Source organism: Dietzia alimentaria 72 (assembly GCF_000226215.1).
GTDB classification, from domain to species: Bacteria; Actinomycetota; Actinomycetes; order Mycobacteriales; family Mycobacteriaceae; genus Dietzia; species Dietzia alimentaria.
The window spans coordinates 57,318-113,485 of sequence record NZ_AGFF01000025.1 but is presented as its reverse complement, the minus strand read 5'-3'; the positions used below and the strand labels follow the sequence as shown (position 1 = coordinate 113,485).

At 68.9% G+C, this 56,168-nt stretch carries 53 protein-coding genes and 2 riboswitches (1 of these 55 only partly in view); of the genes, 25 read left to right on the top strand and 28 right to left on the bottom strand.

Translation table 11 applies throughout. From position 1 onward, the window contains the following. Together ON04_RS13935 and ON04_RS13930 are read left to right on the top strand one after the other, a co-directional pair. Window positions 1-13 carry the 3' portion of an ABC transporter permease gene (locus tag ON04_RS13935; protein WP_010542248.1) on the top strand. Its footprint begins 962 nt before the window's first position, so the window shows 13 of its 975 coding nt (coding positions 963-975); its start codon lies beyond the left edge, outside the window; it ends in the stop codon at window positions 11-13. A 2-nt stretch (window positions 14-15) separates the two neighbouring features. Continuing rightward, on the top strand, window positions 16-807 hold the full coding sequence (locus ON04_RS13930) for an ABC transporter ATP-binding protein (protein ID WP_010542247.1): 792 nt from the start codon (window positions 16-18) through the stop codon (window positions 805-807). 129 nt (window positions 808-936) lie between these two features. Here the strand turns inward: ON04_RS13930 and ON04_RS13925 are convergent, their stop codons facing one another. From ON04_RS13925 to ON04_RS16785, 6 genes are all read right to left on the bottom strand, one after another. Continuing rightward, window positions 937-1,788, bottom strand: a complete 852-nt coding sequence (locus ON04_RS13925; protein ID WP_010542246.1) for a glycosyltransferase family 2 protein — start codon at window positions 1,786-1,788, stop codon at window positions 937-939. Next, window positions 1,785-2,834: a glycosyltransferase gene (locus ON04_RS13920; protein ID WP_010542245.1), complete on the bottom strand. Its 1,050-nt coding sequence runs from the start codon at window positions 2,832-2,834 to the stop codon at window positions 1,785-1,787. Before ON04_RS13920 ends, ON04_RS13925 begins: the two co-directional genes overlap by 4 nt. Continuing rightward, a complete protein-coding gene (locus tag ON04_RS13915; RefSeq protein ID WP_010542244.1) occupies window positions 2,831-3,931 on the bottom strand; it encodes a glycosyltransferase in 1,101 nt (366 codons plus the stop codon). Before ON04_RS13915 ends, ON04_RS13920 begins: the two co-directional genes overlap by 4 nt. 106 nt (window positions 3,932-4,037) lie before the next feature. Next, window positions 4,038-5,417, bottom strand: a complete 1,380-nt coding sequence (locus tag ON04_RS13910) for a glycosyltransferase family 2 protein (RefSeq protein WP_010542243.1) — start codon at window positions 5,415-5,417, stop codon at window positions 4,038-4,040. Next, window positions 5,414-6,439: a glycosyltransferase family protein gene (locus ON04_RS13905; RefSeq protein ID WP_010542242.1), complete on the bottom strand. Its 1,026-nt coding sequence runs from the start codon at window positions 6,437-6,439 to the stop codon at window positions 5,414-5,416. Before ON04_RS13905 ends, ON04_RS13910 begins: the two co-directional genes overlap by 4 nt. Further along, the gene (locus ON04_RS16785; protein WP_010542241.1) at window positions 6,436-7,302 is read right to left on the bottom strand and encodes a WcbI family polysaccharide biosynthesis putative acetyltransferase; all 867 of its coding nucleotides are present in this window, start codon (window positions 7,300-7,302) and stop codon (window positions 6,436-6,438) included. Before ON04_RS16785 ends, ON04_RS13905 begins: the two co-directional genes overlap by 4 nt. 195 nt (window positions 7,303-7,497) lie before the next feature. Here ON04_RS16785 and ON04_RS13895 point away from each other — a divergent pair, with 195 nt between their 5' ends. After that, on the top strand, window positions 7,498-8,574 hold the full coding sequence (locus ON04_RS13895) for a glycosyltransferase family protein (protein ID WP_010542240.1): 1,077 nt from the start codon (window positions 7,498-7,500) through the stop codon (window positions 8,572-8,574). Window positions 8,575-8,577: 3 nt separating this feature from the next. Here ON04_RS13895 and ON04_RS13890 read toward each other — a convergent pair whose 3' ends face one another. Continuing rightward, window positions 8,578-9,255, bottom strand: coding sequence for a DNA alkylation repair protein (locus tag ON04_RS13890; protein ID WP_010542239.1), 678 nt, complete (start codon window positions 9,253-9,255; stop codon window positions 8,578-8,580). 34 nt (window positions 9,256-9,289) lie between these two features. On the opposite strand from ON04_RS13890, the gene ON04_RS16320 reads away from it, so the two are divergent. Then, a complete protein-coding gene (locus ON04_RS16320) occupies window positions 9,290-9,415 on the top strand; it encodes a pyrimidine dimer DNA glycosylase/endonuclease V (protein WP_010542238.1) in 126 nt (41 codons plus the stop codon). A 21-nt stretch (window positions 9,416-9,436) separates the two neighbouring features. Here the strand turns inward: ON04_RS16320 and ON04_RS13885 are convergent, their stop codons facing one another. Next, window positions 9,437-10,693 (bottom strand): glutaminase, encoded by a 1,257-nt coding sequence (locus tag ON04_RS13885; RefSeq protein ID WP_010542237.1) that lies wholly within the window; start codon window positions 10,691-10,693, stop codon window positions 9,437-9,439. A 136-nt stretch (window positions 10,694-10,829) separates the two neighbouring features. Here ON04_RS13885 and ON04_RS13880 point away from each other — a divergent pair, with 136 nt between their 5' ends. Both ON04_RS13880 and ON04_RS13875 read left to right on the top strand, forming a co-directional pair. Next, window positions 10,830-11,069, top strand: coding sequence for a heavy-metal-associated domain-containing protein (locus tag ON04_RS13880; RefSeq protein WP_029458477.1), 240 nt, complete (start codon window positions 10,830-10,832; stop codon window positions 11,067-11,069). A gap of 55 nt (window positions 11,070-11,124) precedes the next feature. Then, complete coding sequence (locus ON04_RS13875) at window positions 11,125-13,074, top strand: heavy metal translocating P-type ATPase (RefSeq protein ID WP_010542235.1); 1,950 nt, start codon at window positions 11,125-11,127, stop codon at window positions 13,072-13,074. Between the two features lie 62 nt (window positions 13,075-13,136). Here ON04_RS13875 and ON04_RS13870 read toward each other — a convergent pair whose 3' ends face one another. The 5 genes from ON04_RS13870 to ON04_RS13850 all read right to left on the bottom strand — a co-directional run bounded on the left by ON04_RS13870 (window position 13,137) and on the right by ON04_RS13850 (window position 18,559). Further along, complete coding sequence (locus ON04_RS13870) at window positions 13,137-13,544, bottom strand: cupin domain-containing protein (protein WP_010542234.1); 408 nt, start codon at window positions 13,542-13,544, stop codon at window positions 13,137-13,139. Between the two features lie 121 nt (window positions 13,545-13,665). Then, complete coding sequence (locus tag ON04_RS13865) at window positions 13,666-14,469, bottom strand: Crp/Fnr family transcriptional regulator (RefSeq protein WP_010542233.1); 804 nt, start codon at window positions 14,467-14,469, stop codon at window positions 13,666-13,668. Between the two features lie 27 nt (window positions 14,470-14,496). Beyond that, a complete protein-coding gene (locus ON04_RS13860; RefSeq protein WP_010542232.1) occupies window positions 14,497-15,996 on the bottom strand; it encodes an FAD-dependent oxidoreductase in 1,500 nt (499 codons plus the stop codon). Between the two features lie 103 nt (window positions 15,997-16,099). Further along, the gene (locus ON04_RS13855) at window positions 16,100-16,927 is read right to left on the bottom strand and encodes a mycofactocin-coupled SDR family oxidoreductase (protein ID WP_010542231.1); all 828 of its coding nucleotides are present in this window, start codon (window positions 16,925-16,927) and stop codon (window positions 16,100-16,102) included. Between the two features lie 111 nt (window positions 16,928-17,038). Next, a complete protein-coding gene (locus tag ON04_RS13850; RefSeq protein WP_010542230.1) occupies window positions 17,039-18,559 on the bottom strand; it encodes an aminotransferase-like domain-containing protein in 1,521 nt (506 codons plus the stop codon). Window positions 18,560-18,765: 206 nt separating this feature from the next. On the opposite strand from ON04_RS13850, the gene ON04_RS13845 reads away from it, so the two are divergent. Together ON04_RS13845 and ON04_RS13840 are read left to right on the top strand one after the other, a co-directional pair. Next, a complete protein-coding gene (locus tag ON04_RS13845; RefSeq protein WP_010542229.1) occupies window positions 18,766-20,031 on the top strand; it encodes a TerC family protein in 1,266 nt (421 codons plus the stop codon). Between the two features lie 399 nt (window positions 20,032-20,430). After that, window positions 20,431-21,705, top strand: a complete 1,275-nt coding sequence (locus ON04_RS13840; RefSeq protein WP_010542228.1) for a pyridoxal phosphate-dependent aminotransferase — start codon at window positions 20,431-20,433, stop codon at window positions 21,703-21,705. A gap of 85 nt (window positions 21,706-21,790) precedes the next feature. Here the strand turns inward: ON04_RS13840 and ON04_RS13835 are convergent, their stop codons facing one another. From ON04_RS13835 to ON04_RS13820, 4 genes are all read right to left on the bottom strand, one after another. Continuing rightward, window positions 21,791-22,942 carry an alpha/beta hydrolase gene (locus tag ON04_RS13835; RefSeq protein WP_010542227.1) on the bottom strand — a complete coding sequence of 384 codons (1,152 nt, stop codon included), beginning with the start codon at window positions 22,940-22,942 and terminating at the stop codon, window positions 21,791-21,793. Between the two features lie 84 nt (window positions 22,943-23,026). Next, on the bottom strand, window positions 23,027-23,521 hold the full coding sequence (locus ON04_RS13830) for a glutathione peroxidase (RefSeq protein ID WP_010542226.1): 495 nt from the start codon (window positions 23,519-23,521) through the stop codon (window positions 23,027-23,029). A gap of 307 nt (window positions 23,522-23,828) precedes the next feature. Next, entirely contained in the window at window positions 23,829-25,184 is a 1,356-nt protein-coding gene (locus ON04_RS13825) for an MFS transporter (protein ID WP_029458476.1), read from the bottom strand. Window positions 25,185-25,372: 188 nt separating this feature from the next. Then, window positions 25,373-25,663, bottom strand: a complete 291-nt coding sequence (locus ON04_RS13820) for a transglycosylase family protein (protein WP_420795352.1) — start codon at window positions 25,661-25,663, stop codon at window positions 25,373-25,375. Between the two features lie 313 nt (window positions 25,664-25,976). On the opposite strand from ON04_RS13820, the gene ON04_RS13815 reads away from it, so the two are divergent. After that, the gene (locus tag ON04_RS13815) at window positions 25,977-26,186 is read left to right on the top strand and encodes a hypervirulence associated TUDOR domain-containing protein (protein WP_010542223.1); all 210 of its coding nucleotides are present in this window, start codon (window positions 25,977-25,979) and stop codon (window positions 26,184-26,186) included. Between the two features lie 43 nt (window positions 26,187-26,229). Here ON04_RS13815 and ON04_RS13810 read toward each other — a convergent pair whose 3' ends face one another. Beyond that, on the bottom strand, window positions 26,230-26,694 hold the full coding sequence (locus ON04_RS13810) for an SRPBCC family protein (protein WP_010542222.1): 465 nt from the start codon (window positions 26,692-26,694) through the stop codon (window positions 26,230-26,232). A 135-nt stretch (window positions 26,695-26,829) separates the two neighbouring features. On the opposite strand from ON04_RS13810, the gene ON04_RS13805 reads away from it, so the two are divergent. Next, window positions 26,830-27,573, top strand: coding sequence for a dienelactone hydrolase family protein (locus tag ON04_RS13805; protein WP_010542221.1), 744 nt, complete (start codon window positions 26,830-26,832; stop codon window positions 27,571-27,573). Here the strand turns inward: ON04_RS13805 and ON04_RS13800 are convergent. Both ON04_RS13800 and ON04_RS13795 read right to left on the bottom strand, forming a co-directional pair. Next, a complete protein-coding gene (locus ON04_RS13800; RefSeq protein WP_010542220.1) occupies window positions 27,564-28,403 on the bottom strand; it encodes an SDR family NAD(P)-dependent oxidoreductase in 840 nt (279 codons plus the stop codon). The genes ON04_RS13805 and ON04_RS13800 overlap by 10 nt on opposite strands. Before the next feature lie 3 nt (window positions 28,404-28,406). Further along, a complete protein-coding gene (locus ON04_RS13795) occupies window positions 28,407-29,969 on the bottom strand; it encodes a flavin-containing monooxygenase (RefSeq protein WP_010542219.1) in 1,563 nt (520 codons plus the stop codon). A gap of 91 nt (window positions 29,970-30,060) precedes the next feature. Between ON04_RS13795 and ON04_RS13790 the strand changes: the two genes are divergently transcribed. Together ON04_RS13790 and ON04_RS13785 are read left to right on the top strand one after the other, a co-directional pair. Next, a complete protein-coding gene (locus ON04_RS13790; protein ID WP_010542218.1) occupies window positions 30,061-31,086 on the top strand; it encodes an AraC family transcriptional regulator in 1,026 nt (341 codons plus the stop codon). Between the two features lie 155 nt (window positions 31,087-31,241). After that, the gene (locus ON04_RS13785; protein ID WP_010542217.1) at window positions 31,242-31,985 is read left to right on the top strand and encodes a tryptophan-rich sensory protein; all 744 of its coding nucleotides are present in this window, start codon (window positions 31,242-31,244) and stop codon (window positions 31,983-31,985) included. 39 nt (window positions 31,986-32,024) lie between these two features. Here ON04_RS13785 and ON04_RS13780 read toward each other — a convergent pair whose 3' ends face one another. Further along, window positions 32,025-33,479 carry a protein adenylyltransferase SelO gene (locus tag ON04_RS13780; RefSeq protein WP_029458474.1) on the bottom strand — a complete coding sequence of 485 codons (1,455 nt, stop codon included), beginning with the start codon at window positions 33,477-33,479 and terminating at the stop codon, window positions 32,025-32,027. A 111-nt stretch (window positions 33,480-33,590) separates the two neighbouring features. On the opposite strand from ON04_RS13780, the gene ON04_RS13775 reads away from it, so the two are divergent. After that, the gene (locus ON04_RS13775) at window positions 33,591-35,765 is read left to right on the top strand and encodes a bifunctional lysylphosphatidylglycerol flippase/synthetase MprF (RefSeq protein ID WP_010542215.1); all 2,175 of its coding nucleotides are present in this window, start codon (window positions 33,591-33,593) and stop codon (window positions 35,763-35,765) included. Between the two features lie 247 nt (window positions 35,766-36,012). Here ON04_RS13775 and ON04_RS13770 read toward each other — a convergent pair whose 3' ends face one another. Beyond that, window positions 36,013-36,684 (bottom strand): potassium channel family protein, encoded by a 672-nt coding sequence (locus ON04_RS13770; protein WP_010542213.1) that lies wholly within the window; start codon window positions 36,682-36,684, stop codon window positions 36,013-36,015. Between the two features lie 153 nt (window positions 36,685-36,837). On the opposite strand from ON04_RS13770, the gene ON04_RS13765 reads away from it, so the two are divergent. Further along, complete coding sequence (locus ON04_RS13765; protein WP_010542212.1) at window positions 36,838-38,304, top strand: sodium/glutamate symporter; 1,467 nt, start codon at window positions 36,838-36,840, stop codon at window positions 38,302-38,304. Beyond that, window positions 38,288-38,734, top strand: a complete 447-nt coding sequence (locus ON04_RS13760) for a nuclear transport factor 2 family protein (protein WP_010542211.1) — start codon at window positions 38,288-38,290, stop codon at window positions 38,732-38,734. The genes ON04_RS13765 and ON04_RS13760 overlap by 17 nt, the downstream gene beginning before the upstream one ends. A gap of 43 nt (window positions 38,735-38,777) precedes the next feature. Here ON04_RS13760 and ON04_RS13755 read toward each other — a convergent pair whose 3' ends face one another. Beyond that, window positions 38,778-39,272, bottom strand: a complete 495-nt coding sequence (locus ON04_RS13755) for a nucleoside deaminase (RefSeq protein ID WP_029458472.1) — start codon at window positions 39,270-39,272, stop codon at window positions 38,778-38,780. Window positions 39,273-39,344: 72 nt separating this feature from the next. Further along, entirely contained in the window at window positions 39,345-39,518 is a 174-nt protein-coding gene (locus ON04_RS16780; RefSeq protein WP_158217845.1) for a hypothetical protein, read from the bottom strand. A 14-nt stretch (window positions 39,519-39,532) separates the two neighbouring features. Here ON04_RS16780 and ON04_RS13750 point away from each other — a divergent pair, with 14 nt between their 5' ends. Beyond that, complete coding sequence (locus ON04_RS13750; protein ID WP_010542209.1) at window positions 39,533-40,438, top strand: NAD(P)H-binding protein; 906 nt, start codon at window positions 39,533-39,535, stop codon at window positions 40,436-40,438. 109 nt (window positions 40,439-40,547) lie between these two features. Then, entirely contained in the window at window positions 40,548-41,753 is a 1,206-nt protein-coding gene (locus ON04_RS13745) for an oxidoreductase (RefSeq protein WP_010542208.1), read from the top strand. A gap of 19 nt (window positions 41,754-41,772) precedes the next feature. Here ON04_RS13745 and ON04_RS13740 read toward each other — a convergent pair whose 3' ends face one another. After that, a complete protein-coding gene (locus ON04_RS13740) occupies window positions 41,773-42,357 on the bottom strand; it encodes a TetR/AcrR family transcriptional regulator (protein ID WP_010542207.1) in 585 nt (194 codons plus the stop codon). Window positions 42,358-42,502: 145 nt separating this feature from the next. Between ON04_RS13740 and ON04_RS16775 the strand changes: the two genes are divergently transcribed. The 4 genes from ON04_RS16775 (at window position 42,503) to cobC (ending at window position 45,706) form a co-directional block, all read left to right on the top strand. Then, window positions 42,503-42,679 (top strand): hypothetical protein, encoded by a 177-nt coding sequence (locus ON04_RS16775; RefSeq protein ID WP_158217844.1) that lies wholly within the window; start codon window positions 42,503-42,505, stop codon window positions 42,677-42,679. Window positions 42,680-42,852: 173 nt separating this feature from the next. After that, window positions 42,853-43,407, top strand: coding sequence for an HdeD family acid-resistance protein (locus ON04_RS13735; RefSeq protein ID WP_010542206.1), 555 nt, complete (start codon window positions 42,853-42,855; stop codon window positions 43,405-43,407). 198 nt (window positions 43,408-43,605) lie between these two features. After that, complete coding sequence (cbiB, locus tag ON04_RS13730; protein ID WP_010542205.1) at window positions 43,606-44,640, top strand: adenosylcobinamide-phosphate synthase CbiB; 1,035 nt, start codon at window positions 43,606-43,608, stop codon at window positions 44,638-44,640. Further along, a complete protein-coding gene (gene cobC, locus ON04_RS13725; protein WP_010542204.1) occupies window positions 44,630-45,706 on the top strand; it encodes an Rv2231c family histidinol phosphate aminotransferase CobC in 1,077 nt (358 codons plus the stop codon). Before cbiB ends, cobC begins: the two co-directional genes overlap by 11 nt. A gap of 13 nt (window positions 45,707-45,719) precedes the next feature. Here the strand turns inward: cobC and cobF are convergent, their stop codons facing one another. Both cobF and cobN read right to left on the bottom strand, forming a co-directional pair. After that, window positions 45,720-46,493: a precorrin-6A synthase (deacetylating) gene (gene cobF, locus ON04_RS13720; protein ID WP_010542203.1), complete on the bottom strand. Its 774-nt coding sequence runs from the start codon at window positions 46,491-46,493 to the stop codon at window positions 45,720-45,722. Then, the gene (cobN, locus tag ON04_RS13715) at window positions 46,486-50,193 is read right to left on the bottom strand and encodes a cobaltochelatase subunit CobN (RefSeq protein ID WP_050815372.1); all 3,708 of its coding nucleotides are present in this window, start codon (window positions 50,191-50,193) and stop codon (window positions 46,486-46,488) included. Before cobN ends, cobF begins: the two co-directional genes overlap by 8 nt. 18 nt (window positions 50,194-50,211) lie before the next feature. Next, window positions 50,212-50,404: riboswitch (cobalamin riboswitch) on the bottom strand. Between the two features lie 51 nt (window positions 50,405-50,455). On the opposite strand from cobN, the gene ON04_RS13710 reads away from it, so the two are divergent. From ON04_RS13710 to bluB, 4 genes are all read left to right on the top strand, one after another. Next, a complete protein-coding gene (locus tag ON04_RS13710; RefSeq protein ID WP_029458468.1) occupies window positions 50,456-51,328 on the top strand; it encodes a nitrite reductase in 873 nt (290 codons plus the stop codon). Continuing rightward, window positions 51,320-51,440: riboswitch (cobalamin riboswitch) on the top strand. It overlaps the preceding gene by 9 nt. A gap of 55 nt (window positions 51,441-51,495) precedes the next feature. Then, the gene (locus ON04_RS13705) at window positions 51,496-52,161 is read left to right on the top strand and encodes a precorrin-8X methylmutase (protein WP_010542200.1); all 666 of its coding nucleotides are present in this window, start codon (window positions 51,496-51,498) and stop codon (window positions 52,159-52,161) included. Then, complete coding sequence (locus tag ON04_RS13700) at window positions 52,158-53,729, top strand: precorrin-2 C(20)-methyltransferase (protein WP_010542199.1); 1,572 nt, start codon at window positions 52,158-52,160, stop codon at window positions 53,727-53,729. The genes ON04_RS13705 and ON04_RS13700 overlap by 4 nt, the downstream gene beginning before the upstream one ends. Beyond that, a complete protein-coding gene (bluB, locus tag ON04_RS13695; protein ID WP_033444329.1) occupies window positions 53,726-54,346 on the top strand; it encodes a 5,6-dimethylbenzimidazole synthase in 621 nt (206 codons plus the stop codon). Before ON04_RS13700 ends, bluB begins: the two co-directional genes overlap by 4 nt. Window positions 54,347-54,392: 46 nt before the next feature. Here the strand turns inward: bluB and ON04_RS13690 are convergent, their stop codons facing one another. Beyond that, complete coding sequence (locus ON04_RS13690) at window positions 54,393-55,952, bottom strand: acyl-CoA synthetase (protein ID WP_029458462.1); 1,560 nt, start codon at window positions 55,950-55,952, stop codon at window positions 54,393-54,395. Window positions 55,953-56,168: the final 216 nt, after the last annotated feature.

Below are 56,168 nucleotides of genomic sequence, written 5' to 3'. Positions count from 1 at the left end.
CAAGGAGGCATGACCATGCTGAACGTGAGCAAGGTGTCCAAGACCTTCTTCCCGGGCACCGTCAACGAGCGCAGGGCACTGCACGATCTGACCCTGCGTCTCGACGAGGGCGACTTCGTCACCGTGATCGGCTCCAACGGCGCCGGCAAATCGACCCTGCTCAACGCCATCTCCGGCCGTCTCCCGGTGGACACCGGTGGCATCGAGATCGACGGGACCTCGGTCAACCGACTTCCCGACTACAAGCGCGCCAAGTACATCGGCCGTGTATTCCAGGACCCGCTCGCCGGGACCGCGCCCAATCTCACGATCGAGGAGAACCTGTCGCTGGCGCTGCTGCGCGGCAAGTCCCGGTCTCTCAGGCCAAGCCTCAGCAAGAAGCGGCGGGGGAGTTTCGCCGAGCAACTCGCCATGCTGGAGCTGGGTCTCGAGGACCGGCTCACCGCCAAGGTGGGATTGCTCTCTGGCGGCCAGCGGCAGGCACTGTCGCTCCTGATGGCCGGTTTCACGGAGCCACGCATCATGCTCCTCGACGAGCACACGGCGGCACTCGACCCGCAGCGCGCGGAACTGGTCACCACGCTCACCCAGCGGATCGTCTACACCGGTGGACTGACCACGCTCATGGTGACTCACAACATGGAGCAGGCCATCCGGCTGGGTAACCGCCTGATCATGATGCACGAGGGGCAGATCGTCTACGAGGCGGACGCCGAGACCAAGTCGGCACTGACCGTCCAAGATCTGCTGCGCGAGTTCACCAAGATCAAGGGCGCCACCCTCTCCGACCAGGCATTCCTGGGCTGACCGCCCCGGCTCCACGCCCCGGTCGCGCCCATCCAGGGCCACCCACCTCGCCGAGAAGAGTGTTTCGCGCACCCGTCACTCGGGCGATACGCGCAGAACACTCTGCTCGGCGGGGCGGGGCGGGGCGGGCTAGGCGGGCGGCGGGTCCGCCGCCACCCACCCGTTGCCCTCGCGTCGGACCAGGCCCCGCCGCTCAAACTCCGCGAACCAGCCCGGTGCGGGCCACTCCCCCCAGCGTTCAGCGAAGTGGGCGCCGTTGCGCAGCAGGTCCCCGAGGTGCTCGACCGGCGGATCCGATACCGGATGCCACCGGTGATACACGTGAGCGCCCGCCACCAGCACCACAGGGACGCGGCGGTACAGCAGCCGGCGGCCGAAGTCAGTGTCCTCCGCACCGTAGCCGGTGTAGACCTCGTCAAATGCCCCGAACTCAAACCGGAGCCGCTTCCAGAGTTCGGAGTGAAGAGCGAACGACAGCGACCAGAACATCCCGAACTCGTCGGTCTCCAGCTGCCGGAGCCCCTCCTCGGGGAACGGCCGCGCCGGATGCGGATCGGTGAAGCCGGGCAGATCGTCCGGGTAGGGCGCCCCCGCGGACTCGGGCAGATAGGTCACCGGCCCGAGCCCCACCGCATTCGGCGGGAGCTCGCTGTACCGGGTTCTCAGATCGGGGCCCGGCATGCAGTCCACGTCCAGGAAGATGATCAGCTCAGCAAGCTCCGCCGCGCGGTCCCCTCCCAGATTGCGGCACCGGGCCACTGGCAGATCGGGTCCTGCGGGAACCTCCAGGGGGAGGGCCCCGTCTGTGGCGAGTTCCGCGGCCAACTCTTCGCTGCCCGGCCGAGTCGGCAGCACCACGATGTGCTGGGCGCCGGGTAGGTGAACGGCCAGGGCGCGGCGCTGGGAGCGCAGGTGCTCCTTCCGATCTGGAGTGCACACCGTGACCACCGCCGTCGACGGCTTCGGGTAGCCGGGAATCACCGCGCACCTCCGGAGACCGAGGTCAGGACGGTTGCCAGTCTCTCGGCGGCACCATCGATTTCCCACGAGCGCCGCAGACCCGATCCCGCGCCCGGGTTCGAGCGAGATCGCTCGAGCATCTGGCGGACCGCGCGGACAAGATCGGCGACGGGGGCGTCTCGGCGGACCACCGCTCCGTGTCCCAGACTCTCGAGCTGGTCGGCGGTGGCGTCCTGCTCTGCGAACGGGCGCTCCTCTGGAACGGCCACCATGAACGCGTCGGCGGCGGCGAGGTCGGCCACCGAGCTCTGCCCGGCCGCGCTGATCACCACGTCGGCGCTACACAGTTCCGCCCAGGGGTCGCTCACCCAGCGACCACCGGGCCCGCCGAGCTGCACCCACTCCACGTCGTCGAACTGATCGCGCACGGCCTCCCACCGGGGGTCGTCGCCATGTCCGCCGCTGCCCCGCAAGAGCAGGACGCGAGGCCGGCCGCGACCCCGCGCGGCCGGTTCCGGGTCGCGGCCCGCGAAGCGCGAGACGCCTCCGACCGGGATCAGAGGCGCCTCGGCCCCGGCGGGCACGGGCGCACCGGCCGAGCGCGGCCACGCGGCCACCAGCTCCGAGCACACGCCGTGCGCCATCTCGTGCGGCGCGTCGTCACGCCGACCGGGCAGCACGGTGGAGACCACCGGCGTGCCGGTCAGCCGAGCGGCGAGGGTGATCTCGACGGAGACATCGGTCAACATGACCGTCGGCTGGTTCTGGTCGATCCACTCGGTGAGCATCGCCGTCCGTCGACGCAGGCCCGGCTGTCCGAGCGGGGCCCAGTGCAGTCGCCCACCGGCGGTCGGCTCGCTCGCGGGGTCAACAGGCCCGGACACGGCGCCCGGCCCGTCGTGGTCCAGAGGCAACCGCAGGACCCGGACACGGTCGGGGGACGGGGTCGCGCCGTCCGGGACCGGCGCAGAGGTGAGAATGGTGACGTCATAGCCCAGGGCGGCCGAAACGGAAAACGCCCGCTGGAGGTGTCCGCTGCCGTGGTGGTGGGCGTAGATACCGATCATGTGGCGGCTCCGACCGGCAGCCCCCTCAACTGGGCCTCCACGCGGTCCATCCGGGTGACGTGGGAGAACCTCGCGGCGGCGGCCCGAGCGGTGGCCGCGCGGTCGAAGGTCAGCGCGGCGGGAATGGCTGCGGCCAGGCGCGCGGCGAGATCGCCTTCCGGTTCGACCAGCACCACCCCGGGCTGGCCGCTGAGGATCTCGCGGATTCCACCGCGAGCCAGCGCGACGACCGGCGTCCCGCAGGCCAGTGCCTCGACCGCGGTCAGTCCGAAGGGCTCCTCCCAGCACGGCGTCACCAGCGCCACCGACGCGTGTGCCACGAGTGGAACCAGGGCCTCGCGGCTGAGAGCGCCGTGGAAGCGGACCGCACTGCCCGCCTCCCGCAGGCGCGGAGCCAGGATCTCGTCCAGGTACCGGTCATCCCCGACGCGGCCGGCCAAGTCCAGGGTCATGCCCGCCCGCATCACCGCGTCGACCGCCAGATGTGGCGCCTTCTCCGGAACGACGCGGCCGCACCACACGGCGCGCGATGGGTTGGCGGCGGTGGGCTGCGGACGCCAGATCCGCGTCTCCACCCCGTTGGGCACCACCGTGGCGCCCTGGGGCACCCGCCAGGAACTGAGCACGGAGCGACTGACCGCCAGCACACTGCCCGCCGCCTCGCCGAGCTGATCGAAGGCGTCCTGCATGGGGTCGAGCCGCGGGCAGTGCAGCGTGGTGATCATGCGGGCGCCCAGGTCGGCCGCCCGGACCAGTGGCACGTGGCTGAGGCTGTGATTGAGGACCACGTCGACATCGGACTCGGCGAGATGGTCCATGAGCCGGTGGAACTCGGCCGCGTCGGCCTCGTACCCGCCCGTGGGATAGAAGCTGTCACCGAAACCGGTCACGTCGGTCATGGTGGTGAACTCGAACCGCCGGTCGTGCCCCTTGCTGCCGGCGGCGGCGAACAGCGTGACGTCGTGGCCTCGTCTGCGCAGGGCCGGAACCTCCTTGGCCACCACCACCTCGAGGCCGCCTGCGTACGGTTCCCGGATGGGGAACCGCGATGGGCCGATCACGGCGATCTTCAGTCGGTCGTCGTCTTGGGCGTTCACGGGCCCCCTTTCGCTTCGGCTCGAGCCGGCGGATGCTAACCGCTGCTGGACCTACGATCGTGACCCCCCGGGGGGCCTGACGCCACCGGAGGGGTGAACGACCTGGTCACCAGCCGCCGAGGACCTGTTCAAGCCGTACCCCCGCTCCCCGTGTTCCGAAGGGGCTCACCCCGACTTCTCTCGCGGCGATCGCCCTAGGCGCGTCCGGGCAATCCCCCCAGATCTGCTCGCGGGCCAGGGCGCGCGACGTGCGGATCCGGGCGAGGACGCGCCCCTCGTCGTCGTCCACGGTCAGGCTCCCCACGGGTGGGCACAGTGCACGCACCCGGTCGGGGTCGAGCGCACCGAGCCCGCAGGGGCGGAGGATGTCCACCAGAACCTCGGGACGACGACGAAGACCCGCGCCAGCTGCCTCGCGGGCCTCCCCCGGGTCGTGCGGTTCGAGTCGGACCCGGGGATCCGCGGCGAAGAGCTCGGCGATCAGAGGGGCGTCCGGGGTGTCCGGGTCCACCGAGACGGTCACATCGCCCCACCGCAGTAGCGAGGCACACGTTGCTGCCACGGACCCGCTGCCCGCGACGCTTGCGGTGGCGGCGCCGTGCTGCGCCCCGCCCGGGCCCCGATGGATGCGGACGGCGATCAGCGGCAGCTCGAAGATCCCTCCCGCTGGCCGGGTGAGGGGAGAGGCGATGAGCGGGGCCAGTCGTGCGGTTTCGGCATTCTTCTGGGCCAGGTGCGCAGCGCCGTCGGGATCATCGGCTCCGGCGCGGCCCGACCAGTCGGGGCCGTCGTGCCAGGCCACCGCGTCGGGGACGTAGCGGAGCCGGCCGCCGACCTGTTCGCAGCGCCAGGCGAGGTCCCAGTCCTCACCGCCGTAACCGACGATGTGGGGATCAAAGCCCCCGGCCAGGTCGTACATCCGGCGGTGCATCCCGCACACCGCCGAGAGCACGCCCCGCCAGAGTCCGGCTCGCCATCCACCGTCGGTGCGGGTGAGGCCGTCGGTCTCGGTGTAGAACGAGGCCGGCCACTCGGGATCCGGGAGGACTTCGGCGAGTTCGAGGCCCCGGTGGGCTGGCTGCGCCGGTGCCGCCGCGGGGTCGCTGAACACCCCGTACCGGCGCCGGCCCACCACGAGTAGGTCCGGGTTCCCCTCCAGGGCGGCCAGCAGGGCGGCCACGTAGCCGGCCTCGGGGACCGTGTCGCCGTCCAGGAAAAGCAGCAGCTCACCCTCTCCCGCCCGGGCGCCCAGGTGCCGGGCGGCGGAGGCGCGGAATCCGCGGTCCTCCTGCCGGACCACTGTGACCTCAGGGGGGACGACGGGCGGGGTGGGCGAGCCGTCGTCCGCCACGATCACCCGGGGGGACTCGGCGAGCCCGGTCTGGTGGCGCAGTGCGTGGAGGATCCGGTCGAGCATCTGCTGGTCCCGGTAGTACGGGATCACCACATCCACGCTTGCCTGGATTGCCGAGGTACCCGCGCTCACCCGATCCACCTCTCCCAGGCCTGCCGGTAGGCGCGGCCCAACTCTGTGGCGCCCGGTCCGGGCGGGTCGATGCGAGTCGGGGCGGGGTTGTCGAGGAGTGCGCGCAGGTCGCCGGCGAGGTCGGAGATACCGGCGGGACCGGGGGCGCCCGTGAGCAGCAGGGAACCGGGCCGCCGCTGTTCCATCTCGCGGGTGTAGTCCGAATCGGTGGTCAGGGGGCGGCGCCCGGCGGCGGCCCAGGTGTTGAGTGAGCCCGACGCGGACACGTTGCGGAACAGGGCCACCGGCACGGTCACCTCCGCCAGGACGCGGGCGAGCTCGTCGTCGTCGACCCTCCCGGTGACCTCGGCGCGTCCCCCGGCTGCCCGGACCGTCTCGACCGCGGCGCGCACGTAATCCTGGTGGCCGTCGGCGGGCGCGCCCAGCAGCCGCAGCGTCACCTCGTGATCGCCGGCGGCGGCGAGGTCGGCCACGGCCGCGGCCACCACGTCCACCGCTTTGCCCGGGTGCAGGAAGCCGAACACCCCCACCGACCGCGCGTCAGGTTCAGGTGGGGCGCCGTGGCGCGAGGCGACGCCCAGGTCGGGGACGGGCAGGGGGATCACCGCGTCGACGACGATGCCCGCAGCCTCGCAGAGGGCACGCTCGTGCCGGGAGCTCACCACGACCAGGTCAGCGGCCGCCGCGATCCGCTGATACGCCCGGGTCCGGAAACGACACCGCTCCTCGCCCTCGGCCGGTTGGGGAACATCGTGCAGGGTCACGGCCAGCGGACGGTCCCGCGCCACCGCCTCGACCGTGTCTGCCGCCTCGTCCGGAGTCGCCCCGAACAGCGGGTCGGTGACGTGCAGGTGAATGGCCCTCGCCGAGCCCTGAGCCGGGAGTGCGGCCAGCGCCGCGGGCAATCCGGCCACGTCGGGCACGTCGAGAACCGCGGCTCCGGCGGCCTGAGCACACTCGACGGCGAAGCGGGTCACCCCGTGCGCCGGCGGGCCGAGCGCGATCGTCAGCGGTGCATTCACCTGAGCCCCAGGAGCTCGATGCGCGCGGCGTGGCGGCGCAAGCCCTCCTCGACCACGCCCGGGGTGGACTCGTACCAGGCCAGATGCGCCTCGACGACCTCACTCGCGGAGACGGCGTCGCCGTTGACCAGCCAGTCGCGCGGTCCGATCTCGGGAAGGCCCAGCGCGCGCTCGACGGCGGGATCGACGGGAGCCTGGGTGTCACCCAGGGGTTCGCGGTCGCCGATCCGGGGCGGCGGGTCGATCAGTCCGGGAGGGAGTTCAGCGAGGATGCGCCCGAAGACTCCCGCCAGGGTGCCGCGGTCCGGGTGGTTGATCGTGTGCCAGCGGGGCATGGAGTCCAGCAGGTCCGATGCGGTCAGCGTGCCGTGGGCCTGCTCGCGGGTCCGCAGCGCCTCAACTGATTCGCGGACCGAGGCATGCGCCTGGTCCGGATTCGGCACGGCGTCGAGCACCTCGCGATCCCCGGTCGCCGCGGCCATGATCGCCCGCAGGTCGTGGTACGGGGCGATGGGCGGGACGAGCGATCGGTCCCGTGGGGGCCGGATCAGCACCTGGTACGGGTGCAGCCCCGCGAAACGCAGGACCGGCACCAGCACGACCGTGGCCGAGGCCGGCAGCTGCGCGGTCATCTGGCGGTGACCGAGCGGCAGGTCGCGGTAGTCGTCGCGGATCGGCTGGACGATCAACACGTCGGTGCGCGCGAGATCAGCATGCAGCGTCGGGATATCCCGGGCCGTCATCTCGTACACCGGTCGCACGTCGGTCACCGCGGTGCCCTCGGCGGAACGCAGCAGGTCGCGATAGACGTCCGCCTGGCAATTGCCGATCACCATGACTGAGGGCACGTCGGTGTGGCTCACTGGACCGAACCCTTCTCTGCGCTGGGGGTATTCACTGCGCCGAGCGTAGGCAGGCCCCCCGGCGGCGGCAACCGGCCCGCAACTGCCGCCACCGATGCAGTGGGGTTAGGCACGCGCGGATGGCAAGGTGACGGGGTGCACTCCAGCGTTCCCCCGACCCCGACCCCGACCAGACAATCGATCCGAGTCCGGTCTGTGCCGGCTGGCCACGACTACGTCCGCCACGCCGTCGGCACCGCGGTGGGCACGTCCGCGGTTCACCTGCTCGACGACCCGATCCTGGACCCCTCGGACCCGGCTCGCTGGTGGCCGCACCCCGCGCTGGAGGCCGCTGAGCGTCCCGGGGTGCTGGGGGGCGCTGACGTGGTGCACGTGCACTTCGGCTACGAGCACAGGACGCCTGAGCAGGTGGCGGGCTTTGTCTCCGCTGTGCGGGACCGCGGGCTCGCGCTGGTAGTGACTGTGCACGACCTCACCAATCCGCACGAGACCGATCCCACGGCTCACCTGGAGCGAACCGGCCATCTGGTCCGCGGCGCGGACGCCGTGATCACGCTGACCTGCGGTGCGGCCACCGAGATAGGGCGGCTCTGGGGCGTGGACGCGCGGGTGATTCCTCATCCGCGACTGCTCCCCGCCGGGGTCACCGAGCCGCACCGGCTCCGCCACCTGGAAGGCCTGGACGGTCCCAGCCCGGCCGGCCGTCGCTCCGTGGGCGTGATGCTGGGGTCCCTGAGGTCCGGGATCGCCGCGGAAGAACTCCTCCCCCGGCTGGCCGACGCGCTCCCCGATGGCGTCGACCTGGTGGCGATGGTCCGCTCCGACGCCCTGTCCGCCGCCCGGGATCCCGGTCACGCCCGACATGCTGCCGCCCTCACCCTGGACCTGCTGCACGCCCGCGAGCACGTCCGCCTTCTCCCGCACGAGCACCTGGACGACGACGAACTGTGCCGGACCCTGGCCGGGTTCGACGCTCTGGTTCTTCCGCATCGTCACGGCACGCACTCGGGGTGGCTGGAGCTGTGCCGCGACCTCGGGGTGCCGCCGGTCATCCCCGAAATCGGGCACCTGCTCGAGCAGTGGGGTTCGCCGGCGGGCTCCTACGATCCCGGACAACGCGGGCTCACAGGGTTGCGCGACGCCCTGCAGACCGCCCTCACCAGCTCGACTGTCCCCCCACGGGCCGCCGAGGCCGAGGACGGCGCGGTCGCAGCGGCTCACGCCGAGGTCTACCGCGATGCGCTCGGCGCACCACGCGGGTCAGGGCGGTGACGATCAGCCCTCCTTGCGGCGGACGATTTCGTTGATCCACGCCGGGGCGAACGGCGAGGTGCAGTAGGGCGGTGTCGGATAGTCGCGAAGGACTCCCAGACGCTCGCCGATCTCCAGCGCGCGCGCCCGCAACTCAGGGTGTTGGATCCCGATCTGCGCCAGGCAGGTGTTCATCTCCCACTGCAACCGCTCGTGAGCTCCTGCCATCTCTGCCTCGATCCTGTCGAGAAGTGCGGTCAGGTCCAGCCCCTCCGGCCTCGTGACCACCCTGTCCGCGGTCACCGCCCAGCCGGCCGAGGCCACCACCGGATCGACATCAGCCATCCAGGCGATGCGCAGGTCCTCGGCGTGCGGACCCTTCATCACCACGTACCGCACCAGCCAGTCGTGCACCTTGCGGGTGCGGGCCTCGCGGATCATCGCATCGAGCTCGGCAGCGGAGAACTCTCTCGGCCTGCAGATGAGCAACGCCAGCAGCCGTGCAGCCGAGTCACCGGTGCCCCACAAGTCCACAGCCAGGGGATGGTTCTTCTTCACCCGCTTGGCCACAGCTCGGAGCTTGGTCAGGTTCACCGCGTGGTCGTCGCCGTGCCGCTCGTTGACCTCCCGGATCCGGGCGTCCGCGAGGTCCGAGAGCTCGGCCATCACCTGGTCGAGAGTCGGCGGTGTCGTCGTCGTCATATCTCTCCTCCGGCGCGCGCCCTCCACTCGGTGGATGCGTCTGTGGAGCATCCATCCCGACCTGCTCGACCGCGCCGCGTTGGTCTCCGGGTGGCGCGAGGGACTCCTGGCTCAGAAGGTACTCCGCGAGTGGGAACGCGCTCCCCGTTCGGAGGCCTGAACCGCTGCTCGCAGCTCCCGGTCAGCGGGCAGCGCGCCGGGTGACCGGCCGGGACCCGTCGCTCAGCTCAGGCTGGGGAAGACGACGACTGGGGTCGGCCAGACCCACGGTGTGTCCGTCGGCGGACAGTCGGCTCATCCCCTCGATCAGCATCCGCCGTGCGCTCCTGTTGACCGAGGACACCCGGCTCAGATCCAGGGTCACCTCGCTGTCACCCGGCGGGATCTCAACGAGACGGCGCAGCACCTGCTCGGCGCTGGCGAACGTCATGGGACCCTGGAGCCGGAAGGTGCGCCGGCCACTGGCCTCGTCGTAGCGCACCGAGCGGACCGCCTCGACGTCTGTCACGGTGGTGTTCATCAGATGCAGGTCGAGGTCGCGGGAAAGCCGCTCGAAGGTGCGCACGCCCTCCACACTGTGGCCGTGATCGTCGAGTCGTGGTGAGAACACTCCCAGTCCCACCTGCCCGGGCAGCGCACCAAAGATCCCGCCGGAGACCCCACTCTTGGCGGGGATGCCAACGGTGGACATCCAGTCACCGGCCGCGTCGTACATTCCGCACGTGGCCATCACCGCGAGCACCTGCCGGGCCACGCGCGCGGAGACCACCTGCTCACGGGTGACGGGGTTGACGCCGCCGGTCGCGAGGGTCACCGCCATCACCGCCAGATCACGGACGGTCACCTTGTAGGCGCACTGCCTGGTGTAACCGCGGACCGCCTCATCGGGGTCGCCGTCGATGATCCCGCCGGCGCGCACCAGGTTGGCCATGGCCCGGTTACGGAAAGCCGTGCGCAATTCGGAGTCCAGGACGGTGATGTCCACCTCCAGAGGCCGGCCGGCGAACGCCGAGAGCCCTTCGGCCACGGCGGTGTCGCGCTCGATCTCGGTGGCGTCCGGCTGGCCGACGAGCGTGTGCGTGGTGATGGCACCGATATTGATCATCGGATTGCGCGGCCGGCCCGAGACCCTCTCCAGGGAGATCTGATTGAACGCGTCGCCAGACGGCTCCACGGCCACCTTCTCGAGCACCCCTCCGATCCCGCGATCGCGCAGGGCCAGGGCATAGATGAACGGCTTGCTCATGGACTGGATGGTGAACTCCGCGTCCGCATCACCCGCCGTGTAGACGACCCCGTCCATGGTGCAGGCCGCCACCGCGAAACGGTCCGGATCAACGGACGCGAGCTCGGGGATGTAGTCGGCGAGTTCGCCGTCGTCGCCCACTGAACAGGCATCGCGGATCTCGAGTAGATAGTCAGGTACCGGCGTCTTCACGTTCCCCAGCGTGTCATGCCCGCACGACTATGCGGACAAGTGATGCCCGTCAGTGTTCTTCTCCCTGATCCTCCGTAACTTCCAAGGTGCCGGGCCCGGAGTGGGCCCGGGAAGAACGAAACCAGGAGTGATCAACATGGCCGTCAACAGCCAGAACCTCAAGAACAGCATGCTCCGGGCGGAGGGCTTCTCCTGCCCGTCCTGTGTCTCCAAGATCGAGAAGCGGGTCGGCCGCATGGCCGGCGTGGAGAACGTGAAGGTGCACTTCGCCTCCTCCCGGATCGAGGTCGACCACGACCCGGCCGTCGCGAGCGTAGACGACATCGTGGCCGCTGTCGGCAAGGCCGGCTACAAGGCCCGCGCCAGCGCCTTCTGACCGGGCCGACGCCCACCAGCCATCCCCTCGCACTGCATGAGAAAGAGGAACAGACATGAACACGATCCGTAGGTGGGTGTACGGGCGCTGGTTCGTGCCCATCGTGTCCGGACTGCTCATCATCGGCTCGTTCATCGTCGCCGGTGTGGCAGGTTCGGATTTCCGTGGGCTCGAGGACAACACCGTCCTGGCCGACGCACTGATGTTCGCCGCCGCTGTGGTGGCGGGCGCCCCGATCGTCAAGAAGGCCGTCGACGCCCTGTTTATTCGCCACATCGGCATCGACCTGCTGGTCTCGGTGGCCGCGATCGGCGCGATCATCATCGGCAACTACTGGGAGGCGGCCGCGGTCACCTTCCTGTTCGCGATCGGCCACGCGCTCGAATCCGCGACTCTCAACAAGACCCGGTCTGCCCTGGCCGAATTGGTGGCCGTGGCCCCGGATGTCGCGGTGGTGATGCGTGACGGCGAACAGGTTGAGGTGGACGCCGTCGACGTCCGCCAGGGCGAGATCGTGCTGGTGAAGAACGGAGCCAAGGTTCCGGTCGACGGCCAGGTGGTCGCCGGCTCCGGCGCGCTGGACGAGGCGTCGATCACCGGCGAGTCGATCCCGGTGGAGAAGTCGAAGGGTGACCAGGTGTTCGCCGGCACCATCTCTCGCGGCGGCTTCCTGCACGTGTTGGCCACCGGTATCGGAGCCGACACCACCCTGGCGCGGATCATCCATCGTGTCGAGGAGGCGCAGGACGCCAAGGCCCGCACTCAGAGCTTCATCGACCGCTTCTCCAGCTGGTACACCCCCGGCATCATGCTCCTCGCGCTGGTCGCGGGCCTGATCAGCGGTGACGTGGTGTTGGCGCTGACCCTGCTGGTGATCGGCTGCCCGGGCGCACTGGTCATCTCGATCCCGGTGGCGATCGTCGCCGGCATCGGTCGGGCCGCGCGCAACGGCATCCTCATCAAGGGCGGCGAGTTCCTGGAGACCTCGGCGAAGATCGACGTGGTGGCCGTGGACAAGACCGGCACCCTGACCGAGGGGCGCCCGGAGCTGACCGACGTGGTGGTGCTGGATCCGAGCATGAACCGCGCTGATGTGTTGGCACTGGCGGCTGGTGGCGAGGCCGGATCCGAGCACCCCCTGGCCCGTCCGATCCTGGATGCGGCGGCGGCCGAGGGGATCGCTTACGACACCCCCGAGTCGGTCACCCCGGTGGCGGGTAAGGGTCTGACCGCGCAGGTCCACGGACAGCGCGTACTCATCGGAAACCAGGCGTTACTGGATCAGTTCGGAATCGTCGACGACGGTGGGGCCCAGCGTGCGGCCGACGAGTTCGCCCGCGACGGCAAGACCCCGATGATCGTGGGTGTCGACGACAAGGTGGCCGGTGTCCTCGCCGTGGCCGACACCATCCGTGCAGATGCGCCAGAGATGATCGCCCGCCTCCACGCCGCAGGTGTGAAGAAGGTCGTCATGCTCACCGGCGACGTCCAGCTGGTGGCCGAGGCCGTGGGCAAGGCCACCGGGGTGGACGAGGTCCGGGCGGGACTGCTCCCCGAGGACAAGCTGGATGCCGTGACCGAGCTGCAGCGTGCGGGGCACACCGTGGCCATGGTCGGCGACGGCGTGAACGATGCCCCGGCGCTGGCCACCGCGAACATCGGAGTGGCGATGGGCGCGGCCGGCTCGGCGGTGGCGGTGGAGACCGCGGACATCGCCCTGATGGGCGACGACCTGCTCCGGCTGCCCGAGGCCATCGGGTTGGCCAAGCGCACCGTCAGCGTGATGCGGCAGAACATCGCGATCGCGATGATCACCGTGGCCGCGCTCCTGGCAGGTGTCTTTGCCGGCGGCGTGACCATGTCGATCGGCATGCTGGTGCACGAGGGATCGGTGCTGGTGGTGATCATCAATGCCATGCGTCTGATGCGTCGACAATCCGAGGCGCGGCAGGCAGCCGCAGTTCGGGCGCCTGCCGGAGCAGATCGCGATCCCGTGAAGGTCTGACCTCATTCACGACCTGGCCCGCGCTGCGCACATCTGCGCAGCGCGGGTCTCGTCAGGTCAGGTCAGTGATCGTGCTCGCCGTCGGCCTTGGTGGGGTGAACAGTGCCGTGCGCGTGCTCCGGCGGGGCGTACAGCGAGTACACCTTGAGGTGGTCGTCGCCGATGTTGGTGACGTTGTGCCACGAACCGGCGGGCACGAGGATCACCCAGTCGTCGCCGACCTCACGCTCGAAGTCGAGCTGATCCTTGGCGGGGCCCATCTGAACGCGGCCCTTGCCGGCCTCGACGCGCAGGAACTGGTCGTGGTCGGCGTGGACCTCGAGTCCGATGTCATCTCCCGGCGCGATGCTCATCACCGTGAGCTGCATGTTCGATCCCGTCCACAGGGTGGTCCGGTAATTGTCGTTCGAGAGCGTGGCGTCCTCGATGTTGACGACAAACGGATTCGGGCCATGGTCGGTGGGGCTCATCGTGGTTCCTGTCTGATCGGTAAGCAAAGCGGTAGTAGAACCGGGACCAGGTACGCCCGATCCGCTATCGAGTGTCGGCGACCTCGGCGGTTCTTTCAACCAAGGCCAGCCTGTCCGCACCTCAGGTGCCGGCGATCTCCGCCAGCCGATCCCGGTCGAGCACCGCGGTCCAGCGGCGACCGGAATCGATGATCCCCTCCCTGCGCAGACGGCTCATCACCCGCGATACCGACTCGGGCGTGGAACCCGTCATGCCCGCCAGGTCGACGCGGGTGAGCGGCAACTGGAGCAGCGTGCCGTGCGAGTCGTCGCCTCCGAAGCCGGACCTCGCCTCACCGAACTTGTCGGCGATCCGGAGAAGTGTTGCGGCGACCCGCTCGGCGACCGTCCGAGTGGACTGCTGCAGCACCGTGGTGCGGGCGTCACCGAGTTGGCCGGCCAGATCGTCCACGACGCGCAGCGCGACCTCCGGGTAACGGACGAGGATCTCACGGAAGTCCTCATCGGAGATCCGCAGAGCGCACAGGGTGCCGAACGCCTCCACCGTCTCGCCGTACTCGGGCTTGCCGAGGGTGTCGAACCCGCCGAACATGTCGCCCGGCGCCAGCAGGTCCACCACCACGGTCCGTCCGTCTTCGGTGTCCTGATAGGCCTTGGCCTGCCCGTGAGCCACCAGATACAGGTGCCCGCCCGGCTCGCCCTCCGTGTAGACCGCGTCGCCGGCCGCCCAGGAGAGCACGACCGCGTGCGCGTCGACGTCCGCGATGCCGTCGGCGTCGAGGTCGGCGAAGAACGGCGCGTGACGCAGCACGGCTAGCCGCACCGGCCGGGGGCAGGCGTGCGGCTGGGCGCACGTCGTCCGCAGCGGGGTGCGGCGCCGATCAGAGGTTTCACGAACAACGGAACTGTCCGAGACGGTGGCCATGACCTCAACTGTGCCAGTGTCGCGCGCTCAGGGGACGTCGTATTTCTTGAGGCCGGTGCTGGCGGGCCCTTCGAGCAGGTCTCCGCAGGCGGTGAAGCGCGACCCGTGCCAGGGACAGTCCCAGGACCGCTCGACCTCGTTCCACGCCAATGCGGCTCCCATGTGGGGGCACAGCAGTCCGACGCGGCACACCTCGCCGTCGTCGCCCACCGCCTGACCGATCGGTCGGACGGTCGGCCGTGGCCGCCGTACCGCCGCCTGCGCCGCGGTGGCCGCGAGTTGCACGGGAAGGTCCGCCAGCAGTGGCACCGCGTTCTTGACCGACCCGGTGATCGACGGCTTGCCGAACGTGACCCGCTGGTCCAGGCCTTCGAGGCGATCGATCATGATCCCCGCCGCGGCGGGCGCCCCGCTCAGGCCCCACTTGCTGTAGCCGCCGGCGAAGTGCACTCGGCCGCGGCCCCACGGCAGAGGGCCTGACCTGGGCAACATTGTCACGGGGTGATAGTCCTGCGCCGACCAGCCGTGGGTGAATCGCGCGCCCGGGAAGTGCTTCTCGGCGTACTCGCGGAGTGAGTCAACCTTGGAGGCGGTCCCGGCGGCGGTTCCGGTGCGGTGACCGTTACCTCCGACCAACAGGACCTCATCGCTGCCTTGGGGGACGGTCCGCAGCGAGCGCACCGGACTCTCGACCGAGGCGTACATGCCCTGCGGTAGCCCGCCGGGGTATTCGAATGCACACAGGTATGAGCGCTCGGCCTCCATGGTCGCCACGCTGGGACCGTGGTCGAGGGCGGGGGTCGCGGTGGCGAGGACGACGTCGCGGGCGGTGAGCGTGTCTGTGGTTCTGGCATCGGGATCAGGATCGGTGGAGGCACCGATCGCGGCGGTGACCTCGACAAACGCCTCCTCCCCCGCGCCCTGCGCCTTGAGCCCGGTGACCCGGGCGTGTTCGACGATCCGCACGCCCAACGCGGTGGCCTCGCGGGTCAGCGCGCCGAGCGCCTCCACCGGATCGAACTGCAGTTGATCGGGCAGTTCGACCCCCGCGCGGGACGGGAACGGGACGTCCATCTTGTCGTACCACCGGGCGGGCAGCTCCAATTCGACGAGCGTGCGCATCTCCTTGCGGAGCCTGGAGGTGCCCAGAGTGCTGTTCGAGAACGTCACCGCGCGACGTCGTTGCACATCAACGCCGTGGGAGTCGCAGAACTCAACCCACCAGTCCAGCCCGTAGAGGTTGGCGTCGGCGTAGGCACGCGTCGTCTCGAGCCCGTGCCGCGACCGAATGGCCGACAATCGCGTGCCCTGGAGAACCGAGATCTTGGCCGTGGTCGCTCCACTCGCCCCGGCCCCCACCGTGCGTGCCTCCAGCACCACCACGGATCTGCCGCGCGCGGCCGCCATGATTGCGGTGATCAGGCCGGTGAAGCCCGCGCCCGCAACCACCAGATCCACGTGCTCGCCGGCCGGGAACGCCTCCGCCGGCGGGTCGATGGTCGTGCGTCTCCAGAATGCCTCGCCCATGGTGCGCCTCCTCCGAGCTGTCGCCTACGGTCTCGCGAATCTCACAGTAGGACCGCACCCGACCGCCCGCGACCGCTCGGCGGAGGACCCCGAGGCGCGGCGATTACTTGCCGGTAAAACCCGCGTCCACCGGGAGCGTGATCCCGGTGATGTTACGGCCCGATTCCTCCACCAGGTAGAGCACCGCGCGCGAGATGTCGATCGTGTCGAGCATGGCCACCGGCAGGGCATTGCCCATCGTGTGCGCAGCGGGGTTGGCGGCAAACCAGGCCTGCATCTCCTCGTGCGCGACCATCGGTGTGACCACACCGGCCGGGTGGATGGTGTTGATGCGGATGCCGTGCGGCGCCAGCCAGATCATGAGACTGCGCATGATGCCCACCACGCCGTGCTTGCTGGCGGTATATCCGGTCGCCGCGCCGGAGCCGTCGCCGCCTCGCCCGGTCAGGCCGTTGGTGGAGGAGATCAGCACGAGCGCTCCGCCCTCACCCCGCTCGACCATCAGCGGCGCGATCGCGTGCGCCGTGTTCCACACGCCCACCAGGTTGACCATGATCGTGTCGACGAACGCCTGTTGAGCATCCGGCTCCAGACCGCGCTGGAGGTTCACCCCGGCGTTGGCCACCACGATGTCCGGCACACCGAACGCCTCGACGCACTTGTCCACGGCAGCGGCGACGTCGGCGGTCTCCCGCACATCGCCCTCGACGGCCACGATCTCGCCACCCACCGCCTCGACCTCGGTGACCGTCTGGTCCATGTCCGACCGCGACGCCAGTGCATATGGGACCGAGGCGATGTCCTCGCAGATGTCCAGCGCGAGGATGCGGGCCCCGCGCCGGGCGAGCTCCACCGCGTGACTGCGACCCTGGCCCCGGGCCGCGCCGGTGATGAAGGCGACCTTGCCCGCGAGTGACTGCTGCTGTTCCATCTGTGCCACGCTCCTGATCCCGGCGACCCGAATGGCGCCCGGCCCGGCCCCCGGACGGCGACCTGACTCCTGTCAGGATCTAAGCACCCAGGCGCCAGCCGCCGGGGTCGATCAGCTGAATTGGCCGCCGCTCAGGACCTCTCGCAACGCCACCGCAAACGCCGCCGCGTCCCGCGCTCCGAGTCGCGAATAGCTCAGCACCAGGCCCGACACCGCGGCCTGCGCCGACTGACTACTCAGCGACCGCGTACGCCACCCGGCCCGCTCGAGCCCGCGGACCACGTCGTCGTCGTCATATCCGGGGAGCAACACGCACAGATGCAGACCGGCCTCCACACCCGTCACGTCCAACGTCGGACACTCGCGCGCCAGCGCCGACACCAGACGTGAACGGCGGTCGCTGTACACCCGTGCCGCGCGCGCCAGGTGGCGGTCCATCGCCCCGGAAGCCATGAACTCCCCCAACGTGTCCGCGGGCAGCGACGACGGCCCCCGCCGGTGCACAGCCAGACACCGCTCGACCTCCCGACGCAACGCCTCCGGTGGCAGACACCACGCGACGCGAAGGTCCGGGGCCACCGACTTGGATGAGGTGCCCACATACGCCACGCACCCGTCCGCGCCCGGCAAGGTGGCGAGTGCGGGCAGCGGGGCGACGCCGTAGCGGAATTCGCCGTCGTAGTCGTCTTCGATCACCAGCGAGCCGGTCCGCCGCGCCCACTCCACCAGCGCCACGCGCCGCTCGACGTTCATACGGTGGCCGAGGGGGAACTGGTGCGCGGGCGTGGTGAACACGATCCCCGGCTCGTCGCCCAGGCGCGCGACGTCGAGGCCATCGGGATCCACGGGGTGCAGCCGCACGTCCAGGCGTTGCTCGCGGGCCATGAGCAGCGCGCCGCGGTAGCCGGGGTCCTCCATGTGGAACGGAATCGCGGGGTGCTCGGTTTGCTCGGGGTGCTCGGCGTGCTCGGCGACGAATGCCGCACACAGGGCCGCCACCGCTGACCTCGACGAGTCGAACAGCAGCGGGTCCGCACCCGCGATCCCTCGATGTCTCCGGAGATGCCCCGCCAACGCCGCCCGCAATCCGGGGCTCGGCTCCTCCCACGGATTCAACCCCACCAACCCCGCCGCAGCGGCCGCCCGCACCGCCGACCGCCACGCCCGCTCGTCAACTAGCGACGCGTCGGGGATCCCGGGGCGCAGATCTCGCGGTGACCGGCCCTGTCGCGGAGCCAACCCCTCCGCCGCGCCCCCCGCTTTCACTGTCCCCCCTGGTCCTGCCGTGCCCGCCGCGCCCGCCCCACCGGCCACCGACGATGACGACGACACCGCCTCCCGCCGACCACGAGTTCGCGCGCCAGCACGCGCAGCCTGGCCAGCACCCGAACTGACGCGGGTGCCCGAGCCGTGGACGGAGGCGACGAATCCCGCGGCGGTGAGTTCGTCGAAGGCGCGGACGACCGTGCCTCGGGAGAGCCCGGTCTGCTCGGCCAGTGCGCGGGTGGACGGCAATCTGTCGCCGTCCGCCAGGGCCCCGTCCGCGATCCGGTTGATGATCACGTCCACCAGATCCGCGGCTGCCGACACTTCACCCACGACCAGCGAACCGGGGCGGGGTATGCGGGCCATGCACCCAGCCTAGGTCTGCGCGTCGGTGTAGCATTCACCCGCAGTGGGGGAGTATCCAACACGCTGTGGACGTCAGCACGCGGGTCCGAAGACCGGACCGGCCGGGCACAGCGGCTCATTCCGACGGCGACAGGCCCGAATGAGCGGAGAGACTCACGGGGCATCGTCGTCCCACGCCGTCTCTCACGAAAGGACCCCTCCCGTCCATGGAGATCACTCCGCTACTTTGGGGCATCACGATCGCGGTGATCGTGGGCCTACTCGCCTTTGACTACTTCTTCCACGTCCGCAAGGCGCACCTCCCGACCATCCGCGAGGCCGCGGTCTGGTCCGGGATCTACATCGGCATCGCCCTGCTGTTCGGCCTTATGTTCTTCGCCTTCGGCGACACCTCGCACGCCGTGGAGTACTACGCCGGCTACATCACCGAGAAGGCGTTGAGTGTCGACAACCTCTTCGTGTTCCTGGTGATCATGGCGTCGTTCAAGGTGCCACGCGAGTTCCAGCAGAAGGTCCTGCTGTTCGGCATCACGTTCGCCCTGGTCTCGCGCACCGTCTTCATCCTCCTGGGCGCGGCGATCATCGAGGCCTGGTCCGACGTCTTCTACCTGTTCGGAATCGCCCTCCTGCTCATCGCCGGCCAGCAGCTGCGCGGCGAGATGACCGGCGACAAGGACGGCAAGGACGACGCCGACAACATCATGATCCGGCTGGCCAAGAAGGTCCTGCCGGCCTCCGAGCACTACAACGGCGACAAGCTGTTCACCCGCGAGAACGGCAAGCGGCTACTCACCCCGATGCTGCTGGTCATGGTGGCTATCGGCGCCACGGATATCCTCTTCGCGTTCGACTCGATCCCGGCGATCTTCGGTCTGACCCAGGAGCCGTACATCGTCTTCACCGCCACCGCGTTCTCGCTGATGGGCCTGCGTCAGCTGTACTTCCTCATCGACGGCCTACTCGACCGACTGGTGTACCTCTCCTACGGCCTGTCCGCGGTGCTCGGGTTCATCGGCGTGAAGCTGGTGCTGCATGCGCTGAACGAGAACAACCTGCCGTTCATCAACGACGGCGAGAACGTCCCCGTGGCGGAGATACCCACCACGATCTCGCTGCTGGTGATCGTGGTGATCCTGGCCATCACCGTGGTGGTCTCGCTCAACAGCCGCAAGGGCAAGGCTCTGCGCGCGCTGCAGAACGCCGAGCGTTACGCCTACCGCTACTCCCGCCTCGCCGAGGCCGACGACGTAACCGACACCGACCGCCAGCAGGCCGAGCAACTCATGGACACCTGGACCCGCAAGGCCGAGGCCGTGGCGCAGAAGTACCGCGACGATCTACTCGATCACAAGGACAAGTACTCCGAGATCATCCGTACCGCCCACGAGACCCGGCTGGCCTCCGCGCGGGCCGAGGGGCGCGAAGTGGGCGAGTCCGAGAAGATCGTGGAGCAGCACGGCCCCACCGTCTGATCCCGCCTCGCTCGCCGTCAGGCGTGCAGGTGTTGCCAGCGAACCCGCCATAGGCTTCCCGCGGCGGGTTCGTTGCTCGGCCCCCAGGCGACGGCTTCGTCGCTGCCCACGCGGCGGGGTCGCCCCCGGGAGCTGGCAGCGAGTTTTGTCGTCGTCACTGCGAAGAATGAGTCAGATTTTCGCAGTGACCACGTCAAAATTTCGGGCCGCGCCCGTGCCCACCACCGCGCCCTGACCCGCCGCAATCCTGCGGCCGCCGCTGGCCCCCGCCGCTGACCCGCCGCCGCTGCTCCGCCGCCCCACGAGCGCTGCCCCCTCACCTCGAGACCCCTAAGTGGTCTCATCGTTTTGCCGGAAGTGGACCTTCCATCCACGCCACTTAGGCGGTGGAATAGCGGCATGTTGAGCCCAGTCCAGCCGCACACCACGCCCACCTACCGCCAGTCCCGGCGCCTCCGCGACGTCCGCTACGACGTGCGCGGCCCGATTCTCACCGAGGCGATGCGGCTGGAGGCCGAGGGGCACGACATTCTGCGGCTGAACCTGGGCAACATGCGCCCCTTCGACCTGGAAGCGCGCCCGGAGATCGTGGATGCCGTAGCCCGCGGGCTCGACGATGCCCAGGCCTACTCGGACTCGCGCGGGATCCGCGTGGCCCGCGAAGCGGTGGCTGAGCACTATCACCGCTGCGGAATCGATCAGATCTCGGCAGAGGACGTCTTCTTAGGCAACGGCGTCAGCGAACTCATCACACTCGTCCTGCAGGCGTTGGTGAACCCGGGCGACGAGATCCTGGTCCCCGCGCCCGACTACCCGACCTGGACCGGAGCCGTGAACCTCACCGGCGGCGTTCCCGTGCATTACCTGGCGGATGAGGAGAACGACTGGAATCCGTCGCTCGAGGACATCGAGTCCAAGGTGACCCCACAGACCACCGCGCTCGTGCTGATCAACCCCAATAATCCAACGGGTGCGGTGTACAGCGAAGAGATCGTCCGCGGGATAGCCGACATCGCTCGCCGACACGGACTCGTACTGCTGAGCGACGAGATCTACGAAGAGCTGATCTTCGGCGACGCCCAGCATCATCACGCAGCGCTCGCTGCCGGCGACGACGTCCTGTGTCTGACCTTCGGGGGCTTGTCCAAGGCGTACCGGGTGTGCGGTTACCGGGCGGGGTGGGTGGCTGCGACGGGTCCGCTGGACCGTGCGGCTGACCTGCTCGAGGGCATAACGCTGCTGTCTAACATGCGCGTGTGCCCCAACCTGCCCGGTCAGTACGCGATCCCCGTGGCGCTCGCGGCCGGCACCCCGGGTTCCGCGCTCCCCGCCGATGTCGTGGACCCGGGTGGCCGCCTGGAGTCGCAGCTCGCGCGGGCAGCGGAGGCGCTCAACGCAATCCCCGGGGTGAGCTGCGTGCCCCCGCGTGGTGCGCTGTATTGCTTCCCACGGATCGACAGAGCGATGTTCGGGATTGACGACGACGAGGAGTTCGTTCTCGACCTGCTGCGATCTGAGCATGTTCTCGTCACCCACGGGACGGGTTTCAATTGGCCCGAGCCGGACCATTTCCGGATCGTCTGCCTGCCGGAGGCAGGCGTGCTGGACCGGGCGATCGCATCGATCGGTGACTACCTGGCCCGTCGCAGGCTCAACCACGCTCACGCGTCCTGACCGGCCTGCGCCATCGACGGGCACAATCGCAGGATTGGCCGGTGGCCCGGGCCGATGATGCGGGCCGGGCCACCGTGCTGCGCGGTCAGCCCGCGAGTGCCGGTTTAATGTAGTCCCAACCGGCATCGAAGTTTTTCATGAAGTTGACCCAGTTGTGTAGCCCGGTATCGGAGTAATCGACCCGGTGGTCTATACCCTTGGCCTCGAGAGCCTTCTCGAACGCCGTGGTTCCTTCGAGCACACCCCGCTCGAGAACGAGCCCGGCCGCTACGCCTTCGAGATCGCCACCGTAGGCGGCGAGGTCATCCGGCCCGACCACTCCGTTGCCCGCGGAGAAATAGACCCGGGCATCGGCGAGGTTCTGGACGTGCGAAATCGTGTCGTGGGCTCGCCAAGCCGCAGCGCCATGCGTGCCCCACAAGTTCTCGATCGCCCCTCCGCGGGTCTCCACGGTGAGTCGAATCGTCTGGTAGCCCAGCTGGTCCATCGTCGAGTAGTAGCCGGAGAAGGACATGACCGCGTCGTAGAGCTCCGGGTACGTGGCCGCCAGGTGCATGGCCGCCTGCCCGCCCATCGAGATGCCGCCCACCGCAGCCTTGTCGGTCACGTCGAGCCGTGAGGAGACGATCGCAGGGAGTTCCTTAGTGAGGAAGGTCTCCCACTTGTTGTTGCCGAGGACCGGGTCCTCGTTCTCCCAGTCCGCGAAGTAGGAGGCGTAGGCACCCGTGGGGGTCACCACGTGCACGTTCTCGTCGGCCATGCGGTCGGCGATTTTGCCCATCGAACTCCAGCCGGACGGGTTCTCGGGCGAGTCGACGCCGTCGAGCATGTAGAGAACCGGCGCCTCGTCTCCCAGACGCGATGGCACGACCTCAACGAGGACCTCACGCTTCATCGCCTGGGACTGAACCAGCCAGTACTGGTAATCGCCAGCCGTTCTCTCGATCCTCAGGAACTTCGACTCGGTGATGGTCTCGTCAACAGGGCGAGGTGTTCCGACGGGAGAGGACGAGCCCGCGTCCATGGGGAAGTCAGCGGATCCGACAGATCCCAGGACGTCGGCGGTCGAACCCACGGGTACGGAGCCGATCGCTGCAATGGCTGAGCCGGCGCCCTGCTCCCCCAGGCTGGAGGGATCGATGCCCTGGGCCAATGCTGGACTTGCTGAACCGATTGTCAGGGCGACGGCGAGCGTGCCGGCTGTGGTGGCTGCGAAGCGACGGAAGGGGAGGGACATCAATCTCCAATGGGACTATCGACGACTAGATCGACTTACCTTAATCTCCCCTGAGTTCACGACGTAACGGAGCTGCATTCGCCCTCAGCCCCGCAGCGCCTCTTCGACGGCGTCGCGCAAGTCCTCGGGCCTACGGTTCGGCCCAAAGCGGCCCACCACCGTGCCGTCTCGTCCAATAAGGAACTTGGTGAAGTTCCACTTGATCCGCCCACCCAACAGGCCCGACTTCTCGGTCTTGAGCCACTGGTACAGCGGATGTGCTCCCGAGCCGTTGACCTCGATCTTCGAGAACAGGGGGAAGTCCACTCCGAAGTTTCGCTCGCAGAACGCGCCGATCTCCTCGTCCGTGCCGGGCTCCTGGTGCGCGAACTGGTCGCACGGGAATCCCAGTACGACCAGACCCTGATCGCGATAATCTTCGTACCGCTTCTGCAGGCCCGTGTACTGCGGGGTGAACCCACACTTGCTCGCGGTGTTGACCACCAGGACGACCTGCCCCGCGTAGTCGGACAAATCCTTCGGAGTTCCGTCCAGCAGGTTCGCTTCGAAATCCGTGAGGGTGGTCTGGTTGTTTGGCATGTGGGCTCCTCGTCGTAGGTGTTGTTGTCGTCGAAGTCGTGGGCGTGGTTTCCCGGCTTGCCGCGTTACCCGCCATTGTCGCCGTTTCCGCCGCTGGCCGCCGCCACAGCCCGCCGCCACAGCCCGCCGCCACAACCCGCCGCCACAACCCGCCGCCAAGAGGAAAACGCCTGCATCGACCGAGTGGATCTGCACAAATTCCTCTTGGCGGCGGATGGTGAGCGCGGGCGCGGCGGAATTGCAGATGGAGAGGCGCGCTTGGCAGGCGCCGCGGGATGTTCGGGGCAGGCGCCGCGGGGCGTGCGGATCAGGCGCCGCGGGAGACCTCGGGCATCGAGAGGGCCGAGAACGCGCCGATCAGCCCCAGGATGGCGAGGAACACCAGGGCCCAGGGCACGCCGAATACCGCGAGCGCGGAGCTCACCCCGCCCACAGCCAGGAGGATGAGACCCATGGTCGTGTTGCCCACTGCGACATACATCGTGCGGGTGTCACCCTCGGCCACATCCACGACGTAGGTCTTCCGGCCGACACGCACCCCCGAATGCAGCAGCGTCAGCAAGAAGTACGACCCCACGAATACGGCGGAACCCGCCACGGAACCGCCGTCGAAGTCTGGGACCGCCAGCACCACCACGACCAGAGCCACAGCCACGACGGAGGCCGCCGACGCGGCTCGCGCCATGAGCAACCGACTCGACTTGTCCGCCATCCGGCCAAAGATCCGCCCACCGATCAACGACGCCACACCCGACGCCAGGACGAAACCACCCAACCCGGTGAGCGCCCCGGTGCCGGCAGCCACGGACATCGACACGATGAACGGCGGACTCAGCGACGAGACGAGAAGCAGTCCTCGGACGGAGATGAATTTCCGAAACGTCGGGTCGTCGCGAAACAGCTGGACGGCGTCCGACCACCACGAGGGTGAGGAATCGTCGGACCCGGTTTGCGCGTCGTCTCCCGATTCTGACGCTGCAGGGACTTCCCCGGCCGGCTCTCTCACCTGTGCATACACGGCGGCGGAGATCGTCCACAGGACCGCGCCCGCAGCCAAAAGGATGGCGAGTTGGGCCTTGTCCAGGTTGCCCCCACCCACCACACGGATCGCCAGGCCCAACGTGATGGCGACCAGTCCCGCGGCAGAGGTGGCGAGCCCGATGATCTGCCCACGCTCGCCGGACGGAATGGTGCGACCCTGAACGTCTTTGGACGCGATCGAGCACAGGCATCTGCCCAGCGAGAACACCGTCAGCGCCACCAGGATCCCTACCCCGGCAGCCGTTCCGTAACCCAGCGCCGCGATTGCCGCCATCACTGCCACCGACACAGCCTGCACAGCCGCGCCGGCGACAAACACCCACTTCCGACGCCGGACCCGCACGATCAGCGGGGTGAGGAACGCCTGCGGGAGCATCGATCCCGACTCTCGGATCGGCACCAGCAGGCCGACCAGCGCCGCCGGCACGCCGAGGACGTTGAAGATCCAGGGCAGCACCGTGGATGCGCTCATCGTCTGGTCACCCGACGACTGCAGGGTGTTGGCAGCGACGAGCTTCATGCCGTTGCGCGGAACCTCCCGGCTGACGGATTCGGGCAGGTTGACGTCTGCGGGATCGACCCGCGTGACGAGAGCGGAGTAGAGGCGGTCGGCGGCGGTCACGTTCAGGACAGTAGTTGCCCCATCGGACACATTCTGAATAAACCTCCCCTAAACACGGAATCCGCTACCCGTCCTCGGAAATCGCTACGCCAGAGGGAGTAACGACTGCGAGGTCGAAGTAGCGGATTTCGGGACCCATGCGCGTGGAACGCGCGTCAGCTATCTGGCGCGCGCGGGCGCCGGACCGGTCAGCCCAGCGGGCCGCCGCAGTTCGGCCAGGCGCCTGCGCCCTGGCCCGCGAGTACCTTCTCGCCGATCTCGATCTGCTGCTGCTTGGTGGCCTGGTCGGCGGTGGGCGCGTACTGGTCGCCGCCGTAGCCGCTCCACGTCTGGGCCGCGAACTGCAGACCACCGTAATAGCCGTTGCCGGTGTTGATGTTCCAGTTCCCACCGGACTCACACTGGGCGACCTGATCCCACGCCGACACCGGGGCAGCGTTCGCCGCGGGCACCGCCAATGAGGCACCGCCAGCAGCCATTCCTCCTGCCAGGATTGCGCCGGTCAGGGTTCGGACGATCTTCTTCTGCATCCCTCGTGACCTCCTGTAGGTCTCGTGTCGTGCTTTCAGTCGTTCATCGGTCAGCGGCCGACATTACGATCACACCGGCGGGTGGGCGCAAGGGTCGATCCGCCCTGAACCGGTCGCGAGGGCGATCCAAAAGATCAGAAAGTGACGACGACGACGAGTTCCGCCGCAGGTCACGGCTGCAATCTCTGACTCGGGGCACCGGGCTGCTACCCGGCTATGACATCCCCCACATCAAGCGCGCGAGAGGTGGATACTGGGTCTCATGAGCAAGTTCGCAGTGGGTGACCACGTTGAGTGGAACTCGGAGGCCGGGATGGTCAGCGGAGTGATCCGGGCCGTTCACACCAAGAATTTCGAATTCAAGGGGCGCACTCGACATTGCAGTCCCGAGGACCCGCAGTACGAGATCGACAGTGACAAGACCGATCACGTGGCCGTGCACAAGGGGACCGCCTTGAAGAAGGTCCGCTGACTCCGGACCCGCGGCGGCGTGACGGCGCGGCCGGGTGGCGGGGTCAGCCGGCGACGGCCGCCGCGAGGTTCGACAGCGATTCGTCTAGCTCCTTCTCGGACACCAACGGGAACGAGACCTTCTTGAGGATCTCCTTGTCGGTGACCTTGGACCAGTCGTAGGTGTGGCGGACCAGCGTGGAGTCCGGACCCTGCGGCTCGAGTTCCCAGACCCATTGCCAGCCGGGGGGCTGCGTGCCGGAAGGGGCTGTCTCCCAGGCGAGCAGCTTGTCCGCCGCGAAGCCGGTGACGTGGTTCTCGGTGCGGTACTCGCCGCCCATATGCTCGCCCTCCATGTCCATGGCGAACACGTCGCCGACCTGTTGGATCCGGTCGGACTTGAAGTCGCCGCGGACGAAGCCGGAGCCGTCCAGGCGGGCGTGATTCTCCGGATTGGACAGGAACTGGAAGATTTCGGCCGCCGAGTGGTCGATCACGCGCTCGACGGTGATGTTCGTGGTTTCGCTCATGACTCCACCGTGCCCGCTGCGGCCGCGTCCCGCATCCGGTCGCGCGGCTGCGGGCAGAACCGAGCAGCGGCTGACACCGCGGCGGGCGCCGGAGGAGGGGTTGCCTGGCCGGGTGGCGCCGGGTAGGCACGTGTCATGGGATCGACACTGGACATCACCACCGACGACGGCGTGGCCGAGGCCTACCTCACAGGAGAAGGACCCGGGGTCCTGTTTTTCATGGATGCGATCGGATTGCGTCCGCGGATCGAGGAGATGGCCGACCGGATTGCGAGCTGGGGCTACACGGTCCTGGCGCCGAACGTCTTCTACCGGCTCGGCACCGCCCGCGAACTGCGCCCCACCATGGACCTGACCGTGCCGGAGAACCGGAAGGCCTACGGGCCGGTGATCATGCCGCGGGTGCAGGGCTACACCCCTGACCAGTCCGATCCCGACACCACACGGTGGCTGGACGTCCTCGCCGAGCACGCCACCGGCGGGTCGGTCGGGGTGACCGGTTACTGCATGGGCGCCCGGCTGGCGATCCGCGCGGCCGCCCTGCGGCCCGAGCAGGTGCGCGCGGTAGCCGGATTCCATGGCGCCGCGCTGGTCGATGACACCAACCGCAGCCCCCACCTGCTCCTACCGCGCTGCCGGGCGGAGTTCGCTTTCGGGCACGCTGATGCCGACCCCGCCAACGACGCCGACGCGATCGACGAGTTGGGCCGGGCACTCGAGGCTGCCGGTCTGACCGCGGTGAACGAGACCTACCCGGACGCCCCGCACGGCTTCTCTATGTCAGATACCGCGTCCTACCAGGAAGAAGGCGCCGAGCGGATGTTCCACACACTGGAGGGCCTACTCGGCCGCACAGTCCGGGACAACGCTCAGGGCTGAGTTCCGCGGGCCGTGACGCGTCCGATCGTGCGGGTGCCCGCGAGGTAGGGAATTCGGGAGAAACGCTTTGAGTACCAGGCGAAGGTCGCAAAGGCGTCGGGCGTGATCACCAGGCGGCGCGTCTCGATACCTTTCATCGACCGATGGGCGATGGTCTCCGATGTCAGCCGCGTCAGCGATAGCAGCTTGCGCGCCATCTCATCTGACTGCGCGTCCTCGCCGGACAGCGAATCCGCCAGCCCTGATCTGAAGAACTGTGGGCAGATCACCGACGTGGACACCCCGCGCGGCCGGAGTTCGGCGTCGAGGGTCTCCCCCAGCGCGACGGCCGCCGCCTTGGTGGCGTTGTAGGCGCTCATCTGCGGTGCGTGCACCAGCCCGGCGGCCGAGGCGGTGATGACGATTCTCCCGCCGCGGGGAATCCGGGACGCGAAGGTTCGACAGCCGCGCACCACACCGAGCAGATTGATGTCGACGATCCGCTGCCACGACTCGATGGCGGTGATCTCGATCGGCCCGCCCACCGCGATGCCCGCGTTGTTGACCAGTACGTCCAGCCGGTCGATTTCTGCCGCGGCCATTGTCCAATCCGCGTCCGAGGTCACGTCGAGCGTCCGGTACGTCCATTGCCCGGCCAACGACTGAACCTCGGTGGGGGCGTCAGCATGAACGTCGGTGAGGACCACCTCGTCCCCCAGCGCCAGGAACTCACGCGCCAGCGCCAACCCCAACCCGGACGCCGCCCCGGTGATGAGGACGCGACGAGCACCGGCTGCGGCGGGCGCCGCCCCGGACCGGTGCGCGTGCGTGCGGGAGGAAAAACGAGCCATGGGTCAGGCCACCTTGTCGTCGTCGAGTGTGTTGTTCTTCCCACCAGCTACTTCGGCGGTGAGTAGGACTCCAGACAACGCCGCCTCGTCCCCGAACGCCATGCCCCTGCGTTGGTCACCGAATGCCAGCTCCGGGATCTCCACGAGATAATTCTGCACGTATCGCCACGGGCGAGCGTCGCCCTGTTTAGGGAACAGGTGACCGTCGCGCTGGATGTAGCCGGCGTCGAAGTCCAGTAGGAGCCGGTCGGCGGGCTCACCGGTCACCCGCGGTGCGTACACACGCTCGCCGCTCTTCCAGAGCTTGACCATGTATCTCGACACCATGTCTGCCCTCAGCGTCCAGGAGGAGTTGATGTAGCCCACCGTGAAGCTGAAGTTGGGCAGGCCGGCGAGCATCATTCCGCGGTAGGTGGTCTGGGCCGGGACGTGGAGCTTGTGCCCATCGATGCTGAGTGTTCCACCACCGAACGCCTGCAATTTCAGACCGGTAGCAGTGACAACGACATCGGCCGGGATCTCCTCTCCATTCGTGAGACGGATTCCGGTCTCCGTGAACTCGTCGATGTAGCCCGTGACGACCCTCGCGCCGCGCTGCAGGGAGCGGAAGATGTCCCCGTCAGGTGCCTTGCAGACGCGCTGATCCCAGGGCCGGTAGTCGGGTGTGAAGTGCTGATCGATCATCTCCGCTGAGATGAAGCGACGCTGCATCGCGCGCAGTCTCAGCTTGAACAACCACGGCGCGCGTTGAGCGATCACGAACTGCATCATGTCCCTCGCACCGTGATTGAACCGCGCCATGCGGTACGCGAGAGGCCCGGGCAGAAGTTTCTTCCACACCGCGCTGATGATGTCCTTCTCCGGCAGGGGGCCGATGTAGCTGGGTGTCCGTTGCAGCATAGTGACCTGCGCACCCCGCTTCTCCAGCGCCGGCAGCATGGTCACGGCTGTCGCACCCGAGCCGATCACCACGAATTTTCGACCCACGTAGTCCATGCCCTCGGGCCACTGTTGTGGGTGAATGATCTCGCCGCGGAAGTCGGCCTCGCCCGGGAATTCGGGCCGGTGCCCCTCGTCATGCTGGTAGTACCCGGATCCGTAGTGGACGCGGCGGGCCCAGACGATGCGCTCGGCCGGTTCGACGCGGCCTCCGCCGCCCAGGTGACACGTGATGCGATACATCTGTAGCGCACTGATCCAGTCCGCGTCCGAGACCCACGAGTTCAGATGTAGCCGCTCGAGCGCGCCGCAGTCGCGAGCGGTGTCGCGAAGGTACTCCTTGATGTCTGCCCCACCACCGAGTGTCGAGCCATGGGGCCAGGGGCGGAACGGGAAACCGAAGGTGGCCATGTCCGAGTCGGAACGGATGCCCGGGTAGCGGAACGTGTGCCACGTGCCGCCCAGATCATCGTGCGCATCGTGGATCTCCCATTCCCATGCGGGCAATTCGCATGCGACATGGTGAGCCAGGTCGATACCCGACAGTCCAGCCCCGACGATCAGCAGGTCCAGCGGTGTTTCAGGGGTTTCACCGGGCCACTTTGCGCGATCGGTGGAAGTAGTCATGACCGGAACCGTAGTCCGCCGGCGCCGATCGAGGTTTGTCTAATGCGCCAACAAGTTGAGATTTTGCGCCATATAACGGAGTGTCCCGCGCATGGCGTTTATCCGATCATCGGGCCTGCGCGGGGTGCGACACGTGGTGACCGAGTTGGGCGGCGACCCCCACGACCTCGCCCGCCGTGCCGGTCTCCCGCCCGGCGCCCTCGACACCGACGAGAAGCTGGTCGAGGACCTGTCCATAGCCCTGCTCCTCGAGACCGCCGCCGTCGAACTGCGGTGCCCCGACTTCGGCCTGCGCGTCGCCTGCCACCAGGACCTGGACATGCTCGGCCCGGTCGCCGTCGCCGTCCGTAACGCGCGCACCACCACCCAGGCGCTGGAAATGACCTCCCGCTACCTGTTCTTCCACTCCCGCTCGATAGAGATCACCGTGACGGAGGACCCGAGGTATGACGACGACGTGTTGGCCGTCCGCTTCGGCTACCGCGATCCGGAACAGGTGATACCGCCGCAATCCGTCGATTTGGTCCTCCTCTTCCTGCACCGCGCCATGCAGAGCGTGCTGGAAGCCAACTACGGACTCATCTCGGTCGAACTGCCCAATCCTCTGAGCACCCACCCCGAAACCTACGAACGTCTCTTCGGGGCGCCTGTCACGCCCATGACCTCCGCCGCGGCCCTGCGCGTACCGGCAGCATTGCTGGGCCGCTCCATCCCAGGCGGCGACCACGCAGTGCAGCAACTCGCGCTGCGTTACCTAGACCAGCACGTTCCTGCCGAGCGTCTCAGCGTCGCAGACCAGACGCGGGCAGTGGTACACCAGTCGATGGCCACCGGGACATCATCGCTGGCGGAGGTGGCCGGACTACTTGCGGTGTCGCCGCGGACCCTCCAGCGTGCGCTTTTCAAGGAAGGCACGAGCTTCGTCGCGATCCGGGATGACGTCCGCCGCGAGATCGCTACCCGCTTGCTCACCACAACCGAGGTCCCGCTCTATCAAATCGCCTCCGCTCTGGCTCTGGGCGACCACACCACATTCAGTCATTACGCGCGCCGCTGGTGGGGGATGACAGCGAGCGAGCTCAGAAACGGACGCAAGGACGGAAGGGTGAAGACTTGACCCGGGCCGATAGATCGACCGGGTGTCGAGGTGGTCACCTCTCATCCGGAGTGGTTGCGCTCGCGGCGAACCGCAGTACGGTCGGCGGGATGAGCCGGACACTTCAGCAACAGACCCCGGCGGCCGCGCATGCCGTAGAGCCTGCGGGCTGGGCGATGCCGGTCCTGACCCTTCTCGGCGTGACCGCCGCGATCATCGGTGCGTTCGTCGGCAGTGGCGCCCTCGGCGGAACACCCATCGCGGAGGCCGCAGGAGGGGCGCTGTCCGCGGACGCCACCCCGGTGGCGCCGGCCGGGGCTGCGTTCAGCATCTGGAGCGTCATCTACCTGGGCCTGCTCGCATATGCGTTGTGGCAACTCACGCCCACTGCACGAGGCTCGTCCCGTCAGCGGACGCTGCGCCCCTGGGCGCTCGCGTCGGTGCTGCTCAACGCGGCATGGATCTGGGCCATCCAACTGGACGCGGTGGCCGTGTCGGTCTCAGTGATCGTGGTGCTGCTCGCCGTCCTGATCAGGGCGATGTTCGTCCTGGGCGCCCCACGGGCCGGTGGCGTGATCGAACTGACGGTGGTCGACGGCACGTTCGGGCTCTACCTGGGATGGGTGACGGTCGCGACGCTGGCCAACGCGTACGCCTGGCTGGTCGCGAGCGGCGTCGAGGTGGTCAGCACCATCGCGGCCGGGATCGTCGGCGTCATCGCGGCGATGGTCGTCGGCATCGCCACGGCGCTGCTCAGTCGTGGGCGTGTCGCCCCGGCGGTGGCCACCTCGTGGGGCCTGGCGTGGATCGCGGTCGGGCGGACCGAGGGCGCGTTCGCGTCGCCCGCTCTGGCCTGGACGGCGGCGATCGGAACTCTCGCGGTCCTGTTGGTCGCACTCCTCAACGTACTGCGCACCTGACCCCCGGCCTGAGCACCGCCCGCCCCACCGCGCCCACTGCTACGTGCCGCAGTAGGTGACGTGCGGCGCGGCTTCGGGCGGCGCGGGACGTGCGTAGCGCTCGTAGCCCGGCCGCTCGGTGTAGGGGTCGGTGACGACGACGAGGAGTTCGGCGAACGGGCCCAGGTCCCCTGCCGTGGCCGCGTCCAGCGCCTCTTCCACCAGGAAATTGCGCGGGATGTAGACGGGATTGACGCGGCCCATCAACTCCCGGTCCGGGCCGAGGGCTCGCCAACGCGCTAGCCAGTCATCGGCGAGGTTGCCCACCAGGTCGCGTACCGGGGCGGGGTCGCCGGCAGCGGCCTTACCGAGCGCGCGGAAGAAGCTGGTGAAGTCAGCTCGCGAGGCGCTGAGCAGTCGCGAGACCTCGTCGATCAGCTCTGTCGCGGTCTCATCCGACACCTCGGCGCCCAGTCCGAGCTTGTCGCGCATCCCGGCGGTCCAGGCGCGCTGGTATTCGGCGGGAAAGGTGCCCAGCAGATCGGTGAGAAGTCGGACCGACTCGTCCTGGTCGGCGTCAACAAGCGGGATGAGCGTCTCGGCGAAGCGGGCGAGGTTCCACTGCAGGATCGGTGGCTGGTTTGCGTAGGCGTAACGGCCACCGGTGTCGATGGAGCTGAACACGGTGGCCGGATCGAAATCCTCCATGAACGCACACGGCCCGTAGTCGATCGTCTCGCCGGAGATCGTGGTGTTATCCGTGTTCATGACGCCGTGGATGAACCCGATGAGCATCCAGTCCGCCACCAACGCCGCCTGGGCGCGGAGAACGGAGGCGAACAGCTCCAGGTAGGGGTTCTGCGAGTCCCGCGCGTCCGGGTAATGCCGGGCGATCGCGTGGTCGGCCAGCCGGCGCAGGAGCTCGTCGTCGTCGGCGGATCGTGCCAACTGGAACGTCCCCACCCTCAGGTGACTCGCGGCCACGCGGGCGAGCACAGCGCCGGGCAGCGGCTGCTCGCGATGCACGGTATTGCCGGTCGCGGTGACCGCCAGCGACCGAGTGGTGGGCACGCCGAGCGCGTGCATCGCCTCGCTGATCACGTACTCGCGCAACATCGGCCCCACCGCGGCCAGTCCGTCGCCCCCGCGGGCGAACGGGGTGCGCCCCGAGCCCTTGAGGTGCAGGTCGCGGCCGTCGGCCAGTTCACCCATCAGCAGGGCCCGCCCGTCCCCCAACCTCGGCGAATACCCGCCGAACTGGTGGCCGGCGTAGGCCTGCGCGACCGGCTCGGCGCCGTCAGGGACGTGGTTGCCGGTCAGTAGCCGCACGCCCTCCTCTCCGCGCAGGTAGTCCGGGTCCAGCCCGAGTTCAGCGGCGAGGTCCTCGTTGAGCGCGAGCAGTCGCGGCTCGGTGACCTCCGCTGCCTTCCACGACAGCACCAGCTCTGGCAGTTCGGTGGCGTAGCGGGTGCCGAGCAACGGCCCCTGATGCCCTGGACGCGCAGTGGTGCTCATGCCCCCGACGATACGGATCCCGGCAGCCCTGCCCCACAACCGGAGAAAGAGCGACACGCTCACCTCGGTGGTCGCATAATTGGCGCATCCCTCGCGCCCCCTGGAGGCACTGTGAGCACCGACCAGATCGTCGAGCAATCGGACGAACCCGCGTCGCCGGCGACTCCGGCCGATCCCGGTCGCACACTGGTCTCGGCCACGCGACGGCTACCCGTGACCGCCACGGTGGTCTCAGCGCTGCTGGTCACCGGCATCGTGTTCAGTGCTCTCTGGCGGGGTGCTCATCACGCGCCGTGGTTCGACTCCGTCGCCTACGGCCTGCCCGCTCTGCAGAACGGCAAATGGTGGGCCGTCCTGAGCGGCCCCTGGTTCGGTCTGACGCCCCTGCAGCACGCATCACTGATCGTGCTGGTCGCGGTGGGTTTCGGGGTGGGTGAGTGGCGACTCGGCTCCCTGCGCACCGCACTCGTCGGGCTGGGCGGCCAGGTGCTGGGCGTTATGGGGGCGGTGGCGGTGATCGTCTCCGGCGACGCGGTCGGCTGGGAATGGGCCACGGAACTCTCGGTGGTCCTGGATGTGGGGTGCTCGACCGCCGTGATCGCGGTCCTGGCCGCGACCACCGCGACACTGGTGTCACCGTGGCGACTGCGAGCTCGGGCGATCCTCTACGGCTACGTGATCGTCAGCTTCCTGTTTGTGGGCAGTCTGGCCGATCTGACACACCTCATCGCCTTTGCGGTGTTCCTGGTGGTCGGCGAGCGATTCCTATCGGGGACGGAGCGTGGGCTGGCGCCCCGCACGCGCCGGGAGACGCGTCTAGTCGTCTCCGCGGGAATGTGGTTCATCGCCGCCGTCCACGTGGTGGTGTACGTCGTGCCGTCCGACGGCCCCCTCGGTCCGACCGAAGCCGACGACGTGAGCCTGCTCAGCATGCTCCTGTCCGTCCTGATCGCTGCGGTGACAGCGGAATTGCTGCGCCGAGGATTCCGTGCCGCGTGGGGTGTGGCCCTGGTCTATGCACTCCTCACCGCGGTCGCCACCCTCGTCGTCACGACGCTCGTGATCGCGGCCGACTTCGAGTCCCTCGGTGCCGTCACCCTCGGAACCGGCCTGCTCTGGACCGGCGAGGCCGTCCTATTGGTGGTGGGCCGCAACGCATTCGGAGTGCGGTTCCGGCGCCGGGTGACGGGTTCGCGTGTGCACCCCGACGACGTGGTGGAGCGCGTCCGCGGCCTCATCCGACGTCACGGTGGGAGCACCATGTCGTGGATGATCACGTGGCAGCCGATGAACTACTTCTTCGCCGACGCGGCCTCGGCTCGCTCCGTGCCCGGCGAAGGCGTGGTGGGCTACCGCTCGCACGTGGGCACGATGATCGCGTTGGCCGATCCCGTTGCCGCACCCGCCGACCGCGACCGACTGCTCGGCGAGTTCGTGCACTTCGCGGAGACCCAGGGGGCGGTGCCGTGCCTGTTCTCGGTGTCCGGCGAGACGGCCGAGCACATGCGGGCACGCGGTTGGCGGGCGTTGCAGATCGCCGAGGACACCATCATTGACCTCCCCGACCTGGCCTTTGCCGGCAAGAAGTGGCAGAAGATCCGTACGGCAATGAACAAGGCCACCAAGAGCGGCACGGTCTACGTCTCGGGGCTACTGCGCGCACAGCCCGCCGGCGTCCTGGCACAGGTGCGAGAAATTTCCGAGCAGTGGGTGGGCGACAAGGAGTTGCCGGAGATGGGGTTCACGCTGGGCACGGTCGAGGAGGCACTCGACGACGACGTCCGCATCGCCCTCGCCGTGGACGCTGACGGCGTGGTGCAGGCGGCACTGTCGTGGCTGCCGATCTACCGCGGCGGCTCCGAGGGTGGCGTGCGCGGCTGGACGCTGGACGTGATGCGCAAGCGCAACGGCCCCGGCGCCAACAACATGATCGAGTTCCTCATCGCGTCCTCGGCTCTGGAGTTCAAGGACGAGGGCGCCGATTACGTCTCGTTGTCCGGGGCTCCGTTGGCCCGTAGTGGCAACCACAGCGACGACGTCGCAGTCCTCGACCGCGGGCTCGATTTGCTCGGTCAGGCGCTGGAGCCGTATTACGGGTTCCGGTCGCTGCACCAGTTCAAGTCCAAGTTCAACCCGAGGATCGAGCCCGTCTACCTCTGCTTCAGGGACGAGGCGGACCTGCCGCGGATCGGTGTGGCGATCGGCCGGGCCTACCTGCCGGGTGCGACTCCTCGCCAATTCGCCACGCTGGCACGCTCCGGCAACTCGGACACGATCGACGTCTGAGCCGCGTCCTCGGCGATCCCGCACGGCATCCGCACCCGCGCCTGCACTCGCGCCACCCGGCCTGCGATCCCCTGCCAGGGCATCCGCACCCGCGCCTGCACGCGCGCCACCCGGCCTGCGATCCCCTGACACAACCGCCACCGGCGATGAACTCCGGCACCCGCCGCGGTACGGGCGCGAGTTCATCGCGAGTCGCGGATGCTGGGCTGATGTAGCCGGGGCAGGGACGATCCCGCGGCTGGGCCTGTCAAGGGGCCTGGCCACCGCTCAGCTGCCTACGCAGAGCAGCGATCTCCTCGGACAATTCGGCCACCTGAGCCTTGGTCGCGGCGTGATGAGCACCGCTCTGCTCACCGACCCGGTCCGCGATCCACGACGCCAGGGTCGCCGTGACGACGCCCAGCAGTGCTATACCCGCGATCATCAGGCCCACTGCGATCGCCCGACCCACAGGGGTCACCGGTGAGAAATCGCCGTAGCCCACGGTCGTGACCGTCACCGCCGACCACCACAGTGCTTCGCCGTAGGAATCGATCGATGCCCCCGGCGCTCCGCGTTCAGCGTCGAGCATCGCGAGCGACGACACCACCAGCAGCACCGTCGTCCACCCGGCGGCGTAGATGGTCACCTGTCCACGCACCACAGTCCCCGCCGAGCGCTGGAGGAACCCGAGCAGCGTCACCAGTCGGAGCAGTCGTAGGGGCCGCAGCATGGGCAGCACGATCACCGCGACCTCGTACCAGTGGGCGACCAGCCACCGCAGACGGTTCTCCGCCAGAACGACGCGCACCACGAAGTCCAGGGCGAAGAGTAGCCACGTCCCCCACATCACGACATCAGTGACGATCCCGGCGGCACCGGTCGGCCGGACGAGCACGGTCATCGCGTAGGCCGCCAGGAATGCGACGGCCGCCGCCATGAGGGGCCACTCCGTCAGCTCTCTCCATCGCGGTTCGGTCACCGATCGATGATGCCGCAGAAGTGTCGGCCGATCGCACACGACGCGCGGCGCCGATCGCTAGGTTGCAGGAAAGACACCGAGACACGCCCCCTTTGGAACCGAGGTCGACCAATGTCTGCAGACTCCATCGGATTCGCACTTCTCATCCTCGGGTTGGCGCTGTTGATCGGAAAGATCATCCGCGTCCGGGTGGGGATAGTGCAGACCCTGTTCCTGCCCAGCTCGATCGTTGGCGGGACGCTGCTGCTCCTCCTCGGGCCTGAGGTCCTGGGCCGATTCTCCGGCCCGTGGGGCGAGAACGGTCTGTTCACCGATCAGATGGTCGACGTGTGGTCGGCGCTCCCAGGTCTTCTCATCAGCGTCATCTTTGCCACCATGTTCCTCGGACAGAAGCTGCCGAAGCCCTCACGAGCAGTAAAGCTCGTCGGCCCGCAGCTGTCCTTGGGGATGGCGATGGGATCGGGTCAGTACGTCGTGGGTCTGCTCCTCGCCGCGCTGATCCTGGTGCCGCTACTGGCCGCCTCTCCGATGACGGGCGCACTCATCGAGATCGGGTTCGAGGGCGGCCACGGCACCGCGGCCGGGATGCGGAGCGTGTTTGACGAGCTCGGCTTCTCGGTGGGTGCCGACCTCGCGGTCGGTATGGCGACGGTGGGAATCGTCGGTGGCATCGTCATCGGTATCGCGCTCATCAACTGGGGGGCCCGCACGGGCAAGACCGAGCTCATCAGCGGGAGCGCGTCGATGTCCATCAGTGAGCAGAAGGGCCTGTTCCGCAAGGACGAACACTACTCAGCGGGCACGATGACCTCCCGTCCCGCGTCGGTCGAGCCGCTGTCGCTGCACATGGCGCTCGTGACCGTGGCCATCCTCATCGGCCTGGTGATCCTTGAGGGACTGCGGTGGATCGAGCAGGCCACCTACGCGTCCGTGATGCTCGACGAGAACACCCCGCTGGAGATCTTTGCCTACGTGCCGCTGTTCCCCATAGCGCTGCTCGGCGGCGTGATAGTGCAGGTCATCGCCACTAAGTTCGGGGTCGCGCACGTGATCGACCCTCAGATCATGTTGCGGATCCAGGGCTGGGCGCTCGACTTCCTCATTGTCGCCGCGATCGGGACCCTCTCCCTCCAGGCGATTGGCCAGAACATCGGCGCGTTCACGATCCTGGCGGTGGCCGGCATCCTGGTGAACGTCGGGATCTTCCTGTTCCTGGCACCGCGGATCATCGGCCGCTTCTGGTTCGAGCGCGGCATCGGCGACTTCGGGCAATCCATGGGCGTCACCGCCACCGGCCTCATCCTCATGCGCATCGTCGACCCGGAAGCCGAGAGCCCCGCGTTTGAGGCGTTCGGGTACAAGCAACTCATCTTTGAGCCGTTCTTCGGTGGCGGCCTCGTCACCGCCATGGCCGTGCCGATCATCTTCCTCACCGGCATCTGGCCACTGTTCTTTGTCATGCTCGCCGTGTTCCTCGTCGCTGTGGGGTCGGGGCTCTTCTACTTCCGGCCCAGGGAGATGAAGGACAGACGCGAGTGGGAGCAGGAGCAGGAGCAGGAACATGAGCAGGCTGAGTGACAGGGTGATGATGGGCGACAGAGATCAGATCATCGAGCGGTTGGCCGATGTCGCCACCGCCCTGGACGCCCGTGAGTGGACCGCGCTCGGCCAGCTGTTCACCGAGTCCGCGACGGGATATGGGGCTACCGGCCGCGACGCGATCGTCGACAGGGTCAAGGCCCACCTCGGGGGCTGCGGTCCGTCGCAGCATCTACTGGGCAACCATCGCGTAGAACTCGACCTCGACGGCGACCCCGACTGCGCTCGGAGCCGGACATACGGAAGGGTCCTGCATCTGGGCGCCGACGACCTCGCCGGGCTGACATACGAGTGCTGCGGCGAGTACACCGACCTGTGGACGCGGGCGGGTGCGGGGTGGCAGATCAGTTCTCGGTGGTTCGAGGTGAGCTTCGACCTCGGTGACGCCCGGGTGCTCCGCCCCGGCTGAGTGCCTCAGCACCTGGGCGGGCCGGGCCCGGGTCGCGGCACAGTCAGCGTCGCACCGAACGCTCGTGCAACTCACGCACCTGCTCGGCGAGCTCGGGCACCGGCCCCGTGACAGGCACCCCCGGCGCCACCTCGGTGATGGACAGACCCGCCACCGGGGCGGGAGCCAGCCCGAACTCCGCCATCCAGGCGGAGTGCTGGGCACCACTGGTCGCAAACACGATGCGCCCCAGGCCGACGAGGGCGTGAGCGGCACTGCACATCGGGCAATGCTCACCCGAGGTGTACACGGTCGCCGTGGCACGCTCGTCCGGCGTGAGGTTTTCCGCGGCCCAGCGGGCGATCTCGAACTCGGGGTGCCTGGTCGCGTCGCCACCGGAGATCCTGTTGCGGTCCTCGAACCGGACCGTCCCGGCCGCATCGACCAGCAGCGACCCGAACGCCTCGTCCCCGGCCGCGACCGCCTCACCTGCCAACTCCACGCAGCGGCGCAGGTGGGCGAGGTCGTCGGCGCCGAGCGTGGGGGCTGCATCGGGTATGAGGTCTGCATCGGGTGCGGATTCGTCGTTCACGAGGACTCCTCAGTTGCGGCGTCGATGTCGGATTGCGTGTCAGCCGGTCTCTCGCAGAGCCGCCGTCACGTGGCCATTGTCCAGCAACGCCGGTCGCGTCGCGACGCCCGAGGCTGCACTATTGCAGAAGCAGCCGAGCGCGCGACCAGCCGAACCCGGCACCACCGTGAGAGAAGAGAAGACGCCATGGCCACCGTCGTCGTCGTCGAGCATGAACTAGTCGCCTCGTGACCGTCCTGGTCGTGGGGTCCGGCGGCTACCTCGGCTCCCGCCTGGTGCCCGCGCTGCTCGAGCGCGGCCACCACGTGCGGGCGGGCGTCACCAACCCCCGCCGGGCCGCGGTGCACCCCTGGTCCGACCGGGTCGAGACGGTGCGCTGCGACGTCCTGGACGAGGCCAGCCTCGCGGATGCTCTCGACGGGGTCGACGACGTGGTGTATCTGGTGCACCGGATGGGGGCCGGAACTGATTTCCGTCGAGAAGACGCGGTGGGCGCCGTCGCCATGCGCGAGGCCATGGCCGCCGCGGGCACGCGTCGCTGCGTTTACGTCTCCGGGCTGGCCCCGTCCGGAGACGACCACCTACCGATGTCCCGGCACATGGCGTCCCGCCTCGAGGTGGAGTCGTTACTCTCTGCCGGGTCCACCCCCGTGTTCACCCTGCGGGCCGGGGTGATCCTGGGGGCGGGCTCGACCAGTTTCGAGGTGCTGCGCACGCTCTGCGAGTTGTTGCCCATTCAGCCCGTTCCCCGCTGGATGCGCGACCGCAGGGTCGAGCCGGTCGCCGAACGAGACGTGGTGGCCGCGCTGTGCCACGCCCTGGACGGAGAGCCGCGCTCCGGCCACGGCGACCTGGGCTGCGGCGAGGCGCTGACCTACCCGGCGCTGCTCGCCCGCTATTCACGCATCGCCGGGTTGCCCACGGTGCGGATCCCGGTGCCCGGGGTCCCGTGGGACCTCGTCGCCGCCGGTCTCTCGCCGCTCGTGGGTCAGAACGGCGCGACGGTCGGCGCGCTCATCGAGAGTCTGCAGCACGACATGGTGGTCGAGGAGTCCGCGGACGGACTGCTGCCCCGGGGCTGGGAGATGACGGGGATTGACGAGTCGATCCGCGCGGCCCTGGATGCGGCGTAGCGTCACCGGTTTAGGTAACCTCGATCACACCTGACACCCGTCAATCCGTAGAGGGCTCGACACCGACTCGTGAGACCCTCGCCCCGAGGAAACAAAGAGGTCGCGCATCATGACGCCGCGCAGTGAAACTCCCCCGGCTGCCGCCGGACGCGAGCCGCTCTTCCGCCCGCTCGACGTCCGTTCCCTGCACCTGGACAATCGCCTGGTCATGTCACCCATGACCCGCATGGGTTGCCCGGGCGCTCTGCCGGACGCGATAAACCGCGATTACTACGCCTCCCGCGCGGCCGGTGGGACCGGGCTGGTCGTGACCGAGGGGATCGGCGTCGATCACCCGACCTCGGTCGACCATTCGTGCATCCCGCGCCTCGACACCCCGGAGTCGGTGGCTGCGTGGCGCGTGGTCACCGACGCGGTACACGCCGCAGGCGGTCGGATCATGGCGCAGCTCTGGCACGTGGGCCCGCTGTGGGGCGCCAACGCCCGGTTCGACAAGCCCCATCGCGACGAGCTCATGGCGATGCGCCCGATGCGCCCGTCGGGACTGTGGGGAACCCCGGGCGTAACCACGTATTCCGAGCGCAGCGTGGCACGGTGGTCGCCGGAGATCGACCCGATGACCGAGACCGAGATCGTCGAGACCATCGAGGCGTACGCCCGATCGTCGAAGCTTGCCATGGAGGCAGGCTTCGACGGCGTGACCATCCACGGCGGCCACGGCTACCTGCCCGACGCGTTCGTCTGGGACGACACCAACCGCCGCACCGATTCCTGGGGCGGCGACCTCGCCGCGCGAGTTCGCTATCCGGCGGCCGTGGTGGCGGCGGTTCGTGAGGCCATCGGGCCGGACGCAGCGCTGTTCTACCGCTTCTCGCAGCACACGCAGCAGGACTACAAGGCCCGCAAGGCCACCAATCCGGACGAACTGGGCGTCTACCTGGGCGCGCTCGCCGAGGCGGGCGCCGACCTGTTCGACGCCTCCACGCGACGGTTCAGCGACCCGGCGTTCCCGGACCTGGACGGCGACGACGGCGAGGTCACCCTCGCCGGCTGGGCCCGCCGGTTGACCGGGAAGCTGTCCGGGGCCGTGGGCGGCGTGGGCATCGGCACATCACTGCGCGAGCAGAAGTCCGGCGTCGAGGTGCAGAGTTCGGACAATATCGATTCGGTGGTGGAGCTCATGGAGCGCGGCGAGTTCGACCTCATCTCGGTGGGTCGTCTCCACCTGGCCGATCCGGCGATCGCCGGCGTTCTGCGGTCGGCCGGACCGCTGCCGGAGTTCGTGCGCGAGCAGCACGAGATGCCGCTGCGCTAGTCGCAGACCTGACCGGCACTCAGCCGGCCACCTCGGGCAGGGCAAGCAGCCGCTCCGCCATGTCGCGGCCCTGCCAGACCATCTCGGTCCCGTAGATCGGGCGGTGGGCAAACGCTCCCTCCAGCAGGAGGAAGAGGTGGTTGGCCAGGTGCCGGTGGTCGACGTCGGGTGAGGCGTCTTCTTTGACCAACTCCTCGAGCAGGTCAAGGATCGAGTGCTTGTGATAGCGGATCACCTCGTGCGCCGGGTGGTCGTCCGGCAGTTCGGCAGCGGCGTTGAGGAACGCGCACCCGCGCCGGCCGTTGAGGTGGTCTGAGGCGTACACGTCAAAGAAGGCCAGGGCGCGTGGGCTCTCGGCCTTCTCCACCTCCTGCTCGAGGAGGGCCCACCACCACCGGTGACGGTTGACCAGATAGGCCACCACGAGGCCGTCCTTGGAACCGAAGTTCGTGTAGAGGATCGGCTTGGAGACGCCGGATTCCGCGGCGATCGTGTCCACGCCGACACTGTGGATGCCCTGCTCGTAGAACAATTCGGACGCTACGTCGAGGATGCGTTTGGCGCCCGGGGTCAGGTCGCTGAGATCGGGAAAATCGATAGCCATATGGCCCTTGACTTTACAGCCCTGTATACCTAATCTGAAACCGAGCTTTACAGGTCTGTATACCTGCGCTCGACAATCACCGGGACCATCGAACTGCCCAGTTCACACGGCTCGGTTCACTCATACCCTCAAGGGAGGTCCAGCCATGGCCCCGTTCCGTCCGCTCACCCGATTCCTCACTCAGCTGTGGTTCGCCCTCGACACCGCCAGTGCACTCCGTCACGGGGGCGCGGTCTCGGATCGTGCACGCACCCTCTGCATGAACGAACCGGGCCACTCCGCGGCCCGAGCCGAGCTGCACAGCTTCGCTCAGGCCGCCTGACCGGGCCCCGGTAGGCCCGCACGCGGGCTCGGGAGCAGGCGCGGGAGCGGATGCCGACGGGGGTAGTTTCAGCCCGTTGCGGTGGACCGTCGGCACCCAACGAAGTTGCTCGATAAGTTAATTCCTATCGAGCGCGTCCGCTCTCGTGTCCCCGCGTAGATCGGCCTCCATTCATGACCGCACCCACCATCAACCCCGTCGCCCCTGTCGCCAAAGCCCTGCGTATCGCACTCTTGGTCGGTGGCGTGATCGCCATCGCATTCGGTATCGCCGTTCTGGTCTGGCCCGTCAAGACCGCTGTCGCGATCACCGCGGTTCTGGCCGTCTACGCGATCCTCGCCGGCATCGTCTACGCCGCCGTCGGCATCGTCTCCACGACCCAGGGCACGGGTAGCCGGGTGGGGCACGTCCTGCTGGGCCTGCTGTTCATCGTCGCCGGAGCCTATGCGTTCGCGTCGCTCCAGGAGTCCGCTCTTTTCCTCGGCCTGTTCGTGACGATCATGATCGGCGTGATGTGGATCGTCGAGGGCTTTACCGCGCTGTTCACGCTGAACGCGCCGGGCAACAAAGCGATCACGATTCTCTTCGCGATCGTCTCGGTGCTCGCCGGCTTCGCGCTGCTGAGCACCCCGGTGTGGGGCGCGGGCTTCCTCTGGTGGCTCCTCGGAATCTCCCTCCTCGTGCTGGGCGTGCTCAACGTGGTGCGCGGCTTCTCGGTCAAGGCCTGATCCTCGGTCTCTCGCCGGACGCGGGCCGAAAGTGGGCCCGCGTCCGGTCGTGTTACGTTCTCCCGGCCAGCAGGACCAACAGGTCGCGCGAATACCGGACCACCCCGAACCCGGACACCGGCTGGCCCTAGCGGAAACCACCGCCGGGTCACGATCGGGCTCCTGCGCTGCCGGGCCCGCGACTTCAAGGGCCTCACAATGCACGCTCCCGGGCTGCGCCCCATCGAATCCCTGGCACACCCTGACGGAACCACCCCGCTGACCCGGGCCCTGGGTCTCGGCCTGGCGGTCCTGCTGGACCGGCTCGTGGGAGATCCGCAGCGCCTGCACCCCGTCGCGGGATTCGGACGAGTCGCGCTCGCGATGGAGAATTTTCTGCTGGACCCACGCCAGTCCGCGGCCCGGCAGCGGGCTGCGGGCCTGGCGTTCACCGGGCTACTCGTCGGCGGGACCACCGCGGCGACCTTCGGCGGGAGCCGACTTCTCTCACGCAGCGACAGCGCAGTGCGGTCCGTGTTGTGGAACGCCGCCGTCGTGTGGTCCTGCCTGGGCGGGACCTCCCTACTGACCGTCGCACGCCGGCAGGACGAGTTGCTGCGGGCCGGCGACCATGATGGATCGCGCGCGCTGCTTCCGTGGCTCTGCGGGCGCGATCCGGATGCCCTCGACCCGGACGGCCTCGCCCGCGCCGTGGTGGAGTCAGTCGCCGAGAACACTTCCGACGCCGCCGTGGCCACGCTCTTCTGGGCAGCCGTCGCGGGCCCGGCCGGCGCCGCGGCGCACCGGGCCGCCAACACTCTGGACGCGATGGTCGGCCATCGCTCACCCCGATACCAGCACTTCGGCACCGCCTCCGCCAGACTCGACGACGTCCTGGGTTTCCTGCCCGCCCGCCTCGCCGGGCTCGTCGGGGTCGCGGCCGCGGGAACTGTCGGCGGAAGCCCCACCGGGGCGCTGCGGGCATGGCGGAGGGATTCCCCCGCACATCCGAGCCCGAATGCCGGTGTGGTGGAAGCGGTATGTGCCGGTGCTCTGGGCGTCCGACTCGGCGGCCCGACCCCGTACCCCTACGGCGTGCAGGACCGCGCGGTCCTCGGAGACGGCAGGCCGGTCCAAGCCTCCGATATCGGCCGGGCCGTCCGCCTTCACGACCGCGTCCAGCTGGCCACCGCCGGCCTGATGATCTTCGGACTGCTGACCGCACACCGAAGGACTGCGCACCGTGGTAGATGACGACCTCGACAGGCTGCGTCTCCACGGTGACACCCAGGTCGGGCCCGGGGAGCTCGACTTCGCGGTGAATGTCCACGGCGATCGCCCGCCCGAATGGTTGGCGGACCGCCTGCGTCGGCGCGTCGACGACCTCGCCGCCTACCCCACCGCTGCCGATGAAGCGCGGGCCAGGCAGTCTGCGGCCGACCGGCACGGCGTGGATCCCGCCACCGTCCTGCCGCTCGCCGGGTCCGCGGAGGGGTTCCATCTCCTCGCCGACCACGCCGCACGCCGCGGGATGCACGCCGCGGTGGTGCACCCGTCGTTCACCGAACCCGAAGTAGAGCTGAGACGGGCGGGAGTGCCGGTGACCCGCGTGCTTCTGCCGGCTCCGTACACCGTCGACCCGGACCTCGTCCCGGACGCGGCCGATCTCGTCGTCGTCGGTAATCCCACCAACCCGACGTCGGTCCTCCACCCACGCCGGACTCTCGCGGCGCTGTGCAGGCCCGGGCGCGTCACCGTGGTGGACGAAGCGTTCGGCGACGTGGTGCACGACGAGGCCGGCTCCACCCTCGCCGGGTCGGACCTCCCCGGACTCGTGGTGCTGCGCTCGGTCACCAAGACGTGGGCGCTGGCCGGTCTGCGCGCGGGGTACGCGGTGGGCGACCCGGACGTGCTCGCCGACCTCGCCGCGCACAGGGTCCACTGGCCGCTGGGCACCCTGCAGCTGGAGGCGATCGCGGCCTGCTGCTCGGCCGAGGCGACGGACCACCTCGACCGGATCCGGCGACAGATCGCCGCCGACCGCGAGGCGATGTGTGGGCTACTCACCGCAGCCGGGATCGAGATAGCCGTCCCGCCAGCAGCTCCCTTCATGCTGGTCAGGACGCCGAGCGGTCAGGATCCGACGGAGTTTCGCGGGCGACTTGCGGCGCGCGGGGTCGCGGTCCGGCGCTGCGACACCTTCCCCGGGCTCGACCCGCGGCACGTCCGGCTGGCAGTCCGGGGCCCGGCCGCGGTGCAGGAACTGGTCACCGCGTGGCGGGAGGCGCTGCCGGGGGAGAGCGCCCCTCCGCGGGGATAACTCCCCGCCCTCATTACGCGTTAATCTCTGTCCCACGGCGCAGCAGGTACACGTCCATCACCCAGCCGTGCTCGGCGCGCAGGCGCGAGCGTTCCTCGAGCAGGTCTGCCAGGACGTCGCCCACGCGACCCGCAACGAGCGACTCACCCGTGTCGCCGAGGTTGGCGCCCCACCAGATGTGCCAGTCGTCCAGCCCGTCGAGCGAAAGGTCGGAGTTGAGCATCACCACCACGTTGTCCGCGCCGGCGGCCACCACCTCGCGCAGTCGCCGGCCGGTGGTGATGGTGATCGTCCCGCCGATCTCGTGCAGGACGAGGCCGTGCCGCGCGGCCAGGACCTGCAGCGCCGAGATGCCTGGCAGCACCTGCACGTCAAGATCCAGGTGCCCGCGCTCGACTATCCGGTCCAGTATTCGCAGGGTGGAGTCGTAGAACGCGGGATCGCCCCACACCGGGATCGTCACATCCCCGGGCCGCTCGGCCAGGACCTGCTCCCAGGCCAGTGCCCGGGCCTCGTGCCAGTCCCGGACCACGCCGCGGTAGCCGCTGTGGGTGGAGGTCGACGACGACGAGCGGTCCCTCTCCGGATCGGCCACCCCCACCAGCTCGAGCCCGGGCGCGTGCCGTCCGAGGAGCTCGATGCGCCGGGTGAACAGTGGATCGCCCGGCCGCTTACGCGCGGCTATCGCGTAGTCGGCGGCCTGGAGTGTGCGCACCACCTCGACGGTGACCTGGTCGAGTCCGCCGGAGCCGATCCCCACCACGCTCACCCGGCGTCGGTCACTCACCGTGGGCGTCCTCGAGATCGCCCTCTACATCCAGGTAGACCTGGCGCATCTGGTCCATCAGGTCGGCGCCGGGCTCGGCCCACAGGCCACGGTCGGCAGCCTCGGTGAGGCGTTCGATGATCCCGCGCAGCGCCCACGGGTTTGAGCGGCGCAGGAACTCCTGGTTGGTCTCATCCAGCACGTATTCGCGGCTCAGGGTGTCGTACATCCAGTCGTGGACCACGCCGGCGGTGGCGTCGAACCCGAACAGGTAGTCCACGGTCGCGGCCAGCTCAAAGGCTCCCTTGTAGCCGTGCCGCTGCATGGCCGCGATCCACCGCGGATTGACCACCCGGGCACGGAACACGCGAATCGTCTCCTCGGCCAGGGTGCGGGTGCGTATCGCATCAGGCGTGGTGGAGTCCCCGACGTACGCCTTGGGCTCGGACCCGGTGAGCGCACGCACGGTGGCGATCATGCCGCCGTGGTACTGGAAGTAGTCGTCCGAATCGGCGATGTCGTGCTCGCGGGTGTCGATATTTTTCGCCGCCACGGCGATGCGCCGGTAGTTGGTGCGCATGTCCTCAGCGGCCGGCACGCCGTCGAGATCGCGGCCGTAGGCGTAGCCGCCCCACCGGGTGTAGACCTCCGCCAGGTCACGGTCGTCCCGCCAGTTTCCGGCCTCGATGGTCTGCAGCAGGCCCGCACCGTACGAGCCGGGCGCGGAACCGAAGATCCGTGTGGTGGCCCGCCGCTGGTCGGTGTGCTCGGCCAGGTCGGCGCGGGCGTGCGCGGCCACAAAGTTGAGCTCGTCGGACTCGTCCAGCCCGGCGACCAGCTGCACGGCGTCGTCGATCATCGCGATGACGTGCGGGAACGCATCCCGGAAGAATCCCGAGATGCGGACCGTCACGTCGATGCGCGGGCGCCCCAGTTCCTCCGCCGGGATCACCTCGAGGCCGTTGACCCGTCGCGACGCCTCGTCCCACTGTGGCCGCACGCCGAGCAGGGCCAGCACCTCGGCGATGTCGTCTCCGGAGGTACGCATGGCGGAGGTGCCCCAGATCGACAGACCCACCGAGGCCGGGTATCCACCGGTCTCCTCGACGTGCCGCTCCAGCAGGGAGTCGGCCATGAGCTGGCCTGTCTCCCACGCCAGCCGCGACGGGATGGCACGCGGGTCCACCGTGTAGAAGTTCCGTCCCGTGGGTAGCACGTTCACCAGCCCGCGGAGCGGCGAGCCCGACGGCCCGGCCGGGATGAATCCCCCGTCGAGGGCGTGCAGAACCGCGTCCATCTCGCCGGCGGTGGCGGCCAGGCGCGGCACGACCTCGCGAGCCGCGAACTCCAGGACGCTGGCGACCTCGTCGTCGTCATAGTCGTGGTCGTGGTCGTGGTCGTGGTCCGATCCTCCGACTGCGGCGAGGACCTCGGGCACGGCGGCCACGTCCCAGTCGCGCTCGTCCATCGCCACCACGAGCGCCCGGGCTAGCGCTTCAACGCGGTCGACTTCCTCGGTCGGGGCGCCCTCGGCCAACCCGAGCGCGCGACGCAGGCCCGGCACCGCGGCGGACTCCCCGCCCCACACCTGCGAGGCCCGCAGGATCGCCAGCACCAGGTTGATGCGCGCCATACCGTCAGGTGCCTGACCCATGATGTGCAGTCCGTCGCGGATCTGCACGTCCTTGATCTCACACAGCCAGCCGTCGACGTGAAGGATGAAGTCGTCAAACTCCTCGTCGCCCGGTTGTTGCTCCATCCCCAGGTCCTCGTGCATGTGCGCGGACTGCATGAGAGTCCAGATCTGGTCGCGGATGGCGCCGAGCTTGCCCGGGTCCATCGCGGCGATGTTGCCGTACTCGTCCAGGAGCTGCTCGAGCCGCGCGATGTCGCCGTAGGACTCCGCGCGGGCCATGGGCGGCACCAGGTGGTCGACGATCGTCGCGTGCGCGCGGCGCTTGGCCTGCGCCCCCTCGCCCGGATCGTTGACGAGGAACGGGTAGATCAGGGGCATGTCGGCGATCGCGGCGTCGGTCGCGCAGTCCGCCGACAGGGCCGCGTTCTTGCCCGGGAGCCACTCCAGCGAGCCGTGTTTGCCCAGGTGGACCAGCGCATGCGCGCCGAAGCCGTGGCGCAGCCACCGGTAGGCGGCCAAATAATGGTGCGACGGCGCAAGCTCGGGGTCGTGGTAGATCGCCACCGGATTCTCGCCGAACCCGCGGGGCGGCTGGATCAGCAGGACCACATTGCCGGCCTGCAGCGTCGCGAGCACGATCTCGCCGGCGTCGTTGACGAACAGCTCGCCCGGCGCCTCGCCCCACGCCTGCACCATCTCATCGCGCAGCGTCCCGGGCAGGTCCCCGGTCCAGCGCAGGTAGTCCGGTGTGCTGATCCGGACATGGCTGTCGGTGAGCTGGGCCGTGGTGAGCCACTCCTCGTCCTGACCGCCCGCGGCGATGAGCGCATGGATCAGGGCGTCGCCGGCGGCCGTGTCGTCGGCGTACGTGGCCTGGTCGAGGAACCTGGCGATGGGCCCGTCATCCGGGCCGAGGTCGTAGCCGTCCTCGCGCATGCGGCGCAGCAGGCGGATGGTCGAGACCGGTGTGTCCAGGCCGACGGCGTTGCCGATGCGGGAATGCTTGGTGGGATAGGCCGACAGGACCAACGCGACTCGCCGCTCGGCTGCGGGGACGTGCCGCAGCCGGGCGTGGGCGACCGCGATGCCGGCGACGCGCGCGCACCGCTCGGGGTCGGCCACGTAGCGGGGCAGTCCGTCGGCGTCGATCTCCTTGAACGAGAACGGGGCGGTGATGATCCGGCCGTCGAACTCGGGGATCGCGATCTGGTTGGCCGAGTCCAGCGGGTTGACGCCGTCGTCGGAGGCTTCCCAGTCGTCCCGGCTCCAGGTCAGGCACAGTCCCTGCAGCACGGGGATGTCCAGCGCGGCGATGCGCTCGATGTCCCAGGTCTCGTCGTTCCCGCCGGCGCCCGCAGCGCCCGGGGTGGTGCCACCGGCCGCGAGGACCGTGACGACCAGCGCATCCAGGCTGCCGAACGCCTCGAACAACTCGTCCGGCGCGGAGCGCAGCGATCCGGCGAACACCGGCACGCCTATCGCCTCGCCGGTGGCGTCGATCGCGTCCGCCAGGGAGTGCGCGAACCCGGCGTTGCCGCTGACCTCGTGGGCGCGGTAGTAGAGCACGCCGACGCGGGGCAGGTCCCCTACGAGAGCCTCCGGCCGCTCGGGCAGACCCCACACGGGCACGGCCACCGGCGGCTCGAAGCCCGTGCCGGTGAGCAGCACGGTGTCGGACAGGAAGGCATGGAGCTGCGCGAGGTTGGCGGGTCCGCCCTCGGCGAGGTAGCGGTGCGCCTCAGCGGCGGTGCCGATGGGGACGGTGGAGACCTCCATGAGGTCGGCGTCGGGGGCCTGCTCGCCGCCCAGGACGACGACGGGCACGCCCGCGCCCAACACCGCCTCGAACCCGTGATCCCAGGAGCGCCTGGAGCCGAGGATCCGGATCACCACGAGGTCGGCCCCCGCGAGCAGGTCCGGAAGCTCCAACTCGACGTCGATGCGGGACGGGTTGCCGAGCGTGAACTCCGCCCCGGACTCCCGCGCGGACAGCAGGTCCGTGTCGGACGTGGACAGCAGTGCGATGCGTGGTGCGGGTGATACTGAGGCGTCATCAGGGGACACCGAACGCCGATCGTGGCGCATGTTCTTCTCCAAACCCTCGTGGAACATGTCGCCGTGGCCGGTCTCCTGGCTTCCGCATCAACGCCGCGCAACCGACCTTCCCGGGCCGTGAGGCCCAGTGGTCTCCGCCCGTTTCCGGGCAGACGAGGGTGCGCGACTCCGCGACTACAGTGGCGAGGGCCGCGCCGGCTTTTCCTCCGGCTTCCCGAACACCACGGCATCGGCGACTCTATCCGTCACCTCCGACAACCGGGCCGTCGCCCCGGGTGCCACACTTGCCGACGTGAGCTCCCCCGACCCGATCCGCCGCACACGCGGCGACCTGTGCCCCGGAGTACTGCGCCCATGGCCCGCCGCCGACGGCGCCCTGGTCCGCCTGCGCGTCCCCGGTGGTCGCGTGTCACCGGCGTCGCTGGCTGCACTGCACGGGGTCGCCGCCGAATACGGCGACGACGACGTGCACGTGACCACCCGCGCGAACCTGCAGGTGCGGGGACTTCCCACCCGCCCGGACGGACAGCTGCCGGATGAGGTGGTGGCGGCGATCGAGGCAACCGGGCTGCTCCCGGCCCCCGGACACGAGCTCGTGCGCAACGTGTTGGTCTCTCCGCTCACAGGACTGACCGGTGGCCGCGCAGATCTACGTGCCCTGACCGAGCAGCTCGATGCCGGGCTGCTGGCCGACCCTGCGCTCGCCGGATTACCGGGCCGCTTTCTGTTCGTGCTGGACGACGGCCGCGGCGACCTTATCGACCGGACCTGCGACCTCGGTCTGGCGGCGCTGGATGCCGGGACCGCGCAACTGCGGGTCGGCCCGGGGTACGCGGATGTGGTGTCGCTGGCCGAGGCCGCGGACCGGCTCGTCGCGCTGGCGCGGGAGTTCGTCCTGGCCCGCGGCACCAGCCCGGACGCCCCGTGGCACATCAGTGAACTCACGCAGCCGATCCCCGCGTCCCTCGCGGGCTCCGCACCGGCCGACCACCGCCTGCCGAAGGCCGCGCCGGCGCTGCCGTACGGGCCGGTGACAGGCAGGATCGAGCACATCGAGGCACCGGCCGGCATCCTCGATCGCGCGCTGATCGCCCGGATCACCGGCCCCGATGTCGTTGAACTGATCGTGACCCCATGGCGGGGAGTACTGGTCGTGTCGGCGTAAGCTGCCAGCTGTCCCACGGCGAGGAACCCGGTGCGATTCCGGGGCGGTTCCGCCACTGTGAGGCCCTGACCAGGGTCGTCAGCCAGATACTGGCCGCGGGCAGGGCGCGCGTCTGTTCTCGCGCCGACACCGACTTCTGAGCGGGGCGAGAACCCCGAGGAGGACCCATGCCCGCCGCCCTCCGGCCGCCGCGTCGTTATGACTACATCGACGACGGGCCGGCCATCTATCTCGACTCCTTTGCCACCATCCGTCGCGAAACCGACCTATCGGGCCTGCCCGCGGATGCCGAGAAGCTCGCGGTGCGCATGGTCCACGGCACCGGGCAAACCGATCTGGTCGACGACCTGCGTGTCCACCCGCTGCTCGTGAAAGCGGCGCGGGGTGCGCTCGAGTCCGGCGCGCCGATCCTCTGCGACGCGCACATGGTCGCCTCCGGCGTCACCCGCGCCCGGCTGCCGCAGGACAACGACGTGGTCTGCACTCTCCGGGATCCGCGGGTACCGGAGATGGCGGCGCAGATGGGCACCACCCGGTCCGCGGCGGCACTGGGCCTCTGGGCTGACCGGCTCGACGGCTCCGTGGTGGCGATCGGCAACGCCCCCACCGCGTTGTTTCACCTGTTGGAGATGCTGCTCGACGGAGCGCCCCGGCCGGCGGCGATCATCGGGTGTCCGGTCGGTTTCATCGGCGCGGCCGAGTCCAAGGCGGCCCTGGCCTCGTTTGCGACCGATCACGGCATCGACATCCCGTTTGTCACCGTGCACGGCCGGCGCGGCGGCTCGGCCATGACCGCCTCCGCCGTCAACGCCCTGGCACAGGAGTCTGAATGACCTCCGCGCACGCACCCGACAACGCTGCGGCGCCCGGCACCGTGGCTGCAGGTGGCACGGGCCGGCTCTACGGCGTCGGCGTGGGGCCGGGCGATCCCGAGCTCATGACGCTCAAGGCCGCCCGGCTCATCAGCTCCGCCGACGTGGTGGCCTTCCACGCCGGACGCGGAAAGCAGTCCAACGCCCGCCGCATCGCGGCCGATCTCATCCCCTCCGCAGCCGTGGAGGAGGTGCTCGAGTACCCGGTCACCACGGGCGTCGCCGACCACCCCGGCGGGTACGCCGGCGCGATCGCCGATTTCTACGAGCGCAGCGCACAGCGGCTCGCCGGGCACCTGTCCGCTGGCCGGACAGTGGTCCTGCTGGCCGAGGGCGACCCACTGTTCTACGGCTCGTTCATGTACATGCACGATCGCCTCTCGGAGCAGTTCCACACCGAGATCGTGCCCGGGGTCCCCGCCTTTGCCGCCGCCACCGCCGCGGCCGCGACCCCCCTGGTGCGGCAGACAGACGTGCTGACCGTGCTGCCCGGAACTCTGCCCGAGGCGGAACTCGCCCGGCGACTGGCCGACACCGACGGCGCGATCATCATGAAGCTCGGCCGCAACTTCCCGGCTGTGCGCCGCGCCCTCGAGTCCGCCGGCCGGCTCGACGGGGCGGTCTATGTGGAGCGTGCCTCGACGGATGCAGAGGCGCATCACCCCGTCCGCGAGGTCGACGCGGCCACCGTGCCGTACTTCTCCCTCGTCGTCGTCCCCGGAGACTCCCACCACCAGGACCCCACGGGACGCCGCCCCGAACCACTGACCGCGGCGGCCCCGTCGTCCGGCGAGGGCGGGGTGGTCCACGTGGTGGGCCTGGGTCCGGGGCCGCAGGACTGGCTCACCCCGGAGGTGTCCCGCATCCTCGCCGAGGTCGACCACGTCGTGGGGTACGCGCCCTACGTTGACCGGGTCGCCCAGCGCCCCGGCCTTCGTCGCCACTGCTCGGGCAACACGGTCGAGGTGGACCGGGCCGGGCTCGCGCTCGAGCTCGCCGCCACCGGCGAGAAGGTCGCAGTGGTCTCCGGTGGCGATGCCGGGGTGTTCGGCATGGCCTCGGCCGTGTTCGAGGCCGCCGAGGACCCGCGGCATCACGGGGTCGAGATCCGCGTGGCGCCCGGGGTGTCCGCCGTCCAGGCGGTGGCCGCGCGCGCTGGTGCGCCGATCGGCGCCGATTTCGCGGTGGTGAGCCTGTCCGACCGCCTCAAACCGTGGGACGTGGTCGCGAGACGCCTGGACGCGATCGCCACCGCGGACCTGGTCCTGGCGATCTACAACCCGGCCTCCCGCTCGCGCACCCACCAGGTCGCCGACGCGCGGGACGTGCTGCTGCGTCATCGCGATCCGGCCACGCCCGTGGTGGTGGGCCGCGACGTGGGACGGGCCGAGGAGTCGTTGACCGTCACCACCCTCGGCGATCTCGACTGCAGCTCGATCGACATGAAATGCCTGCTCATCGTGGGTGCGTCCGGGACCCGGGTGACAGATTCCGGCCGGGTGTGGAGCCCGAGGTTCGTGCGGGCATGACGCCCATGAACCACGATGATCTCGACGCGCTCTGGCGGGTGCTCGCCACCCGACGGGACCACCGTCATTTCCACACGACGCCGGTGCCGCGGGAGACGATCGACAGGCTTCTCGCCGTGTTCGCGGTGGCGCCGAGCGTCGGCCTCAGTCAACCGTGGCACGTGACCGTGGTTCAGGATCCGGCGGTGCGCCACGCCGTCCACGAGGGTTTCCGCGATGTCCGTGCAGCCGAGGCCAAACGCTTCTCGGGGAAGCGCCTCGAGCTCTACAACACTCTTCGTCTGGAGGGGATCCTGCAGGCGCCCGTCGGTCTCGTGGTGAGTCACCTACCCCCCGAAGGGCCGGTGCTCGGAACCACCTCGATGCCCGCGGCGTCTGAATACAGTGTCATCTCCGCCATCACCCTGCTTTGGCTGGCAACCACGGCCGAGGGGCTGGGCATGGGCTGGGTGAGCCTCCTGGATCCCGAGCACCTGAGCGGCGCCGTGCCGATTCCCGACGGTGCCCGACCGCTGGCCTACCTGTGCATCGGCCACCCCGCCCGGGAGCTCGACGAGCCACTACTGCAGACCGTTGGCTGGGGCAGGCGGAAGCCCCTGTCCGTCGACTGGATGTGACCCGACCAGCTCTCGCTATCTGCAGCCCTGATCCGCGGCCCCCGTCTCAGCGACTGACCGCCGCTCCGGTGCCCGTGTAGGTTTTCCGCAGCTCACGCTTGAGTAATTTTCCGGTGGCCGTCCTGGGGAGCTCCTCAGCGAACCGGACTTCTGACGGCGCCTTGAAGTGCGCGATGCGTTCTCGAGTCCACTGCCGGAGCTCGTCAGCCTGGAGTGTGGACCCGTCCGTGCGCACCACCACGGCCATGACGCGCTCGCCCCAGGCGTCGTCCGGGATCCCGACCACCGCCACTTCGCGAACCTCGGGATGCTGATACATGACCTGCTCAACCTCGATCGGGTAAACGTTCTCCCCGCCGGTGATCACCATGTCTTTCTTCCGGTCCACGAGTGTGTAGAAGCCCTGCTCGTCCCGCCGCGCCAGGTCGCCGGTGTGGAACCACCCACCTCGTAGGGCTCGGTCGGTCTCGGCGGGTTTACCCCAGTAACCGACAAAGACGTTAGGGCCGCGGACGCAGAGTTCGCCCACCTCGTCCGTCGGGACCTCGTATCCCTGCTCGTCGACGATCCGGAAGTCCATGAGCAGGACGGGGCGGCCGATCGATCCGGCGTGGTCAACGACTTCCTCCGGCTGCAGACAGGCGGCGTTGGGCGAGGTTTCCGTCATTCCGAACCCCTCAGTGAACTCCATCCCGTACTCGCGCAAAGCGTGGATGACGGTGATCGGACACGGGGCGCCCCCGCTGATAGCCGAGCGGAGGCCGGACAGTTCACGGTCCCGGATCGAGTTCGACTGGGCGATCGCGGCCCACATGGCGGGGACGAGGAACGCGGTGGTGGCGCGGTGGTGTTCCACCGCGTCGAGCCACAGGTCCGGGGAGAAGGACTCGGTGATGACCACCGTGGCGCCGACGAACAGGAACGGGAGGGTGTGCACACCCAGAGCGCCGATATGGAACAAGGGGGCCGCGGAGACGGTGACGTCCGTGCGTCCGATGCCCGAGCCGAGTCCCATCGAGTTGACCGCGTTGTGGAAGAAGTTGCCGTGCGTCAGCATCGCGCCCTTGGGGCGCCCGGTGGTCCCGGACGTGTACATGAGGACGCAGATGTCCTCATGCGAAATGGAGTTCTCCACCCGGTCTGCGGAGGCACCCTCGAGGAGCATCTCGTAGTGGCCACCCCCCGCGGTCCGCTCTTGGGCGGTGGGGACGGCCACCATGGTCCGTAGACGCGTGTTCTCGGCGGTGGCGGCGTCGACAGCGTCGGCAAAGATGGTGCTGTAGAACAGGAATGAGGAACCGGAATCCTCCAGCACGTACGCGACCTCCGAGGGGTGGAGTCGAAAATTCACCGGTACGGAGATCGCGCCCAGTTTGGCGACCGCGATGTAGATCTCCATCATCTGGGGGCTGTTGAGCAGGAGCATTGCCACCCGGTCGCCCCGCTGAACGCCCAGCGTCGTCAATGCGTCCGCTAGCCGGTTGGTGCGATCCTCGAGTTCGGCGTATGTGGTGGTGACGCCACCCACCCCGTCGATGTAGGCGATGCGCTCGCCGTTGCGGAGGGCGTGGCGGGTCGCCCAGGAGCCGAATCCGGAATCAGTCATGGTGTGACGATAGACACACAGCTCCGCCAAAACAGTCTTTTTTGATTGTTTCCGTGAGGGTGCACCGCGATCCGCGTCAAACGGCAGCCACTTCACCGATGGGAGAACACCGCGCGCAGGGAAGGTCCCTACTTCGAGCTCTTTCCGTCCGCGCGCGACCGTCTTGTAGAGCACGTGACCTACCGAGTGCTCGCGATCCGGAAGGGGGTCAAATGC

Excerpts from the sequence above, each read along its gene's own strand:
- ON04_RS13930 (WP_010542247.1), top strand. The coding sequence starts at position 16 with ATGCTGAACGTGAGCAAGGTGTCCAAGACCTTCTTCCCGGGCACCGTC.
- ON04_RS13920 (WP_010542245.1), bottom strand. The coding sequence starts at position 2,834 with ATGATCGGTATCTACGCCCACCACCACGGCAGCGGACACCTCCAGCGG.
- ON04_RS13890 (WP_010542239.1), bottom strand. The coding sequence starts at position 9,255 with ATGACGACGACGACACCGCCGACTCTCGACCAGGTGATGGCCGAGCTC.
- ON04_RS16320 (WP_010542238.1), top strand. The coding sequence starts at position 9,290 with ATGCGTCTGTGGAGCATCCATCCCGACCTGCTCGACCGCGCCGCGTTG.
- ON04_RS13880 (WP_029458477.1), top strand. The coding sequence starts at position 10,830 with ATGGCCGTCAACAGCCAGAACCTCAAGAACAGCATGCTCCGGGCGGAG.
- ON04_RS13875 (WP_010542235.1), top strand. The coding sequence starts at position 11,125 with ATGAACACGATCCGTAGGTGGGTGTACGGGCGCTGGTTCGTGCCCATC.
- ON04_RS13870 (WP_010542234.1), bottom strand. The coding sequence starts at position 13,544 with ATGAGCCCCACCGACCATGGCCCGAATCCGTTTGTCGTCAACATCGAG.
- ON04_RS13865 (WP_010542233.1), bottom strand. The coding sequence starts at position 14,469 with ATGGCCACCGTCTCGGACAGTTCCGTTGTTCGTGAAACCTCTGATCGG.
- ON04_RS13860 (WP_010542232.1), bottom strand. The coding sequence starts at position 15,996 with ATGGGCGAGGCATTCTGGAGACGCACGACCATCGACCCGCCGGCGGAG.
- ON04_RS13855 (WP_010542231.1), bottom strand. The coding sequence starts at position 16,927 with ATGGAACAGCAGCAGTCACTCGCGGGCAAGGTCGCCTTCATCACCGGC.
- ON04_RS13850 (WP_010542230.1), bottom strand. The coding sequence starts at position 18,559 with ATGGCCCGCATACCCCGCCCCGGTTCGCTGGTCGTGGGTGAAGTGTCG.
- ON04_RS13845 (WP_010542229.1), top strand. The coding sequence starts at position 18,766 with ATGGAGATCACTCCGCTACTTTGGGGCATCACGATCGCGGTGATCGTG.
- ON04_RS13840 (WP_010542228.1), top strand. The coding sequence starts at position 20,431 with ATGTTGAGCCCAGTCCAGCCGCACACCACGCCCACCTACCGCCAGTCC.
- ON04_RS13835 (WP_010542227.1), bottom strand. The coding sequence starts at position 22,942 with ATGTCCCTCCCCTTCCGTCGCTTCGCAGCCACCACAGCCGGCACGCTC.
- ON04_RS13830 (WP_010542226.1), bottom strand. The coding sequence starts at position 23,521 with ATGCCAAACAACCAGACCACCCTCACGGATTTCGAAGCGAACCTGCTG.
- ON04_RS13820 (WP_420795352.1), bottom strand. The coding sequence starts at position 25,663 with ATGGCTGCTGGCGGTGCCTCATTGGCGGTGCCCGCGGCGAACGCTGCC.
- ON04_RS13815 (WP_010542223.1), top strand. The coding sequence starts at position 25,977 with ATGAGCAAGTTCGCAGTGGGTGACCACGTTGAGTGGAACTCGGAGGCC.
- ON04_RS13810 (WP_010542222.1), bottom strand. The coding sequence starts at position 26,694 with ATGAGCGAAACCACGAACATCACCGTCGAGCGCGTGATCGACCACTCG.
- ON04_RS13805 (WP_010542221.1), top strand. The coding sequence starts at position 26,830 with ATGGGATCGACACTGGACATCACCACCGACGACGGCGTGGCCGAGGCC.
- ON04_RS13800 (WP_010542220.1), bottom strand. The coding sequence starts at position 28,403 with ATGGCTCGTTTTTCCTCCCGCACGCACGCGCACCGGTCCGGGGCGGCG.
- ON04_RS13795 (WP_010542219.1), bottom strand. The coding sequence starts at position 29,969 with ATGACTACTTCCACCGATCGCGCAAAGTGGCCCGGTGAAACCCCTGAA.
- ON04_RS13790 (WP_010542218.1), top strand. The coding sequence starts at position 30,061 with ATGGCGTTTATCCGATCATCGGGCCTGCGCGGGGTGCGACACGTGGTG.
- ON04_RS13785 (WP_010542217.1), top strand. The coding sequence starts at position 31,242 with ATGCCGGTCCTGACCCTTCTCGGCGTGACCGCCGCGATCATCGGTGCG.
- ON04_RS13780 (WP_029458474.1), bottom strand. The coding sequence starts at position 33,479 with ATGAGCACCACTGCGCGTCCAGGGCATCAGGGGCCGTTGCTCGGCACC.
- ON04_RS13770 (WP_010542213.1), bottom strand. The coding sequence starts at position 36,684 with ATGGCGGCGGCCGTCGCATTCCTGGCGGCCTACGCGATGACCGTGCTC.
- ON04_RS13765 (WP_010542212.1), top strand. The coding sequence starts at position 36,838 with ATGTCTGCAGACTCCATCGGATTCGCACTTCTCATCCTCGGGTTGGCG.
- ON04_RS13760 (WP_010542211.1), top strand. The coding sequence starts at position 38,288 with ATGAGCAGGCTGAGTGACAGGGTGATGATGGGCGACAGAGATCAGATC.
- ON04_RS16780 (WP_158217845.1), bottom strand. The coding sequence starts at position 39,518 with ATGCTCGACGACGACGACGGTGGCCATGGCGTCTTCTCTTCTCTCACG.
- ON04_RS13745 (WP_010542208.1), top strand. The coding sequence starts at position 40,548 with ATGACGCCGCGCAGTGAAACTCCCCCGGCTGCCGCCGGACGCGAGCCG.
- ON04_RS13740 (WP_010542207.1), bottom strand. The coding sequence starts at position 42,357 with ATGGCTATCGATTTTCCCGATCTCAGCGACCTGACCCCGGGCGCCAAA.
- ON04_RS16775 (WP_158217844.1), top strand. The coding sequence starts at position 42,503 with ATGGCCCCGTTCCGTCCGCTCACCCGATTCCTCACTCAGCTGTGGTTC.
- ON04_RS13735 (WP_010542206.1), top strand. The coding sequence starts at position 42,853 with ATGACCGCACCCACCATCAACCCCGTCGCCCCTGTCGCCAAAGCCCTG.
- cbiB (WP_010542205.1), top strand. The coding sequence starts at position 43,606 with ATGCACGCTCCCGGGCTGCGCCCCATCGAATCCCTGGCACACCCTGAC.
- cobN (WP_050815372.1), bottom strand. The coding sequence starts at position 50,193 with ATGCGCCACGATCGGCGTTCGGTGTCCCCTGATGACGCCTCAGTATCA.
- ON04_RS13705 (WP_010542200.1), top strand. The coding sequence starts at position 51,496 with ATGCCCGCCGCCCTCCGGCCGCCGCGTCGTTATGACTACATCGACGAC.
- ON04_RS13700 (WP_010542199.1), top strand. The coding sequence starts at position 52,158 with ATGACCTCCGCGCACGCACCCGACAACGCTGCGGCGCCCGGCACCGTG.
- bluB (WP_033444329.1), top strand. The coding sequence starts at position 53,726 with ATGACGCCCATGAACCACGATGATCTCGACGCGCTCTGGCGGGTGCTC.
- ON04_RS13690 (WP_029458462.1), bottom strand. The coding sequence starts at position 55,952 with ATGACTGATTCCGGATTCGGCTCCTGGGCGACCCGCCACGCCCTCCGC.